This is a genomic window from Micromonospora sp. NPDC050200, assembly GCF_040656135.1.
GTDB lineage: Bacteria > Actinomycetota > Actinomycetes > Mycobacteriales > Micromonosporaceae > Micromonospora.
Window position 1 is genome coordinate 1 of the sequence record NZ_JBFALG010000053.1, and the last position, 41,424, is coordinate 41,424.

The 41,424-nt window shown below is 73.2% G+C and carries 36 protein-coding genes and 3 pseudogenes; 8 read left to right on the forward strand and 31 right to left on the reverse strand.

From position 1 onward, the window contains the following. The 4 genes and pseudogenes from AB0I41_RS27070 to AB0I41_RS27085 all read right to left on the reverse strand — a co-directional run. Positions 1-619: pseudogene (locus tag AB0I41_RS27070) on the reverse strand (hypothetical protein); the annotation flags it as partial. Next, the gene (locus tag AB0I41_RS27075) at positions 616-2,115 is read right to left on the reverse strand and encodes a replication-associated recombination protein A (protein ID WP_357113126.1); all 1,500 of its coding nucleotides are present in this window, start codon (positions 2,113-2,115) and stop codon (positions 616-618) included. The pseudogene AB0I41_RS27070 and the gene AB0I41_RS27075, both read right to left, overlap by 4 nt. A 75-nt stretch (positions 2,116-2,190) precedes the next feature. Further along, positions 2,191-2,391 carry a hypothetical protein gene (locus AB0I41_RS27080; protein ID WP_357113215.1) on the reverse strand — a complete coding sequence of 67 codons (201 nt, stop codon included), beginning with the start codon at positions 2,389-2,391 and terminating at the stop codon, positions 2,191-2,193. 195 nt (positions 2,392-2,586) lie between these two features. After that, positions 2,587-2,808: pseudogene (locus tag AB0I41_RS27085) on the reverse strand (GNAT family N-acetyltransferase); the annotation flags it as partial. Positions 2,809-2,834: 26 nt separating this feature from the next. Here AB0I41_RS27085 and AB0I41_RS27090 point away from each other — a divergent pair. Then, positions 2,835-3,575 carry a GNAT family N-acetyltransferase gene (locus AB0I41_RS27090; protein ID WP_357113128.1) on the forward strand — a complete coding sequence of 247 codons (741 nt, stop codon included), beginning with the start codon at positions 2,835-2,837 and terminating at the stop codon, positions 3,573-3,575. A gap of 17 nt (positions 3,576-3,592) precedes the next feature. On the opposite strand, the gene AB0I41_RS27095 is transcribed toward AB0I41_RS27090, so the two are convergent. From AB0I41_RS27095 to aspS, 4 genes are all read right to left on the reverse strand, one after another. Beyond that, entirely contained in the window at positions 3,593-4,984 is a 1,392-nt protein-coding gene (locus AB0I41_RS27095; protein ID WP_357113130.1) for an MFS transporter, read from the reverse strand. Further along, positions 4,981-5,580, reverse strand: coding sequence for a helix-turn-helix domain-containing protein (locus tag AB0I41_RS27100; RefSeq protein WP_357113133.1), 600 nt, complete (start codon positions 5,578-5,580; stop codon positions 4,981-4,983). Before AB0I41_RS27100 ends, AB0I41_RS27095 begins: the two co-directional genes overlap by 4 nt. An 86-nt stretch (positions 5,581-5,666) precedes the next feature. Next, positions 5,667-6,479 (reverse strand): sugar nucleotide-binding protein, encoded by an 813-nt coding sequence (locus AB0I41_RS27105; RefSeq protein WP_357113135.1) that lies wholly within the window; start codon positions 6,477-6,479, stop codon positions 5,667-5,669. 78 nt (positions 6,480-6,557) lie between these two features. Further along, complete coding sequence (gene aspS, locus AB0I41_RS27110) at positions 6,558-8,363, reverse strand: aspartate--tRNA ligase (protein WP_357113138.1); 1,806 nt, start codon at positions 8,361-8,363, stop codon at positions 6,558-6,560. Positions 8,364-8,501: 138 nt separating this feature from the next. On the opposite strand from aspS, the gene AB0I41_RS27115 reads away from it, so the two are divergent. Then, positions 8,502-9,128, forward strand: a complete 627-nt coding sequence (locus tag AB0I41_RS27115; RefSeq protein WP_357113141.1) for a DUF998 domain-containing protein — start codon at positions 8,502-8,504, stop codon at positions 9,126-9,128. Positions 9,129-9,169: 41 nt separating this feature from the next. Here the strand turns inward: AB0I41_RS27115 and AB0I41_RS27120 are convergent. Together AB0I41_RS27120 and AB0I41_RS27125 are read right to left on the reverse strand one after the other, a co-directional pair. Beyond that, a pseudogene (locus tag AB0I41_RS27120) lies at positions 9,170-9,421 on the reverse strand (MFS transporter); the annotation flags it as partial. A 113-nt stretch (positions 9,422-9,534) separates the two neighbouring features. Next, complete coding sequence (locus AB0I41_RS27125; RefSeq protein ID WP_357113144.1) at positions 9,535-10,590, reverse strand: S1 family peptidase; 1,056 nt, start codon at positions 10,588-10,590, stop codon at positions 9,535-9,537. Positions 10,591-10,837: 247 nt separating this feature from the next. On the opposite strand from AB0I41_RS27125, the gene AB0I41_RS27130 reads away from it, so the two are divergent. After that, positions 10,838-11,668 carry an SGNH/GDSL hydrolase family protein gene (locus AB0I41_RS27130; RefSeq protein ID WP_357113146.1) on the forward strand — a complete coding sequence of 277 codons (831 nt, stop codon included), beginning with the start codon at positions 10,838-10,840 and terminating at the stop codon, positions 11,666-11,668. 116 nt (positions 11,669-11,784) lie between these two features. Here the strand turns inward: AB0I41_RS27130 and AB0I41_RS27135 are convergent, their stop codons facing one another. From AB0I41_RS27135 to AB0I41_RS27145, 3 genes are all read right to left on the reverse strand, one after another. Further along, a complete protein-coding gene (locus tag AB0I41_RS27135; RefSeq protein ID WP_357113149.1) occupies positions 11,785-12,726 on the reverse strand; it encodes an acyl-ACP desaturase in 942 nt (313 codons plus the stop codon). 71 nt (positions 12,727-12,797) lie between these two features. Further along, a complete protein-coding gene (gene hisS, locus AB0I41_RS27140; protein ID WP_357113152.1) occupies positions 12,798-14,126 on the reverse strand; it encodes a histidine--tRNA ligase in 1,329 nt (442 codons plus the stop codon). 52 nt (positions 14,127-14,178) lie between these two features. Beyond that, on the reverse strand, positions 14,179-14,898 hold the full coding sequence (locus AB0I41_RS27145) for an MBL fold metallo-hydrolase (RefSeq protein WP_357113154.1): 720 nt from the start codon (positions 14,896-14,898) through the stop codon (positions 14,179-14,181). Between the two features lie 259 nt (positions 14,899-15,157). Between AB0I41_RS27145 and AB0I41_RS27150 the strand changes: the two genes are divergently transcribed. Next, positions 15,158-16,042, forward strand: a complete 885-nt coding sequence (locus tag AB0I41_RS27150) for a peptidylprolyl isomerase (RefSeq protein ID WP_357113156.1) — start codon at positions 15,158-15,160, stop codon at positions 16,040-16,042. Between the two features lie 56 nt (positions 16,043-16,098). Continuing rightward, on the forward strand, positions 16,099-16,941 hold the full coding sequence (locus AB0I41_RS27155; RefSeq protein ID WP_357113159.1) for a peptidylprolyl isomerase: 843 nt from the start codon (positions 16,099-16,101) through the stop codon (positions 16,939-16,941). 60 nt (positions 16,942-17,001) lie between these two features. Here AB0I41_RS27155 and AB0I41_RS27160 read toward each other — a convergent pair whose 3' ends face one another. From AB0I41_RS27160 to ruvC, 8 genes are all read right to left on the reverse strand, one after another. Continuing rightward, positions 17,002-19,458 (reverse strand): bifunctional (p)ppGpp synthetase/guanosine-3',5'-bis(diphosphate) 3'-pyrophosphohydrolase, encoded by a 2,457-nt coding sequence (locus tag AB0I41_RS27160; protein WP_357113217.1) that lies wholly within the window; start codon positions 19,456-19,458, stop codon positions 17,002-17,004. A 194-nt stretch (positions 19,459-19,652) separates the two neighbouring features. Next, positions 19,653-20,219 carry an adenine phosphoribosyltransferase gene (locus tag AB0I41_RS27165; protein ID WP_357113161.1) on the reverse strand — a complete coding sequence of 189 codons (567 nt, stop codon included), beginning with the start codon at positions 20,217-20,219 and terminating at the stop codon, positions 19,653-19,655. Between the two features lie 94 nt (positions 20,220-20,313). Next, positions 20,314-21,504, reverse strand: a complete 1,191-nt coding sequence (gene secF, locus AB0I41_RS27170) for a protein translocase subunit SecF (protein WP_357113164.1) — start codon at positions 21,502-21,504, stop codon at positions 20,314-20,316. Between the two features lies 1 nt (position 21,505). Next, the gene (gene secD / locus AB0I41_RS27175; protein ID WP_357113166.1) at positions 21,506-23,425 is read right to left on the reverse strand and encodes a protein translocase subunit SecD; all 1,920 of its coding nucleotides are present in this window, start codon (positions 23,423-23,425) and stop codon (positions 21,506-21,508) included. Positions 23,426-23,648: 223 nt separating this feature from the next. Beyond that, on the reverse strand, positions 23,649-23,999 hold the full coding sequence (gene yajC / locus AB0I41_RS27180) for a preprotein translocase subunit YajC (protein ID WP_357113170.1): 351 nt from the start codon (positions 23,997-23,999) through the stop codon (positions 23,649-23,651). Positions 24,000-24,138: 139 nt separating this feature from the next. Further along, positions 24,139-25,203: a Holliday junction branch migration DNA helicase RuvB gene (gene ruvB / locus AB0I41_RS27185; protein ID WP_357113172.1), complete on the reverse strand. Its 1,065-nt coding sequence runs from the start codon at positions 25,201-25,203 to the stop codon at positions 24,139-24,141. A gap of 55 nt (positions 25,204-25,258) precedes the next feature. Beyond that, positions 25,259-25,861, reverse strand: a complete 603-nt coding sequence (ruvA, locus tag AB0I41_RS27190; protein WP_357113175.1) for a Holliday junction branch migration protein RuvA — start codon at positions 25,859-25,861, stop codon at positions 25,259-25,261. Then, the gene (ruvC, locus tag AB0I41_RS27195; protein WP_357113178.1) at positions 25,861-26,385 is read right to left on the reverse strand and encodes a crossover junction endodeoxyribonuclease RuvC; all 525 of its coding nucleotides are present in this window, start codon (positions 26,383-26,385) and stop codon (positions 25,861-25,863) included. The genes ruvA and ruvC overlap by 1 nt, the downstream gene beginning before the upstream one ends. 313 nt (positions 26,386-26,698) lie before the next feature. On the opposite strand from ruvC, the gene AB0I41_RS27200 reads away from it, so the two are divergent. Together AB0I41_RS27200 and AB0I41_RS27205 are read left to right on the forward strand one after the other, a co-directional pair. Further along, a complete protein-coding gene (locus AB0I41_RS27200) occupies positions 26,699-27,481 on the forward strand; it encodes a 3-hydroxybutyrate dehydrogenase (RefSeq protein WP_357113181.1) in 783 nt (260 codons plus the stop codon). Positions 27,482-27,495: 14 nt separating this feature from the next. Continuing rightward, positions 27,496-29,415, forward strand: coding sequence for a helix-turn-helix domain-containing protein (locus AB0I41_RS27205; RefSeq protein ID WP_357113184.1), 1,920 nt, complete (start codon positions 27,496-27,498; stop codon positions 29,413-29,415). A gap of 30 nt (positions 29,416-29,445) precedes the next feature. Here AB0I41_RS27205 and AB0I41_RS27210 read toward each other — a convergent pair whose 3' ends face one another. The 10 genes from AB0I41_RS27210 to AB0I41_RS27255 all read right to left on the reverse strand — a co-directional run bounded on the left by AB0I41_RS27210 (position 29,446) and on the right by AB0I41_RS27255 (position 40,040). After that, positions 29,446-30,054, reverse strand: a complete 609-nt coding sequence (locus AB0I41_RS27210; protein WP_357113187.1) for a TetR/AcrR family transcriptional regulator — start codon at positions 30,052-30,054, stop codon at positions 29,446-29,448. An 11-nt stretch (positions 30,055-30,065) separates the two neighbouring features. Continuing rightward, positions 30,066-31,634 (reverse strand): MFS transporter, encoded by a 1,569-nt coding sequence (locus AB0I41_RS27215; protein ID WP_357113190.1) that lies wholly within the window; start codon positions 31,632-31,634, stop codon positions 30,066-30,068. 262 nt (positions 31,635-31,896) lie between these two features. Then, positions 31,897-32,913 carry a branched-chain amino acid ABC transporter permease gene (locus AB0I41_RS27220; RefSeq protein WP_357113193.1) on the reverse strand — a complete coding sequence of 339 codons (1,017 nt, stop codon included), beginning with the start codon at positions 32,911-32,913 and terminating at the stop codon, positions 31,897-31,899. Next, a complete protein-coding gene (locus AB0I41_RS27225) occupies positions 32,910-33,791 on the reverse strand; it encodes a branched-chain amino acid ABC transporter permease (RefSeq protein ID WP_357113196.1) in 882 nt (293 codons plus the stop codon). Before AB0I41_RS27225 ends, AB0I41_RS27220 begins: the two co-directional genes overlap by 4 nt. After that, positions 33,788-35,038 (reverse strand): ABC transporter substrate-binding protein, encoded by a 1,251-nt coding sequence (locus AB0I41_RS27230; protein WP_357113198.1) that lies wholly within the window; start codon positions 35,036-35,038, stop codon positions 33,788-33,790. The genes AB0I41_RS27225 and AB0I41_RS27230 overlap by 4 nt, the downstream gene beginning before the upstream one ends. A 50-nt stretch (positions 35,039-35,088) precedes the next feature. Beyond that, positions 35,089-35,781, reverse strand: a complete 693-nt coding sequence (locus tag AB0I41_RS27235; RefSeq protein ID WP_357113201.1) for an ABC transporter ATP-binding protein — start codon at positions 35,779-35,781, stop codon at positions 35,089-35,091. Continuing rightward, on the reverse strand, positions 35,768-36,529 hold the full coding sequence (locus tag AB0I41_RS27240) for an ABC transporter ATP-binding protein (RefSeq protein WP_357113204.1): 762 nt from the start codon (positions 36,527-36,529) through the stop codon (positions 35,768-35,770). The genes AB0I41_RS27235 and AB0I41_RS27240 overlap by 14 nt, the downstream gene beginning before the upstream one ends. A 295-nt stretch (positions 36,530-36,824) precedes the next feature. After that, entirely contained in the window at positions 36,825-37,901 is a 1,077-nt protein-coding gene (locus AB0I41_RS27245; protein ID WP_357113206.1) for a zinc-binding dehydrogenase, read from the reverse strand. Further along, complete coding sequence (locus AB0I41_RS27250; RefSeq protein ID WP_357113209.1) at positions 37,898-39,340, reverse strand: aldehyde dehydrogenase family protein; 1,443 nt, start codon at positions 39,338-39,340, stop codon at positions 37,898-37,900. Before AB0I41_RS27250 ends, AB0I41_RS27245 begins: the two co-directional genes overlap by 4 nt. Before the next feature lie 43 nt (positions 39,341-39,383). Next, a complete protein-coding gene (locus tag AB0I41_RS27255) occupies positions 39,384-40,040 on the reverse strand; it encodes a TetR/AcrR family transcriptional regulator C-terminal domain-containing protein (protein ID WP_357113211.1) in 657 nt (218 codons plus the stop codon). 86 nt (positions 40,041-40,126) lie between these two features. On the opposite strand from AB0I41_RS27255, the gene AB0I41_RS27260 reads away from it, so the two are divergent. After that, positions 40,127-41,299, forward strand: coding sequence for an acyl-CoA dehydrogenase family protein (locus tag AB0I41_RS27260; protein ID WP_357113213.1), 1,173 nt, complete (start codon positions 40,127-40,129; stop codon positions 41,297-41,299). Positions 41,300-41,424: the final 125 nt, after the last annotated feature.

Sequence of the window (41,424 nt, forward strand, 5' to 3'; positions counted from 1 at the left end):
GGGGGCCTGGGCCGGCCCGGCGGGCGGGGTGCGCCCGGGCCTGCCAGGCCCCCTCACCCGGGCGGGGGCGGTGTTCGGGGGCGGCGGGCCAGCCGCCGCGTACCGGTGGGGTGGCCTGCGGACCGCTGGGGCGTCCGGGCGGGGGTCCGTCCGCGCGGGCCGGGCGTGGGCCCTCCGGGCCCGGACCGACGACCGGACCGGGGCGCGACGGGCCGCCGTCCGGACGCGGCCCACCGGGGCCGGGGCGGGCACCGCCGGGTGCGGGGGGCACGTCGGCGCGCGGGCCGGCCCCACGGCCGGGTGGTGGCGCGTCGGCTCGCGGCCCGGCGGGCGGCGGGCCGTCCGGGCGGGGTGCGCCCGGCCCGGGACGGGGACCCGCGGGCGGCACGGCCGGACCACGGTCGCCGGGGGGCGTCGGGCTGGACGGCTCGCCGTCCGGGCCGAGCTCGGCCCGCTGCTGCTTGGCGGTACGCAGGTCGTCGATCCAGCCGAACTCCTCGCCGGCCGGCTCCGGCGGCGGCTCCTCGGCCCGCCCCCGGCCCCAGCGGCGTCCCTTGGCGCGGGAGTCGCGCCGCTCGTCGGGACCGTCCTGCGGTCGCTCCCCACCACGCGATGTCACTGCTGACCCTCCCCGACGGCCCCGCCGTCTTCATCCGCCCCACCGGCGTGCTCCGTACCCGACGGGTGGCGGCCGTTCACCGCCACCGGCGTCGGTTCGTCGGAGCGCGACGCCGGGGCGGACAACCCCCGGACGATCCGGCGCAGCAGTGGCAGCCGGGCGGCCACCGACCGCTCCGCGCCGTGCCCGCTGGGCCGGTAGTAGTCGGTCCCGACGAGATCGTCGGGGCCGTACTGCTGGGTGACCACCCCGCGCTGGTCGTCGTGCGGGTAGCGGTATCCCGTGCCGTGCCCGAGCCCGCGCGCGCCGGCGTAGTGGGCGTCGCGCAGCCCGCGCGGCACCGGGCCGCCCCGGCCGGCCCGCACGTCGGCGATCGCCGCCCCGATCGCGGTGGTGGCCGAGTTCGACTTCGGGGCCGTGGCCAGATGGATCACCGCCTGGGCCAGGTTGAGCTGGGCCTCGGGCAGGCCGACGTACTCGACGGCGTGGGCGGCGGCGGTGGCCACGCCCAGCGCGGTCGGGTCGGCCATCCCGACGTCCTCGCTGGCGAAGATCACCAACCGGCGGGCGATGAACCGGGCGTCCTCGCCGGCGACCAGCATCCGGGCCAGCCAGTGCAGCGCCGCGTCCACGTCCGAGCCGCGCATGCTCTTGATGAAGGCGCTGGTCACGTCGTAGTGCGCGTCACCGTCGCGGTCGTAGCGCACGGCCGCCACGTCGACCGCCTGCTCGGTGGTGACGAGGTCGATCCGGCCGGCGCCGGTGGCCATCGCCGAGGCGGCCGCGGCCTCCAGCGCGGTCAGCGCCTTGCGCACGTCGCCGCCGGCGAGGCGTACCAGGTGGTCCTCGGCCTCGGTGTCCAGGGTGAGCGCGCCACCCAGGCCGCGCTGGTCGGTGACCGCGCGGCGCAGCAGGCCGCGCACGGCCGCGTCGTCCAGCGGCTGGAGGGTGAGCAGCACGCAGCGCGACAGCAGCGGGGAGATGACCGAGAAGTACGGGTTCTCCGTGGTCGCCGCCAGCAGGGTGACCGTGCGGTCCTCCACCGCGGCGAGCAGCGAGTCCTGCTGGGTCTTGCTGAACCGGTGCACCTCGTCGATGAAGAGCACGGTCTGCGGACCGCCGGCGCGGCGCTGCCGGCGGGCGGTGTCGATGACCGCCCGGACGTCCTTGACCCCGGCGGAGAGCGCCGACATGGCGACGAACCGGCGGTCGGTGGCCCGGGCCACCAGGTGGGCGATGGTGGTCTTGCCGCTGCCCGGCGGCCCCCAGAGGATGACCGACATCGGGGCCCCGCCGCCGACCAGCTGACGCAGCGGCGCACCGGGCGCGAGCAGGTGGTCCTGCCCGACCAGCTCGTCGATGCTCGCGGGGCGCATCCGGACGGGCAGGGGTGAATCATCCCCGACCGCCGTGAAGCCGTCGACACCGCTCGGACCCGCGGGGGCGCTGGGCGCCGCGGCGGGTTCACCGAGGGAGAAGAGGGCGTCCGATTCCATCAGGAAGACAGTACCGGGCCCGGTCCGCGACGCCGGAATCGCGCCGTGGACCGGACCCGTCCTGATCGGTCGCGGTCAGCCGCGACCCGGCCGCCGACGCCGGTACCAGCGGCCGCCGCCACCGCTGCCGACCCCGGCGAGATGGAGCGAGAGCAGCAACAGGCCGATCAGCGCGAGGGTGTTCCAGTTGAACAGGTCGGGCGCGCCGAAGTTGGTGTTCAGCAGGTCGAGCAGCAGCGCGAAGCCGAACACGATCGCGGCGAGGATGGCGAGCATCTCGGTGTCCTCCGGTGGGGGTTCCCAGTAGGTCGACGCGGGATGTACCCAATCGGTCTGTTCGTCAATCCCAGAGTGGAGCGATCCGGGCCGGGCGGGCGGGTCGGTGGCCAGGATCGCGTACCGCACGGAGTCCCACCAGCGACCGCGGACCAGGAGGTGGTCGCGGCTGATCCCCTCCCGCCGCATCCCGACCTTCTCCAGCACCCGCCAGGAAGCGGGGTGGTCGGGCCGGGTCGTGGCCTCGACCCGGTGCAGCCCCACCCGCCCGAACCCGAGGCGCAGCAGCAGGCCGGCGACCTCGGTCCCGAGGCCCTGACCCCAGTGGTCGGGGTGGATCACGTAGCCGATCTCGCCCCGGCGGTGGACGGGGCTGTCCACGACCAGCGTGCCGAGCCCCACCAGCCGGTCGGCCACGGCCGTTCCTCTCGTAGGCTGGCGACATGATCATTGCCGACCAGGTCCTGGCGGGTCGGGACGCGCTGCTGGCCGCTGCCGGACACCACCCGTACGCCCGGCACGCGCTCTGGCGCGGCCACGAGCCGCGCGGCTGGCGGCGGGACGGGACCGTGGGCTGGCTGCTGCCCCCGGAGCAGGGGCCGGCCGGCGGCGCGCTCGGCCCGCCCGGACCGGCGGTGGACGTCTTCGCCGGCCTGGTGACGGCCGGGGAACTGCGCGCCGGCCAGTGGCTGCACCTGCCCCGGACGACGCGGGAGGAGCTGGCCGGGCGACTGACCGCGGCGCGGCTCGACGACTGGGACTTCCTGTGGACCACCGCGCCCCCACCCCCGCAGCCCGAGGAGGAGCGGGTGGTACGCCTCACCGAGGCCGACCACCCGGCGCTGGCGGAGCTGATCGACGAGTCCTTCCCGACCACCACCTCCCGCCCCGGCGACCCCCGGATCGTCGACTGGTACGGCATCCGCGACGGCGACCGCCTGGTGGCGTGCGGGGCGGACCGCACCCGGGGGGACGTCGGCTTCCTGGCCGGCCTCACGGTGGCGGCCGACCGGCGCGGGCGGGGGCTCGGGGCGGCGCTGACCGCCGGGATGACCCGCGCCCTGTCCGCCCGGTACGACCACGTCGCGCTCGGCGTCTACACCGACAACGTCGGGGCGCTCCGGTTGTACCGCCGGCTCGGCTACACCGGCAGCGCGGCCCGCAGCTCCGTCCACCTCGGCTGAGCCGCGCTCCGGGGCGGTCACCGCGTCCCGCTGACGGGCAGGTCGGCGTTCGGGCCGGTCGGCGGCGCGACCGGATCGGCGGTCGAGGTGGCTGGCGCGGCTACCGGCGCGGCCGGACCGATCGATGGGACGCGCTCGCCGGTCGCGGCCCCTCCCCCGGCCCCGGCCCCGGTCGCGGCTCGGCCGGCACGCCAGGCGGGCAGGTAGAGCGGGGCGGCCATGGCCAGCACCACCGCGCCGACCAGCATCGCGGTGCTGACGCCGGCCGCGCCGGCAACCGTTCCGAGCACCACCGCGCCGAGCGCCCCGGCGGGCTGGGCCATCATCGAGTTCAGCGAGATGACGCTGGTCCGGTACGGCCCGTCGACCTGCCGGTGCAGCAGGCCCATGTGCAGCGGGTTGGAGGCACCGTGCACGGTGTAGCACGCCAGGTAGGCGACGAGCACCCCGACCGGGCCGGCGAACACCCCCATCCCGACCACGGTGACGCCCTGGAGGATCCGCAGCAGCGCGGCGCTGGGCGCGGCCCCCAGCCACCGCAGCAGCAACGGGGTGGCCGCCGCGCCGGCCGCGTTCGCCAGCCAGGCCACCGAGCTGGCCGGGCCGAGCAGCGCGGCGGCCCGGTCGGCGTCTCCGACCACCTCGGCGAGGCGGACCGGCAGCAGCGACTCGAAGGTGAACATCCCGAAGCCCCAGAACAGCTCCACCGCGACCAGGGCGAGGAGCACCCGGGAGCGGCGCAGCAGCCCGATCGCCTGGCCGACCATCCGGGGCGCCTCGGCGACCGAGGTACGCAGCGCGCCGGCGCCCCGGGCCGGCCTGACCTCCGCCAGCAACGCCAGCAGGGCGGCCAGGGCGACCACCTGGAGGACGAGCGCGACCAGCACCGGCCCGGTGAGCGCGCTGACCGGGCCGACCGGTCCGAGCGCGATCAGGCCACCGCTGAGGAGCGCGCCGGCCGCGATGGCGACACCGATGACGGTGCCGGCGTACCCCAGGCCGCGCTCGTACTCGGCGGCGGGGTCGGCGGCCAGGGTGGCGTCGACGTACCAGGACTCCAACGGGCCGCTGTCCAGCGCCCGGTAGACCCCCTGCAACGCGCCGGCCAGGAAGAACAGGACGAACGAGTCGGCCACCGCGAAGAGGGCCAGCGAGCCGAGGTTGACCGTCCAGGCGACGGCGAGCATTGGCCGGCGGCCGAGCGCGTCGGCGAGCCCGCCGGTGGGCAGCTCCAGCACCAGCACGACCAGCCCCTGCGCGGTGGCTACCAGGCCGATCTGCGGCAGCGAAAGGCCGCGCTCCTGCATCAGCAGGATCATGACCGGGATCATCAGGCCGCTGGGCAGCCAGCGCAGGCCGTAGAGGGTGAGGTAGCGGAACCGGATTTGGCGTACGGTCAGCGCGCTCATCGGTACTCCTCCAGCAGGGGGTAGGCGGCGAGGAAGACCTGCACCTGCTCGGCGCCGGGCTCGGGCGGGTCCGACTCGGCGCGGTACCGCTCCAGGACCTGCCACACGTCCGCCTTGAGGGCCTCGAGCCGGGCCGACGGGATGCTCATGAAGACGTCGCCCATGCCGAGGGCGTCCCGCCAGGCCGGCGACCACTCGTGCTCCACGGCGAACCACCGCTCGGCATGCTCGACGAGCAGGCGCACCTGGTCGCCCTGGATCCACTGGATCGCCGCCCGGGCGTCGGGGTCGTCGTCGAAGTCGGTGGGTTCCCAGTTGGTGACGTCGTGCGCCGCCTGCCACCAGCGCTGCCGTCCGCTGCCCCGGTCCGGGTCCTCGACCACCAGCCCCACCTCGGCGAGCTGCCGCAGGTGGTAACTGGTGGCACCGGTGTTGGTGCCGAGCAGTTCGGCGAGGGCGGTGGCGGTGGCCGGGCCCCGCACGCGCAGCGCGCCGAGCAGGCGCATCCGCAGCGGGTGGGCGAGCACCCGGACCTGCCGGTGGTCGATCCGCACCGCGCGGGGCGCGGACCGGGCCTCGGTGTCGTCGGTCTCCATGCATGCACAATATCTCTGCACAACTTCTGTGCACAATAGTTGTGCATGAGAAGTACGCATCGGCGGGGAAGCCCGGTCGGGCCGGGTCAGGCGGCCAGGAGTTCGGTGACGCCGCGCAGCCGGGTACGGAGCAGCCCGGCGGCGCGGGCGGAGTCCAGCCGGACGTCGGTGGGGTGGACCAGCCCGGCCGCCGTACTCGTGGTGGTCTTCATGCCGGCCGGGTCCAGCCCGAACCGGCGGGCCACCAGCAGCCCGAGCCCGGCCCGGCTGACCGGGTCCGGGCCGGCCACGTTGAGCGGGCCGGCGTGATCGCCGTCGACCAGTTCGAGGACGGCGTCGGCCAGGTCGGTGACGTCGACCGGGCAGCGGAGCTCGTCGGTGAACAGGGTGGCCCGGCCGGCGAGCGCGTCCCGGCAGAGCTGGATCTGCTTGCTCCCCTCCCCCACGATCAGCGAGGTCCGCACCAGCACGGCGGCCGGGTCGATCGCCCGTACGGCGGTCTCGGCCGCCGCCTTCGCCGCGCCGTAGAAGTGGATCGGGGTGGGCAACTCGTCGTCGAGGTAGGGCGTCGCCCGCCCGGCGTGCAGCGCGTCGCTGGACACGTGCACCAGCCGCGCCCCCGCCTCGGCCGCCGCGTACGCGATGTTCGCCGCCCCGTCCGCGGTGACCGCCCAGTCGTCGTTGCGGTACGGGGTGCCGACCACCGCGTCGGGACGCACCACCGCGACCAACCGACGCACCCCCTCCCGGTCGGTCACGTCGAGCTGCCGCAGCGTGACACCGGGCAGGTCGACGGGGTTGGCGTGCCACGTCCCCACCACCGGCCGGCCCGCCGCGACCGCACGCCGGCAGATCTCCCCGCCCAGAAAGCCACCGGCCCCCACCACGAGCAGCGTCATCACGTCCCCCGTCTCTCCGAAAACGACCGAGAGGTCTGCGCCATGATGGCGCAGACCTCTCGGTGACGGGTGCCCGCCTCAGACGGGGTCGGCCACCGGAGCGGCCGGGCCGGCGGTACCGGCGTGCGCGCCTGTCGGGGCCTTGGGCTTGGCGTCGATGCCGGCCTCGGTGCGCTGCTGGGCGGTGATCGGCGTGGGCGCGCCGGTCAGCGGGTCGAAGCCGCCCCGGGTCTTCGGGAAGGCGATGACCTCCCGGATGGAGTCCGCGCCGGCGAGCAGCATGCAGACCCGGTCCCAGCCGAACGCGATGCCGCCGTGCGGCGGGGCGCCGTACTTGAACGCCTCCAGCAGGAAGCCGAACTTGTCCTGCGCCTCTTCGGGGGTGATGCCGAGCAGGTCGAAGACCCGCTTCTGCACGTCGCCCCGGTGGATACGGATCGAGCCGCCACCGATCTCGTTGCCGTTGCAGACGATGTCGTACGCGTACGCCAGCGCCCGGTCGGGGGCCTCCTCGAACTTGTCGACCCACTCGGCGTTCGGGGAGGTGAACGGGTGGTGCACGGCCGTCCAGCCGCCCTCGTCCGTCTTCTCGAACATCGGCGCGTCGACCACCCAGCAGAACGCCCAGGCGCTCTCGTCGACCAGCCCGGCCCGCTTGGCGATCTCGATCCGGGCCGCGCCGAGCAGTTCCTGCGCCTCGCGGGTGTCGGTGCTGGCGGCGAAGAAGACAGCGTCGCCGGGCTTGGCGCCGACCGCGTCGGCGAGCCCGCCCAGGTGCGCGGCGGAGAGGTTCTTCGCCACCGGGCCGCGCGCCTCGCCGGTCTCGGCGTCGAGCACCACGTACGCCAGGCCGCGCGCGCCGCGCGCCTTGGCCCAGTCCTGCCAGCCGTCCAGCTCCTTGCGGCTCTGCGCCGCACCGCCGGGCATGACCACCGCGCCGACGTACCCGCCGGCGTCGATCGCGCCGGCGAAGACCCGGAACTCGGTGCCGCGCAGGTAGTCGGTCAGCTCGGTCAGCTCGACGCCGTAGCGCAGGTCCGGCTTGTCGGAGCCGTACCGGGCCATCGCGTCGTGCCAGGTGATCCGCGGGATCGGCCGGGAGATCTCGTGCCCGGCGAGGTCCTTCCAGAGCGCCGAGACGATCGCCTCGCCGAGGTCGATCACGTCGTCCTCGGTGACGAAGGACATCTCGATGTCGAGCTGGGTGAACTCCGGCTGCCGGTCGGCGCGGAAGTCCTCGTCGCGGTAGCAGCGGGCGATCTGGTAGTACCGCTCCATGCCGCCGACCATGAGCAGCTGCTTGAACAGCTGCGGCGACTGCGGCAGGGCGTACCAGCTGCCGGGCTGGAGCCGGACCGGCACCAGGAAGTCGCGGGCACCCTCGGGGGTGGACCGGGTCAGCGTCGGGGTCTCGATCTCCAGGAAGTCCCGCTCGTGCAGCACGGCCCGGGCGAGCTGGTTGGCGCGCGAGCGCAGCCGCATCGCCTTCGCCGGGCCGCTGCGGCGCAGGTCCAGGTAGCGGTACCTGAGCCGGATGTCGTCGCCGGCCTCGACCTGGTCGTCCACGGGCAGCGGCAGCGGGGCCGCCTCGGAGAGCACCTCCAGCTCGGCGGCGGTCACCTCGATCTCGCCGGTGGGCAGCTCCGGGTTCTCGTTGCCCTCCGGGCGGCGGGTCACCTCACCGGTGACCCGGACGCAGAACTCGTTGCGCAGCGCGTGCGCGTCCTCCTCACGGAAGACCACCTGGACCACGCCGGAGCCGTCGCGCAGGTCGACGAAGATGACACCGCCGTGGTCGCGCCGGCGGGCCACCCACCCGGCGAGCGTCACCGTGGTGCCGGCGTCCGTCGCGCGCAGGCTGCCGGCGTCATGGGTACGGATCACGACTTGCGTCTCCTCATCTGCGGTACACCTCTGCCCTCCGCATTCTGTCAGGCGGCCCGGTCACCCGATGCCACCGGGCGCGGTTGCCACCACCGGCGGCACCGGCGGTCGCGGTCCGGCCCGCGTACGGTGTGGCGGGTGCGCGTCGTACCCGGCTGGGCCCTGCTCTCCTCGGCCGCCGCCCCGGTCTTCCTGGTCGGCGGCTGGACCCTCGCGGCGGCCCGCCAGCCGGGCGGCTTCGACCAGATCGGCGGCACGATCAGCGCACTCGCGGCGCGCGGCGCCGCGGACCGCGGGATCATGACCGTCGGCCTGCTCGGCCTGGGACTGTGCCACTGCCTGACCGCGGCCGGGCTGCGCCCGCTGCGGCCCGCCGGCCGGCTGCTGCTCGCCCTCGGCGGGATCGCCACCCTCGCCGTGGCGGCCTTTCCGCTGCCGGCGCAGCGGGGATCCTCCACCCCGCACGGCCTCAGCGCCGCGGTCGCGTTCGGTGCGCTGGCGCTCTGGCCGGCCCTCGCCGCGCACCGGCGCCGGGAGCCCGCCGGCGCCGCCGGCCTGTCGGCCCGCCGGGGTACGGCCGCCGCGGCGCTGCTGCTGGCCCTGGTCGGCTGGTTCGCGGTGGAGCTGACCACCGGCGGCGCCCGGATCGGTCTGGCCGAGCGGGTGGCCGCCGGCGCGGAGGCGCTCTGCCCGCTGCTGGTGGTGCTGGCCCTCAGGCGGGGTCGGCGGGCAGCAGGTGGTGCACCCGCACCGGCCCCTCGGTGAGCCCCCGGGCGCGCTCCTCCACCGCCTGGTCGGCGCCGTTCGAAGGTGTCGGCGAGCGCCCCGGCCGGCAGCGTGAGCAGCAGTACGAGCAGCATGCTCGCCGTCTGCACCAGCGCCACCAGGGTGGACGCGTTGGGGGCGTCGACCAGCAGCCACTGGGCGCCGACGGTCTGCATCCAGGTCCCGGCGTTGCTGGCCAGCACGCCCAGCCACAGACTGCGGAAGGCGGCGAGGCGCAGCGGCGCCCAGGCGGACGCGGGCGCCTCGGCGGCGGGTGTCGCGGGGGCGTTCACCGGGCGGTACGTACCCCGGTCGGGCCGCTCGGTCCGCCGATCGGCGGAGCCCGGCCGCCGGTACGCGCGGAGCGGGCCGCCGGTCGCCCGGCGGCCCGCTCACGAGGGGTCGATCAGTAGACGCTGACGCCGTAGACGCTCAGCGCCTCGGTGACCGGCTGGAAGTAGGTGGTGCCGCCGGAGGAGCAGTTGCCGCTGCCGCCGGAGGTGAGGCCCAGCGCGGTGCTGCCGGCGAAGAGGGAGCCACCGCTGTCGCCCGGCTCGGCGCAGACGGTGGTCTTGATCAGGCCGTAGACGCTGCCCTCGGCGTAGGTCACCGTGGCGTTGGTGGCCGTCACGTAACCGCCGCGGAGACCGGTGGTGCTGCCGCTGCGCTGCACGTACTGGTTGACGTACGCGTTGCCGGCGGTGGTGATGTCCTGGTAGCCGCCGTTGTAGAGGTACACGTTGCCCGGCTGGGCGGTCTGGCTGCTGTACTTCACGATGCCGTAGTCGTTGCCCGGGAAGCTGGTGCCGGCGCGGGCGCCGAGGTACGCGGTCTGCGCGGAGTTGCTGTACCAGCTCGACGAGATGTTGGTGCAGTGCCCGGCGGTCAGGAAGTAGTAGACGCCGGAGCTGCTGCGGACGTTGAAGCCGAGCGAGCAGCGACCGCCGCCACCGGCGTAGATCGCGTTACCGCCGGAGATCAGCTTGCCCAGCGTGCCGGCCTCGGAGATGAGGCGGACGGCGCCGTTCTGCCGCGCCACCGCAGCCTTCACCTGCGCCAGCTTGGCGCCGGTGACGGTGCTGTCCACGGACATGACGACCTCGTTGGTGGTCGGGTCGGTCCACCACGCGGTGCCCGGGATCCGGGCGGTCCGGTCCAGGTCGGCGATCGCCCGGTTGAGCTCGGCCTTGCCCCGCTTCACCAGCTTCGGCGTCGCGCCGGCGGCGCGGACCTCGGCGGCGGCGGCCTGGTCGGTGACGGTGACGATCATCTTGCCGCTGGCGTCGGCGTACACGCCCGCGGAGCGGTCGCCCAACCGGTCCGCCAGGGTGGCGGCGGCGTCGGGGGACGCGGGCGAGGCGGGGGCCGCCTGGGCGGGTGCGCCCAGCAGTGCGCTGGTGGCCAGGGTTCCGGCCATGGCGACAGCGGCGACACGGCGGAGCGAGGACCTCGTGGGTCGCATGTAACAACCTCCAAGGAGGGGGTGACGGGCGCCGTCATACGAACGCGCCCGAGGACAGCTCGGCCGACCTGGGGGAACCGGCCGAGTGACCAAAGTATTCACATATTTAAGATCCTGCGCAAGGCAGCGCTTTGCCCGAATTTACCCCGCCGGGAAAGTGATCAGTACGCAACATTGTGGACACAGACCGTCGCCTATACCATCTGGCCACCGCAGCACGCCGGCACCCCGTGGTCCGGAGGCCACCATGACCCTCGTCCGACGCGCGCTGGCCTCCCTCGCCAGCGCCACCGCCCTCGTCCTGCTCGCCGCCACCCCCGCCGTCGCCGCCGCCAGCCCGCCGCCGAACTCGATGGCCAGTCTGGGCGACTCGATCACCCGCGGCTTCAACGCCTGCGGCTGGTACGTCGACTGCACGTCGCGGTCGTTCAGCACCGGCGACCACGCCACCGTGAACAGTCACTACCTGCGGATCCGCGCGGTCAACCCGAACATCCAGGGCCGCAACCTCAACGACGCGAAGACCGGCGCCAGGTCCGCCGACATGTACGGCCAGGCGGGCACCGCGGTCGGCCAGGGCGTCGAGTACGTCACGATGCTCATCGGCGCCAACGACGCCTGCACCGGCTCGGAATCCACCATGACCTCGGTAACCACGTTCCGCGCCAACATCGACAGCGCGCTCAACCGGATCAAGGCCGGTCTGCCCGACGCCCGGGTCGCCGTGATCAGCATCCCGGACATCTACCGGCTCTGGTACGTGGGCAAGGACAGCGGCAGCGCCCGCTCCGCCTGGTCGCTGTTCGGCATCTGCCAGTCCATGCTGGCCAACCCGACCTCGACCAGCCAGACCGACGTGGACCGCCGGGCCCGCGTCCGGCAGCGCGTGATCGACTACAACACCCAGCTCGCCCAGGCCTGCACCGCGTACGGCGCGAACTGCGACTTCGACGACAACGTGGTGTTCAACTACCCGTTCGCGCTGAGCCAGGTCTCCACCTGGGACTACTTCCACCCCAACACCAGCGGCCAGGCGGTGCTGGCCAGCGTCTCGTACGCCAACGGCTTCGGCTGGTAGTCCCTCCCCCGCCCCGAGGAGCGCGCACTTTCAGAGAAAGTGTGGCCATTCGACCCGCCATAGCCACTCTCTCAGTGAAAGAGCGCGCATCCCGGGGTGGGGGTGGGGTGGGGGTGTCAGGGGCGGGCGGCGAGGCGGGCCTCGCGGGCGGCGCGCTTCTCCTCGAAGCGGGACGCCCCCCGCTCCAGGTCGTCGAGGTGGCCGGCGATCTGGTCGCGGGCGGCCTCGCCGTCGGCGTCCAGGCCGGTGACGTTGAAGACGTCCCACTGGCGCAGCACCGGCACCACCACCTCGTCGCGGTGCAGGCGCAGGTCGTAGATGCCGGCCAGGGCGATCGCCACCGACTTGCGGGCGAAGCCCTCGATGCCGACGCCGGGCATCTGGAAGTCGGCCACCACGTCGGCGACCGCCCGCATCGCCTGGCTGGGGGCCAGTTCGAAGGCCGCCCCGAGCAGGTTGCGGTAGAAGACCATGTGCAGGTTCTCGTCGGCGGCCACCCGGGCCAGCAGCGCCTCGCAGGCCGGGTCGCCGGTGACCCGGCCGGTGTTGCGGTGCGAGATCCGGGTGGCAAGCTCCTGGAACGACACGTACGCCAGCGAGTGCAGCACCTCGTCGCCGTGCACGTTCTCGTAGCCGGCCGACATGTGGGTCATCCGGGCCCGTTCCAGGGCCACCGGGTCCACCGCCCGGGTCACCGTCAGGTAGTCGCGGATGGCGGTGCCGTGCCGCCCCTCCTCGGCCGTCCACCGGTGCACCCAGGTGCCCCACGCCCCGTCCCGGCCGAAGAGCGTCGCGATCTCGTGGTGGTACGAGGGCAGGTTGTCCTCGGTCAGCAGGTTGACGATCAGCGCGGTACGGGCCACCTCGGGGATGGTCGAGTCCGACTCCGCCCAGGCCTCGCCGCCGAGCGGCCCGTCGAAGGTGCGCCCCTCGCCCCACGGGACGTACTCGTGCGGGAACCACTCCTTGGCGATCGACAGGTGCCGGTCGAGGTTCTTCTCCACCACGGCTTCGAGTTCGAGGAGCAGGGCGGTCTGGCTCAGCGGGGTGGTGGTCATGCGCGTCTCTCCCTACGGTGGCGTAACTTACGCTACCGTAGGGCCCCGCGGCCGTACGCGCCAGTAATGCGTCAGCTGACCAGCGGCTTCAGGTCCTCGCGGGGCGGGGTCCACTCCCCCGCCGCCGCGGCGACCTGCTCGCCGGAGCGGATGTCCTTCACCTCGTCGCCCGCGCCGTCGGCACCCGGGAACCAGACGTACGGGATGCCGCGCCGCTCGGCGTACCGGATCTGCTTGCCGAACTTGGCGGCGCTCGGCGACACCTCGGTCGGCACACCCCGGGAGCGCAACGCCTCGGCGACCCGGTTGCTCGCCGGGCGGACGTCCTCACTCGTGACCGCGACCAGCACGCAGGTCGGCACGGTACGGGAGACCGAGAGGGCGTCGGCGCCGAAAAGCAGCCCGAGCAGCCGGGTCACCCCGATCGAGATGCCCACCCCCGGGAAGCTGACGTTCCCCGAGCTGGCCAGGTTGTCGTAGCGGCCGCCGGAGCAGATCGAGCCGAACCGCTCGTAACCCAGCAGCTGCGTCTCGTACACGGTGCCGGTGTAGTAGTCCAGGCCGCGGGCGATGCGCAGGTCGGCCACGCAGAGCCCCGGCGAGTGCGCGGCGGCGGTCTCCACCACCGCGACCAACTCCTCGATCCCCTCGTCGAGCAGCGGGTCGGTCACCCCGAGGGCGCGCACCGCGTCGGCGAAGGAGGCGTCCGGCGCGGAGATCTCGGCCAGCGCCAGGCACGCCTTGGCCTGCGCCTCGCTCGCCCCGGCCGTCTCGGCCAGCAGCTCCGCGACCTTCGCCGGGCCGATCTTGTCGAGCTTGTCGACCGCGCGCAGCGCCGCCTCCGGGTCGGTCAGCCCGATCCCCCGGTAGAAGCCCTCGCAGATCTTGCGGTTGTTGACCTGGATACGCACCGGCGGGATCGGCAGCGAGCGCAGCGCGTCGCCGATCACCAGCGGCATCTCCGCCTCGTAGTGCGCGGGCAGGGTGTCCCGGTCGACGATGTCGATGTCGGCCTGGAGGAACTCGCGGTAGCGCCCCTCCTGCGGCCGCTCGCCCCGCCACACCTTCTGGATCTGGTAGCGGCGGAACGGGAACTGCAGCTTGCCGGCGTTCTCCAGCACGTACCGGGCGAACGGCACGGTCAGGTCGAAGTGCAGGCCGAGCGCGTCGTCGCCGGCCGGGCCGTCGGTGTCGGCCTGCAGCCGGCGCAGCACGTAGACCTCCTTTGCGGTTTCCCCCTTCCGCAGCAACTGATCCAGCGGCTCCACCGAGCGGGTCTCCAGCGGCGCGAAGCCGTACAGCTCGAAGGTGGCGCGGATCCGATCAAGCACAAACTGCTCGATCATCCGCTGCGCCGGGGTCCATTCGGGGAAGCCGGAGATCGGCGTGGGCTTGCTCATGGCGTGACTCCTTGGGCACCGCGCGGACCGCGCGGGGAGGTCGTGGATGCGGCTACAGGCCGCGGGTGGGCGCGGCCGGGCGCCCGGCGCCGTCCCCCGCCACCTCGGCGAGGTACGGGTTGGTCGCGCGCTCGCGGCCGATGGTGGTCGCGGGGCCGTGGCCGGGCAGGACGACCGTGTCGTCCGCCAGCGGAAGGACCTTCTCCCGCAGGCTGGTCAGCATCCGGGGCATGCTGCCGCCCGGCAGGTCGGTGCGGCCGATCGAGCCGGCGAAGAGCACGTCACCGGAGAGGCAGATCTGCTCGGCCTCCCAGGGCGAGCCGGCGCCGGGCATCCGGAACAGCACCGACCCGCCGGTATGGCCGGGGGCGTGGTCGACGGTTATCTCCAGCCCGGCCAGGGTCAGGATCGCCCCGTCGGTCAGCTCGGCCACGTCGTCCGGCTCGGCGTACGGCAGCCGGCCGCCGAAGAGCTGGGTGAGGTCCATCGAGAGCGCCTTGGACGGGTCGGCGAGCAACTCCCGGTCGTCCGGGTGGACGTACGCCGGGATGCCACGCGCGCCGCAGACCGGCGCCACCGAGAAGGTGTGGTCGAGGTGGCCGTGGGTGAGCAGCACGGCGGCCGGGTGCAGACGGTGTTCGGCGAGCACGGCGTCGAGCCGGTCGAGCACCCCGATGCCCGGATCGACCACCACGCACTGCTCCCCCGGCGCGGTCGCCACCACGTAGCAGTTGGTGCCGAAGGCGTCCGCGGGAAAGCCGGCAACGAGCACGTCCGCTCCCCTTCCGTCGGTTCGTCGTCCCCACCGCAGCCTAGCCGCAGCCGCGAGCCGATATCCGTGACCCACCCGTCCCGTCCACCCCGCCCGGCACAGTGACGCACTCCGATAAATCCAGCCCGGACCTCGTACACCACTTTCACAGCGGCTACCCGTACACTCTGGCGGGCGTGTGGCGTGGCGCACCTGCGAACGCGAGGACGCGAGCGGCCCGACCGCCGGTGACGACCAGGGCAAAGGAAGGGGAGCACGGGTGGCTTCCAGCAGGGACCGGCAGCGCAAGCTGGCACGGGAGAAGCTCGACCGGCAGTTGGCCCGGAGGGCCGCCGCCACCCGGCGGCGCCGGCAGATCCAGGCCGGGGTGGGCGCCGCCGTCGTGCTGGCGCTGATCGTGGTCGGATCGGCGTGGGCGCTGGGCGCGTTCGACCGCGACCCGGCGCAGAAGGACGCCCAGGACGTCTGCCTCTGGACGCCGCAGGACGCCAGCGCCAACACCAACCTCAAGGACGTCGGCACCCCGGCCACCACCGGCCTGCCCACCTCGGGCACCCGGCCGATGACGATCAACACCAACCAGGGCGGCCCGATCACGGCCGAGCTGGACCTGGCCGGCGCCCCGTGCGCCGCGGCGAGCATCGCCCACCTGGCGACCCGCTCGTTCTACGACAACACCACGTGCCACGAGATCACCGCCGAGGGGGCGCTGCGCTGCGGCGACCCCAGCGGCACCGGCCTGGGCGGCCCGACGTACTCCTTCTACGACGAGAACGTCCCCACCGCGCCCGAGGCGAGCCCCTCGGCCAGCCCGGCCCCGGGCGAGCCGCCGGCGTACCCGAAGGGCACGATCGCCATGATCGCGAACCCGCCGGGCGTCAACGGCAGCCAGTTCCTCGTCTTCTTCAAGGACTTCAACCCGGCCAAGCCGACGTACCCGGTCATCGGCCGGGTCACCGGCGGGCTCGACGTGGTCGAGAAGATCGGTGCCCTGCCGACCGTGGACAATGGGACCGGGGCCAAGGTCAAGCCGACGACCGACGTGGTGCTCCAGAAGCTCACCGTCGGCGAGCCGACCACGGCCGGCCCGGCGCCGACGAGCCCGGCTTCCGGCGCCCCGTCGGCCAGCCCCAACGCCGGCTGAGCCGGACAGACCCGTATGCGGCAGCGACCGCGCCAGACAGTCCAGGAGGAGTGACCGTGACGTCCACGAGAGAGCGGCAGCGCGCGGCGGCGCGGGCCCGACTCGAGCGGGAGATGGCCGAGCGCGGGGCCAAGGCCCGCAAGCGCCGGCAGACGCAGGCGATCGTCGGGGCCGGTGCGGTCCTGCTGCTCGTGGTCGCCGGCAGCGTCTGGCTGGCGACGACCCTCGGTGGCGACGACGACACCACGCAGAACACCGCGGCCGACAGCCCGGGCTACGTGCAGTGCGCGTACACCGAGGCGCCGAAGGAGGGCCGGACCCCGCAGATCAAGGATGTCGGGCTGCCCCCCGCCCAGCAGAAGAACACCGGCAGCCAGACGATGACGATCGACACCAACCTGGGCCCGATCACCGCCAAGATCGACCGCGCGGCGGTGCCCTGCACCGCGGGCAGCTTCACCCACCTGGCCAGCAAGGGCTTCTTCGACAACAGCAAGTGCCACCGCCTGGTCACCGAGGGCATCAAGGTGCTCCAGTGCGGCGACCCGAGCGCCACCGGCAAGGGCTGGCGGGAGACCGACGGCACCGGCGGCCCGGCCTACAACCTGGCCGAGGAGAACCTGCCGACCGACAAGCGCCCCGCCTACCCGGACGGCGTCATCGCGATGGCCAACTCCGGCCAGCCGGGCAGCACCGGCAGCCAGTTCTTCATCGTCTACGGCGACTCGCAGCTCGACCCGAACTACACCGTGCTGGGCACCATCACCGGCGGCATGGACCTGGTCAAGCAGGTCGCGGCGGCCGGCGACGACAAGGCCTTCGCCCAGCAGGCCGGGGGCGGCCACCCCAAGAAGGAGGTCGTCATCACCAAGCTGGCGATGAGCGACATCCAGGGCTGACCCCCACCCGTACGACGAAGCGCCCGCCGGCCGCAGCCGGCGGGCGCTTCCCGTTGTGTCTCAGGCCCCGGAGGTGACCCGGTACGCGTCGAAGACGCCGTCGACCTTGCGGACCGCGGCCAGCAGGTGGCCCAGGTGCTTCGGGTCGGCCATCTCGAAGCTGAACCGGCTCACCGCCACCCGGTCGCGGGTGGTGGTGACGGTGGCGGAGAGGATGTTGACCCGCTCGTCGGAGAGCACCCGGGTGACGTCGGCGAGCAGCTTGTGCCGGTCGAGCGCCTCGACCTGGATGGCGACCAGGAACGTCGAGGCGGAGGTGAGTTTCCAGCTGACCTCGACCACCCGCTCGGCCTGCGCCCGCAGGTCCTCGGCGTTGGCGCAGTCGTCACGGTGCACGCTGACCCCGCCGGAGCGGGTGACGAAGCCGAAGACCGCGTCCGGCGGCACCGGGGTGCAGCAGCGGGCCAGCTTGATCCAGACGTCGCTGACGCCCCGGACCACGACGCCCGGGTCGCTGCTGCTCTGCCGGCTGCGCGGCGGCCGGGTGGCGACGGCGGTCTCGGCGATGTCCTCCGCCGCGCCCTCCTCGCCGCCGTAGGTGGCCATCAGCTTCTGCACCACCGACTGGGCGGAGACCTGGCTGTCGCCGACCGCCGCGTAGAGCGAGGCGACGTCGGCCAGGTGCAGGTCCCGGGCGATCGCCATCAGGTTGTCGGAGGTGAGCATCCGCTGCAGCGGCATGCCCTGCTTGCGCATCGCCTTGACGATGGCGTCCTTGCCGGCCTCGATCGCCTCCTCGCGCCGCTCCTTGTTGAAGTACTGGCGGATCTTCGTGCGGGCGCGCGGGCTCTTGACGAAGCCCAGCCAGTCCTGGGTGGGGCCGGCCGTGTCGGACTTCGAGGTGAAGATCTCGATCACGTCGCCGTTGGACAGCGTCGACTCCAGCGGCACCAGCTTGCCGTTGACCCGCGCCCCGATGCACTTGTGCCCGACCTCCGTGTGCACCGCGTACGCGAAGTCCACCGGCGTCGAGCCGGTCGGCAGCGGGATGACGTCACCCTTGGGGGTGAAGACGTACACCTCCTGGCTGGACAGGTCGAAGCGCAGCGCGTCGAGGAACTCGCTCGGGTCGGCCGCCTCCCGCTGCCAGTCCAGCAGCTGGCGCAGCCAGGTCATCTCGTCGATGTGCGCCGGCGGACCCACGATCTGGGTGCCCTTGTGCTCCTTGTATTTCCAGTGCGCGGCGATGCCGAACTCGGCCGTGCGGTGCATCGCGTAGGTGCGGATCTGCATCTCCACCGGCTTGCCGGTGGGCCCGATGACCGTCGTGTGCAACGACTGGTACATGTTGAACTTGGGCATGGCGATGTAGTCCTTGAACCGGCCCGGCACCGGCTGCCAGTTGGCGTGGATGACCCCCAGCGCCGCGTAGCAGTCCCGCACCGTGTCGACCAGGATCCGCACCCCCACCAGGTCGTAGATGTCGTTGAAGTCGCGACCCCGCACGATCATCTTCTGGTAGATCGAGTAGAGGTGCTTCGGCCGGCCGGTGGTCGCCGCCTTGATCTTGGCGGCCTTGAGGTCGGTCGAGACCTTCCGGGTCACCTGGCGCAGCAGCGCCTCGCGCTGCGGCTGGTGCTCCCCGATCAGCCGGTTGATCTCCTCGTACCGCTTCGGGAACAGCGTGCCGAAGGCGAGGTCCTCCAGCTCCCACTTGATGGTGTTCATACCGAGGCGGTGGGCCAGCGGGGCCAGGATCTCCAGCGTCTCCTTGGCCTTCTGCTCCTGCTTGGGGCGGGGCAGGAAGGTCAGGGTGCGCATGTTGTGCAGCCGGTCGGCCAGCTTGATCACCAGGACCCGCGGGTCCTTGGCCATCGCCACGACCATCTTGCGGATGGTCTCCGCCTTGGCCGCGTCGCCGAGCTTGACCTTGTCGAGCTTGGTCACCCCGTCGACCAGGAGGGTGACCTCCGGGCCGAAGTCCGCGCGCATCTGGTCGAGGGTGTACTCCGTGTCCTCGATCGTGTCGTGCAGCAGCGCCGCGACCAGGGTGGTGGTGTCCATGCCCAGGTTGGCCAGGATGGTGGCCACGGCCAGCGGGTGGGTGATGTACGGGTCGCCGGACTTGCGGTACTGACCCGAGTGCCAGCGGGCGGCGGTGTCGAACGCACGCTGGAGCAGCCGCGCGTCGGCCTTGGGGTGGTTCTCCCGGTGGGTGGCGATCAGCGGTTCCAGAACCTCGCTGACCTGCGAGCTCTGCCAGGGCGCGTTGAACCGGGCCAGCCGGGCCCGCACCCGGCGGCCGGTCGGCGCGTTGGAGAGGGCGAAACCCCCGCTCGGCGAGGGATCGCCGTCGGTCGGCAGCGGCGCCACGGTCGCGCCGGCGTCGACGGCCTCGGACAGGGCGGCCTCGGACAGGGCACCGTCGACGGCGCCCGCCACCCGGGTCGGCGGGTTACTCTTCCGGTCGGTCACCGAGCCGTCAGCGTCGCCTGTCGGGTGCACCGTGCCCTCCACCGGAGGGACGACATCGTGGGACACCGGCCTCCTCACCGCTCGCCGGAAAATACCGACCGTGCGCCGGCCGGTCTGGTCCTTCGCCGACGGACGGGGGACCCGCCCGGTCAGCAAAGGGCAATGCTACCCGCACGGTGGGTGCGGTGCCGCTCCGCCGGACGGTCCGCACCGGGTCCGTCCGACGGCGTCGGGGGTCAAACGGTCAGCAGGGCATGGACCGGGCGGCCGGAGAGCTTCTTGCGGCCCCCCAGGAAGCCCAACTCCAGCAGGACGGTGAAACCGGCCACCGTGCCGCCGGCCCGCTCGACCAGATCGAGGGTGGCCTCGGCGGTGCCGCCGGTGGCCAGCACGTCGTCGACCACCAGCACCCGGTGGCCGGCGGTGAAGGCGTCCTGGTGCACCTCCAGCGTCGCCTCGCCGTACTCCAGGGCGTAGGAGGCCGAGTACGCGGCGCGGGGCAGCTTGCCGGCCTTGCGCACCGGCACCACGCCGATCCCCGTGGCGTACGCGATGGCGGCGGCGATCACGAAGCCGCGGGCCTCGATGCCGACCACGATGTCGAACGAGTCACGCCCGTGGTACTCGACGATCCCGTCGATCACCTCGCGGAACACGTCACCGTCGGCGAAGAGCGGCATCAGGTCCTTGAACATGACGCCGGGCTTGGGGAAGTCCGGCACGTCCAGCACCCGGCTGGCCACCAGCCGGGCGACCTCCGGGCCGCTGTCCCCCCGTACCCCGATGCTGTGGGTCTCCGTCACGGTGCTCCCTCCAACGACGACGGCGTCCTCCATGCCGCTCGCACAGCATGAAGGACGCCGTCGGGATGATTCCTACCGGGTGTCCCCGGATCGGTCAGCGCCGCTTGGCGCCACCGGGCCGGTTGCCTCCGCCACCGCTGGGGCGGCCGCCCCGGGCGCCGGTCGCGCGCTTGCCGGCGGGGCGGGCCCCCACCTTCGGCGCCGCGCCCGCCAGGGCCGCCGCCTCGGGGTCGATCGGCTCGTCGTCGCCGTCGGCCGCGCGGGGCGCGCCCTTCGGGGCGAGTTCGCCGCGAGCGAGCGCACCCCGCCGGGCCAGCACCCGCTTGGTGTGCGCCTGGATCCGCGGGTCGTAGTTCTTCAGCAGCACCAGCAGCGGGGTGGCCAGCAGGATCGAGGTCAGGAACGCCATCGCCATACCGACGAAGAGCACCAGGCCGAGGTCCTTCAGGGTGCCCGCGCCGAGCAGGCCGGCACCGATGAAGAGCAGGCCGCCGACCGGGAGCAGGGCGACCACCGAGGTGTTCAGCGACCGCATCAGGCTCTGGTTGAGCGCCAGGTTGGCCGCCTCGCCGTACGTCTGGTTGCTGTTCGCGGTGATCCCGCGGGTGTTCTCCTGCACCTTGTCGAAGACCACCACCACGTCGTAGAGCGCGAAGCCCAAGATCGTGAGGAAGCCGATGATGGTCGACGGGGTGACCTCGAAGCCGACCATCGAGTAGATGCCGGCGGTGAGGATCAGGTTCATGAACAGCGAGCTGATCGCCGCGGCGGCCATCCGCCACTCGAAGCGCAGGATCAGGTAGATCGCCACCACCGCGACGAAGATGATCAGGCCGAGCAGCGCCCGGGAGGTCACCTGGCTGCCCCACGCCTCGCTGACCTGGCTGCCGCTGATCTGGTCGACGTTGATGCCGAACCCGCGCGCCATCTCGGTCTTCACCGCGGTGACCTGCTCGACGCTGAGCTGCGACGTCCGCATCTCGTAGTACTCGCCGCCGGGGCCACCGACCTTCTGCGCGGTCACCACCTGGGCGCCGCCGCCCTCGGCGGCCAGCGCCGCGTTGACCTGCTCCTCGGCCCGGTCCAGCGTGCCGACGCTGGCCGGGACCTGGAACGAGTTGCCACCGGCGAACTCGATGCCGAGGCTGAAGCCGCGCACCGCGAAGCTGAGCACCGCGATCAGCACCAGCGCGCCGGCCACGCCGAACCACAGCTTGCGCCGGCCGACGATGTCGAGCCCGGCCTCACCGCGGTAGAGCCGGCTCGCGAGACCACTCTTAGCCATCTCAGGCCTCCTTGACGCGCGGGGTGCGGGGCGTGTCCTGCTCGGCCGACCGGGCCGGCAGGGCCCGGCCGAGACCGCTGACCCGCGGGGACAGGAACGCCCGGGTGCGGGCGAACATCGTCATGATCGGGTGCCGGAAGAGGAAGACCACGATCAGGTCGAGCACGGTCGCCAGGCCGAGGGCGAAGGCGAAGCCCTTCACCGTGCCGACCGAGACGACGTAGAGCACCACGGCGGACATCAGCGTGATCGCGTTCGCCGAGATGATCGTCCGGCGGGCCCGGATCCAGGCGCGCGGCACCGCGCTGCGCGGGCTGCGCCCCTCCCGGATCTCGTCCTTGAGCCGCTCGAAGTAGATGACGAAGGAGTCCGCCGCCACACCGAGCGAGACGATCATGCCGGCGATGCCGGCGAGGGTGAGGGTGAAGCCGATCGACCGGCCGAGCACCACCAGCGCACCGAAGACCAGCAGCGCCGACAGCACCAGGCTCAGGAAGATCACCGAGCCGAGCAGGCGGTAGTAGAAGAACGAGTAGACGATGACCAGCAGCAGGCCGATGCCGGCGGCGAGCAGGCCGGCCCGCAGGTGGCTGTCGCCCAGGGTGGCGGTGACGTTCTGCTGCTCCTGCGGCACGAAGGTCACCGGCAGCGCGCCGTAGCGCAGCTGACCGGCCAGCGCGTTCGCGTCCGTGCTGTTGAAGTTGCCGGTGATCTGGGAGTCGCCGGTGAGCACGCCCTGGATCTCCGGGGAGGAGACGATCTTGTTGTCGAGCACGACCGCCACCCGGCACTTGCCGTCCTGGCCGAGCGCGGTCTGGTCGCAGGCGCCGCCCTCGTTGGTGAACGCCTCGCGGGTCAGGTTCGTCCACCTCTCCTGGCCCTTGCTGGTGAAGTTCAGGCTGACCACCCACGCGCTGGTCTGGTCGAGCACGGCGTTGGCGTCGTCGACGTCGGTGCCGACCACCTTCGCCACGTCGAGCAGGTACTTGGCGGCGCCGTCCTCACAGGCGACCGCCTGCTGCTTCTCGTCCTTGATCGACGCGGCCGGACGCTTGTCCAGCTGGGCGCAGGTGATGGTCGGGACGTTGAACTGCATCTGCGGCGTGAGCACCGCGATCTCCTGCGGGGAGAGCGCGCCGAACGACTTGAGCTTCTCCGCCAGGGCGGGGTCGGCGGTGAGGTCGGCCGGGGCCTGCAGGCCGCTCGCGGCGGCCCAGGCGTCCGGTCCCACCTTCTTCTCGATGGCCGTGCGCTGCTCCTGGATGCTCTGCGGCACCGGGGCGGCGCTGGCGCTCGGCGAGGCGGCCGGGGCGCTCGGCGAGGCGGCCGGGGCGGAGGGAGTGGCGCTGGCGCTCGGCGCGGCGGCGCCGCCGCCCTGACCGCCGGCGCTCGGCGAGGAGGTCGCCTTGGGGGCGGCGCTGCCCGACGGCTTCGGCGACGCGCTGCCCGACGGCGCCGGCGCGGCGCTGCCGGAGGGAGCGGGGGTCGGGGTGGCCGCCGGGGCGGTGACCGCGCCGCTGCCGTCCGCGCCCTTGAGCACCTTGCGGAAGCGCAGCTCGGCGGCGCTGCCGACGTCCTTCAGGTCGCGGTTCTCACCGGGCAGGGAGATGACGATGTTCCGGTTGCCCTCGGTGACCACCTCGGCCTCCGCCACGCCGTAGGCGTTGACCCGGCTCTCGATGATCTGGCGCGCCTCTTCCAGGTTCTGCGAGGTCGGGGGCTTGCCGTCGAGGCTGTTGGTGGCCTCCAGCGTCAGCCGGGTGCCGCCGATCAGATCCAGGCCGAGCCGGGGCTCCAACCGGTCCTTCCAGCCGCCGCTGGCACCGCCCGAGAAGAACACCAAAAGATAGAGGACGACGAAGATGAGCCCGAGTACGGCGAGCTGCCGCCCGGGGCGCATCTGTCCCTGAGGTGGTGCCACGGCTGTCCTGTCTCCCTGTAACGGTCGCGCCGCCGACGCGGCGGCGGCGAATGTCGGGCCGGGGTCCGGGCCGACATGCTCTCCGGGACCGGCACCCACCGGTCGGCACGGCGTACCGCCGCCACTCGGGCGTCGGTCGGGGCGCGTGCCGGCGTCGGATGTCGGCCCACCTGTTCAGTTGTCGCGTTCCGCCCGCCGCCCCGACAGGAGGGCGGGCGGGGGTTCACTCCTTGACGGCGTCCGCCACTTCCTCGGTGACCGGCTCGGTGGACTCGGCGCGCTCGGCCTGGTTGACCACCCGGGCGATGGCCGGCCGGGCGTAGCGGGTCTGGACGCCGGGGGCGACCTCCAGCAGCACGGTGTCGTCGTCCACACCGGTGACGGTGCCGTAGAGCCCGCCGATGGTGACGACCTCGTCACCCGGGGCCAGCGCGGACTGCATGAACTCGGCCTCGCGCCGCCGCTTCTGCTGGGGGCGGATCATCATGAAGTACATGACGCCGAAGAGCAGGGCGATCATGAGGATCGGCGTGAGACCGCCGACTCCCCCGCCGCCCGCTGCTGCGTAAACCACGGTGTGTGACCTTCCCATTGGCCTCCGACTCGGCACGAGGGGCGCCGGAGTGGAGGCGGATTCTCACGTCCTGTACAGACCGCGGCGAGTCTAGTCCCTACACCTGGGAACGCCGAATGCGGTACAGATCACGTTCACATCACGGCTGATCCGGGGCAGCGGAGAACAGATCGGGCACGGAAGAGGTGTCGGCACCAAATGTACCATTTGGCGGTGTACGGCCCAGATGGCGCCAGGCGGCCTCGGTGGCCACCCGCCCCCGGGGCGTACGGGCGAGCAGACCGGCCCGGACCAGGAACGGCTCGCAGACCTCCTCGACGGTGTCGGGCTGCTCCCCCACCGCCACCGCGAGGGTGGAGAGCCCGACCGGGCCACCCCGGAACGAGTCCACCAGCGCGGTCAGCACCGCCCGGTCCAGCCGGTCCAGGCCGAGCGCGTCCACGTCATACACGGTCAGGGCGGCCCGGGCGGTCTCCAGGGTGACCACGCCGTCGGCCCGGACCTCGGCGAAGTCCCGGACCCGGCGCAGCAGCCGGTTGGCGATCCGGGGAGTCCCCCGGGAGCGACCGGCGATCTCGATGGCCCCGTCGTCGGTGATCGGCACGCCGAGGATCCGCGCCGACCGGTGCAGCAGCGCCTCCAGGTCGGCCGGGGCGTAGAAGTCCAGGTGCGCGACGAAGCCGAACCGGTCCCGCATCGGCCCGGTCAGCAGACCGGACCGGGTAGTCGCGCCGACCAGGGTGAACGGCTCGACGTCCAGCGGGATCGCGGTGGCGCCCGGCCCCTTGCCGACCACCACGTCGACCCGGAAGTCCTCCATCGCGCTGTAGAGCAGTTCCTCGGCCGGCTTGGCGATCCGATGGATCTCGTCGATGAAGAGCACGTCGCCCTCGGCGAGGCTGGTCAGGATGGCCGCCAGGTCGCCGGAGCGCTCGATCACCGGTCCGCTGGTCACCCGGATGCCGGCGCCCAGCTCGGCCGCCACGATATTGGCGAGCGTCGTTTTACCGAGGCCAGGCGGCCCGGACAGGAGGATGTGGTCCGGCGGGGAGCCGCGCCGCATCGCGCCCTGCAGCAGCAGGTCGAGCTGATCGCGGACCCGGTGCTGGGCGATGAACTCCGCGAGCCGCTTCGGCCGGACACTGGCCTCCGCGTCCAGCTCGGCGTCGTTGACGTACGCCGAGACCAGTCCGTCGCCGGTCACCGCGCCGCCTCCGTCCGGGACCCAGGGGCCGGCCGGAACGACCCGCTCCGCGCGCTCACCGGGTCCGGCCCAGCAGTCGGATCGCCTGCTTCAGCAGCACCGGCACGGGCGGCGTCTCGCCGTCGACGGTCTCCGCGACCGCGGCCACCGCCTGGTCGGCCTGGCCGGCCGTCCAGCCCAGCCCGACCAGCGCCTGGCGGACCTGCTCGGGCCAGGCCCCGCCGGTGACCCCGGCCGCGCCGTCGGCGCCGACCGGTACCGGGCCGATCCGGTCGCGCAGCTCCAGGACCAGGCGTTCCGCGCCCTTCTTGCCGATGCCCGGCACCCGGGTCAGTGCGGCGGTGTCGGCGTTGGCGATGGCCTTGCGGACCGCGTCCGGGGTGTGCACGGCGAGCACCGCCTGGGCCAGCCGGGGGCCCACCCCACTGGCCGTCTGGAGCAGCTCGAACAGCTGCTTGGCGTCGTCGTCGGCGAAGCCGTAGAGGGTGAGCGAGTCCTCCCGGACGACCAGGCTGGTGGCGAGCCGGGCCGGCTGGCCGACCCGCAGGTCGGCGAGCGTGGCCGGGGCGCACTGCACCGCCAGGCCGACACCGCCCACCTCCACCACGGCATGGTCCGGACCCGTCGCGGTCACCGTGCCGCGCACGCTGGCGATCATCAGGCTCCTCCTCGTCGTGCCCGGTCGGCGGCGGCGGCCAGCTTCGACCGGGTGCCGCCGCGCCACACGTGGCAGATGGCCAGGGCCAGGGCGTCAGCGGCGTCGGCCGGCTTCGGCGGCTCGGGCAGCCGCAGCAGCCGGGTCACCATCGTCGTCATCTGCCGCTTGTCGGCCTGACCGGAACCGGTCACGGCCGCCTTCACCTCGCTCGGCGTGTACGTCTGCACCGGCAGCCCGGCGCGTGCCCCGGCGAGCACGGCGATCCCGCTGGCCTGGGCGGTGCCCATCACGGTGCGGACGTTGTGCTGGCTGAACACCCGCTCGACGGCGACGGTGTCCGGCCGGTGCTCGGCGACCAGGTCGGTGAGCGACCGGTCCAGGTGCAGCAGGCGCAGCGGCAGGTCGTCGGCCGGGTCGGTGTAGACGACGTAGTAGGCGACCAGGGTGCAGGGCCGCCCCGGCACGCCCTCGACCACGCCGACTCCGCACCGGGTCAGCCCCGGGTCGACGCCGAGCACGCGCACGCCGCCTCCTCCCCAGCCGCCAGCAGTACGTGTGTTCGACACCCTACTGGTCGGCCCGGCACGGCACCCGGGGGGACACGCCGGCCGTACCGGCGCGGCAGGGTGTCCCCGGCCACGCCGCCACCTCCGCGCGGCGTCGACCTCGACGGCGACGGCGAAGACGGCTGGCCCCTCACCGCCGACATTTCCGCCCCGGGATCCGGCCGGTCCGCCCGGGCCCGGACCGCTCGCGGAACTCCCACACAGACCGGCCGTGGAGTATGTGTCGCCGCCCCATGTGCCGACGGGCACACAGCTCGTAACTTCTTGCGCCATGACGGCAGAACCCGTGGCGGTCCCCCACGTCGTACACGTCGACCTCTCCGGTCGTAGCGCCCTGGTGACCGGTGGTGGCAGTGGCATCGGCCGGGCCTGTGCCCTGCGCCTGGCGGCGGCCGGCGCGGCGGTGCTGGTGGTGGACCGCAACGTCGAGGCGGCCAAGGCGGTGGCCGCCGAGGCCGGCGCCCGCGCCGAGGGGGTCGACCTGTCGGACCTGGCGGCGGTGGACCGGCTCGACGCCGACGTCGACATCGTGGTCAACAACGCCGGGCTCCAGCACGTCGCGCCGGTGCAGGACTTCCCCCCCGAGCGCTTCTCCCACCTGCACCGGGTGATGGTGGAGGCGCCCTTCCAGATCATCCGGCGCGCGCTGCCGCACATGTACGCCCGGGGCTGGGGCCGGATCGTCAACATCTCCTCGGTGCACGGGCTGCGCGCGTCGCCGTACAAGGCGGCGTACGTGTCGGCCAAGCACGCCCTGGAGGGGCTGTCCAAGGTGGTCGCGCTGGAGGGCGCCACGCACGGGGTCACCGCCAACTGCATCAACCCGGCGTACGTCCGCACCCCGCTGGTGGAGAGCCAGATCGCCGACCAGGCGGCCAGCCACGGCATCGGCGAGGACGAGGTGATCGAGAAGATCATGCTGGCCCGGGCCGCGATCAAGCGGCTGATCGAGCCGGAGGAGGTGGCCGAACTGCTGGCGTACCTGTGCTCGCCGCCGGCGGCCTTCATCACCGGCGCCTCGATCGCCCTCGACGGGGGCTGGACGGCGAACTAGTGGCACCCCGCACAATGAGCGTCATGTCGTCGCCGGTCGAGTTCCTGGAACTGCTCGCTCGGGAGGCGGCGGCCGTCGAGTTCGAGGGCCCCCTGGTCGCCGCCCGGGCCGCCGGGCTGCCCGCTGACCGGCTGGCCGAGCTGGAACACGCCAAGGTGCTCGCGCTGCGGGTGCGCGGCCTGCTGGAGCGGCGCCGCCGCCGGGAGACCGAGCTCTCCGGCCTCTACGACACGGCCAGCGACCTGGCCGGGCTGCGTGACCTGGACGACGTGCTGCGGGCCATCGTGCACCGGGCCCGGCACCTGCTCGGCGCCGACGTCGCGTACATGACCCTCAACGACGACGAGCGCGGCGACACCTACATGCGGGTCACCGACGGCTCGATCTCGGCGAGGTTCCAGCGGCTGCGGCTGGAGATGGGCGACGGGCTGGGCGGGCTGGTGGCCCAGTCCGGCACCCCGTACGTGACCGCGAACTACCCGGAGGACGAGCGCTTCCACCACACGGGCGAGATCGACGCCGGGGTCGGCGAGGAGGGGCTGGTGGCCATCCTCGGCGTACCGCTGCGGCTCGGGTCGAGCGTGATCGGCGTGCTCTACGCGGCGAACCGGTCGGCCCGGCCGTTCGCCCGTGAGGAGGTGTCGCTGCTGGTGTCGCTCGCGGCGCACGCCGCGGTGGCGATCGACACCGCCCGGCTGCTCGCCGAGACCCGGGCCGCGCTGGCCGAGCTCTCCGCGGCGAACACCACCATCCGGGCGCACAGCAGCTCGGTGGAGCGGGCCGCGGCGGCGCACGACCGGATGACCGCGCTGGTGCTGCGCGGCGGCGGCATGGAGGACGTCGCCGCGGCGGTCACCGAGGTGCTCGGCGGGGCGCTGCTGGCGCTGGACTCGGAGGGCCGGCTGCTGGCCCGGGTCGGCGAGATCGAGGAGCCGGACCGGGCGGACCTGGTGGAGGCGGTGGCGGCGTCGCGGACCGAGGGGCGCAGCGTGCGCCGGGGCCCGCTCTGGTACGCCGCGGTGGTCGCCGGCGCGGAGAACCTGGGCGCGCTGGTGCTGCGCCCGGACGACGAACTGGTCGACGCCGACCAGCGCATCCTGGAGCGGGCGGCGCTGGTGACGGCGCTGCTGCTGCTGTTCCGGCGTACCGTCGCCGAGGCCGAGGGGCGGGTGCGGGGCGAGCTGCTCGACGACCTGATCGCCCGGCCGCTGCGGGACACCGACGCGCTGGGCAGCCGGGCCCGCCGGCTCGGGGTCGACCTCGACGCGCCGCACGTGCTGGTGGCGGTGGGTGACGACGCGATCGCCGCGACCGGGTCCGCCCGGCTGCGGGTGCTCTCCTGGGCCACCACGTACGCCTCGACCCGGGGTGGCCTGGCCGCGGCCCGCGACGGGCGGGTGGTGCTGATGCTGCCCGGCCGGGACGCCGGCGGCAGCGCCCGCGCGGTGGCCCGGGACCTGTCCCGGGTGACCGGCCGCCCGGTGACCGCCGGGGCGAGCGGCCCGGCGTCCGGGCCGGCGGCGCTGGCCGCCACGTTCACCGAGGCGGACCGCTGCCTCACCGCGCTCGGCGCGCTGGGTCGCGCCGGCGAGGGGGCGAGCACCGCCGAGCTGGGCTTCGTCGGGCTGCTCCTCGGCACGGTGGGCGACCAGGGCGAGCGGGACGTGGCCCGGTTCCTGACCGCCACGGTCGGTCCGGTGCTGGACTACGACGCACGGCGCGGCACCGCGCTGGTGCGGACGCTGGAGGCGTACTTCGGGGTGGGCGGCAGCCTGGCCCGGGCCGCCGAGCAGCTGCACGTGCACGTCAACACGGTGACCCAGCGGTTGGAGCGGGTCGGGCAACTGCTGGGCGCGGACTGGCAGAAGCCGGAGCGGGCGCTGGAGGTGCAGTTGGCGCTGCGGCTGCACCGGCTGCGCGCGCCCGCGAGCTGAGCCGGGCGGGCCCCGGCCTGACCCGCCCGGTCAGCGGGCCCGGATGCCGTCCAGCACCCCGTCGACGACCTTCTCGGGGAGGATCCCGTCGTCCAGCTCCGGGTGCCAGCGCAGTATCCGCTGCATCAGTATCGGCCCGGTGAGCAGCGCCATCGTCACCTCGACGTCGAGGTCGGCGCGGAGCTCGCCGGTGCGGATCCCGCGCCGCAGCACCTCGCGCATCAGCTGCCGGCGCGGTTCGATGATGTTCTGGTAGAGCTGGAAATGGTCCGGGCGGCGGTTCACCTCGGGCACCAGGCAGGGCATGATCTTCGCCGCGCGGGGGTCGATGTGCTGCCCGACCGCGCCGACCAGCAGCACCAGGTCGTCGCGGACGGAGTGACCGGCCGGCTGCGGCAGGATCCCCTTGAGCCGGCGTAGCGCGTCGAGCAGCAGCGCGTCCTTGCCCGGCCAGCGCCGGTAGATGGTGGCCTTGCCGACCCCGGCGCGGGTGGCGATCGCCTCGATCGACAGCGCCTCGACGGTGCTGCCCTCGGCGAGCAGGTCGAGGGTGGCCTCGATGATGGCCTCGTCCGCGCGGATGCTCCGCGGTCGCCCGGGCGACCGCGGAGCATCTGCGGTGGAAGTCATGTCAGACATTGTCGCCCGACCTATGCGGTTCCGGCCAGCTCCCGTTCGTCGACCAGCGGCGCGGCGACGGGCGTGTCCGCGGCGCGGCCCGGCATCCAGCGCAGCACGATGAGGATGCCGAGGGCGGCCACCACCGCGGAGAGCGCCGCCGCCCAGTGCATGGCCGAGACGAACGAGTCGTTGGCCGCCGCGATCAGTCTCGGCGCCGCCGGCCCGAGCTGTGCGGCCGCCGCGTACGCGCCGGAGATGGACTCGTTGGCCGCGTCGCGGGCCGGGGCGGGGAGGCCGTCGACCGCCGAGGCGATGTCCTCGCGGTAGACCGCGGAGAGCACCGAGCCGAGCACGGCCACGCCCAGTGCGCCGGCGATCTGCCGCACGGTGTTGCTGACCGCGGAGCCGACGCCCGCCTTCTCCCGGGGCAGCGCCGACATGATCGACTCGGTGGCCGGCGGCATGATGTTGGCCATCCCGGCGCCCTGGAGGAAGAAGAAGACCAGGACCACCCAGATCGGCGTGCTCGCGTCGACGAAGGCGAACGCGCCGAGCGCCACCACGGTCAGCGTCAGCCCGACCGCCGCGACCGCCTTGCCGCCGTACCGGCGCACCATGGCGGCGCTGCGCGGGGCGAAGATCAGCTGGGCGCCGGCGAAGGGCAGGAAGAGCAGACCGGTCTCCAGCGGGCTGTAGCCGCGGACCAACTGGAGGTAGAACGAGCTGAAGAACATGACGCCCATCGCGGCGAAGAAGATCAGACCGACGATGGCCACCGGCGCGGCGAAGCGCGGCACCCGGAACAGCCGGACGTCCAGCGACGGGTGGTCGCTGCGCCGCTCGTGGGCGACGAACCAGGCCAGCACCGCCAGGCCACCGACGAGGGACACCCAGACCACCGGCCGGTCGAAGCCGTGCTCGCCGCCGTCGATGATGCCGTAGGTCAGTGCGACCAGACCCACCACGGAGAGCAGCACGCCGAGCAGGTCCACCCGGCCCGGCTCGGGGTCGCGGGACTCCGGCACCAGCAGCGCCACCAGGACCACGCCGGCCGCCACCACCGGCACGTTGATCAGGAAGACCGAGCCCCACCAGTAGTGCTCCAGCAGCGCGCCGCCCAGGATCGGGCCGATCGCCACGGCGAGGCCGACCGCGCCGGCCCAGATGCCGATCGCGCGGCCCCGCTCCCGGGGGTCGAAGATGTTGGAGATGATCGACAGCGTCACCGGCATGATCGCCGCGCCGCCGACGCCCATCAGGGCGCGAGCCGCGATCAGCTGGCCGGGATCCTGCGCGTACGCCGACACCAGCGACGCCAGGCCGAACAGCGCCAGGCCGATCAGCAGGAAGCGGCGGCGACCGAAGCGGTCACCGAGCACGCCGAAGGTGAACAGCAGCCCGGCGAAGACCAGCGTGTAGGAGTTGATCGACCACTCCAGCTCGCCCTGGCTGGCGCCGAGCCCGTGCACCGGGTCGGCGAGGGTACGCAGCGCGACGTTGAGGATGGTGTTGTCGAGGACGACCACGAGCAGGCTGATCACCAGCACCCCGAGGATCGCCCACCGCCTCGGATGTCCCGTGTTCTCGTGCGGTTCCATTGTGTCCGGTTCTCCCCCCGGGGCCCCCGTGCCGCATTACGATACGGGTCTGACTCGTAACGGGCCTGAGCGTACGGGGCAGAGTTTCGATACGGAACCGGATCGTATCGTATGTGTCGGGCGTCACGCCTCGCTCTCCTGCTCCGTCGCTCCAGCTCGCGGTCGCACCGCGGTGAGCGATGCCGGGCCGGGCAGGTGTCGCCGTCCGGCCCGGCTCGGCGAGGCGGGCGGGCCCGCCGGTTCGGATGCGCCGCCGCGGGACCTATCTGCGGCGGGCGGCCATCCAGCGCAGCGCCAGGGCGGCGACGGTGCCCCACACCCCGCGGCGGAACAGCAGCACGACGAGGACGAAGATGCTGCCGGTCACCAGGCCGATCGCCTCGAATCCGGAGAATGACAGCCAGTCCTCCAGCCGGACCACGACGGCCGCGCCGAGCACCCCGCCCCACAGCGTGCCGATGCCGCCGAGCACGACGACGATGACCGCCTTGCCGGAGGTGGTCCAGTGCAGCACGTCGAGGGAGACGAAGCGGTGACCGACGGCGAAGAGCCCGCCGCCGAGCCCGGCGATGAAGCCGGAGAGCACGAACGCGGTCAGCTTGTAGCGGTGCACCGGGTAGCCGAGCGCCCGCGCACGGGCCGGGTTGTCGCGGATGCCGACCAGCACCCGGCCGAACGGCGAATGCGTGATCCGCCAGGCGGCGGCCAGGCCGAGCAGCACGATCGGCAGAATCGTGTAGTAGAAGTAGTAGTCGTCGGTCAGGTCGAGGCCGAACAGCGACCGGGGCACGCCCTGCAGGCCGTTCTCGCCCCGGGTGACCGAACGCCACTCGTTGGCCACGTAGTAGACCATCTGGGCGAAGGCCAGCGTGACCATGGCGAAGTAGATGCCGGTCCGCTTCACCGCGAGGTAGCCGATGGGCAGCGCGAGCGCCGCCGCGCCGAGCGCCCCGGCCAGCACGGCGACCGGGAACGGCAGGCCGGCGTGGATGGCGACCAGCCCGGTGAGGTACGCCGAGGTGCCCCAGAACGCGGCGTGCCCGAAGGACATCAGCCCGGTGAAGCCGAGCAGCAGGTCCACCGACACCGCGAAGAGCGCCCAGCAGAGGATGTCCACGGCCACCGCCGGGTAGAGCCCGTTGGGCAGCCAGAGCGCGGCGGCCAGGCCGGCGGCGAGCAGCGCGTACCGGACCCAGCCGGGCGCGCGGGCGACGGCGAGGAGCCCGGACGTCGGCGCCGGACGGTTCGCGTCGGCCGGGGTGTCGACGGTGCTGGTCATGCCGGTGCCTCCTCACGGCCGAACAGCCCGGCCGGCCGCCAGAGCAGCACGGCGGCCATCACGACGAAGACGATCGTCTGGGACACGATGGGGAACTCGGACAGGTACGCCTCGCCCCATGCCTGCACCAGACCGATGCCGAACCCGGCGGCGACCGAGCCGAAGATCGAGCCGAGGCCGCCGATCACCACCACCGCGAAGACCACGATGATCAGGTCGGCGCCCATCAGCGGGTTCACCGCCCGCATCGGCGCGGCGAGCACCCCGGCGAGCCCGGCCAGGCCGATGCCGAAGCCGAAGACCGGGGTCACCCACCGCCCGACGTCGATGCCGAAGGCCCGGGTCAGCTCCGGCCGCTCGGTGGCCGCCCGGACCACCATGCCGATCCGGGTACGGGTGAGCACCCACCACACCGCGACGCAGAGCAGCACCGCGAAGCCGAGGATGAACACCCGGTACGTCGGGAAGTCGAAGAGCCCGAAGTCGACCGAGCCGCTGAGCTCGGCAGGGGTGGCGTACGGGCTGGACTGCACGCCGTAGCGGGTCTTGACCAGGTCCTGGAGGATCAGCGTCAGGCCGAAGGTGAGCAGGAAGTTGTAGAGCGGGTCGAGCCGGGTGAGCCGGTGGATGACGGCCCGTTCCAGGATCATGCCGACCACCGCGAGCGCGACCGGCATGATCACCAGGGCCGCCCAGAACGGCACGCCCGCCTCGGCCAGCAGCACGTACGCGCCGAAGGCGCCGAGCATGTAGAACGCGCCGTGGGCGAAGTTCACCACCCGCAGCATGCCGAAGATGACCGCGAGCCCGAGGGCGAGCAGGGCGTAGAACGCCCCGCTCACCAACCCGTTGAACGTGTTCTGGAGAAAACCGGTCACAGCTTGCAGTCCGGGGACGGGGCGCGGAACGCCTCGGCGGCGGGGATGGTCTTGAGCACCTTCACGTAGTCCCACGGCTCGGCGACCTCGGCCTGCGGCTTCACCTGGGCGAGGTACGCGTCGTGGACGACCCGGTGGTCCTCGGCGCGGATCTTGCCGTTGCGCAGGAAGACGTCGTTGACCTCCTTGCCCTCCAGGCCCTTCACGACGGCGTCCGCGTCGTCGGTGCCGGCGGCCTGCGCCGCCTCCAGGTACTGCATCGCGGCCGAGTAGTTGGCCGCGTGGGCGAAGGACGGCCGGGTGCCCGTCTCCTTCTGGAACCGGTCGGCGAACTCCCGGTTCTGCTGGTCGAAGTTCCAGTACCAGGCGTCGGTGTAGGTGGTGCCCGCGAGGGCGGCGGGGGTGAGCGAGTGGATGTCGGAGATGAACATCAGGCCCACGGCGAGCCCGATGCCCTTCTCCCGGAGCTTGAACTCGTTGTACTGCTTGACCACGTTGACCAGTTCCGCGCCGGCCTGCATGGTGCCGAGCACCTGCGGCTTCGGGTTCATCGTCGAAGCCTTCAGCAGGAACGACGAGTAGTCACCGCTGGTGTTCGGGAACGGCGCGCCGTCCTTGCCGACGACCGTCCCGCCGGCGGCGGTGATGGCGGCGGAGAAGCTCTTCTCCATGTCCTGCCCGAAGGCGTAGTTCGGGTAGAGGATGTACCAGTTCTTCCCGACCTGCTCGGTGGTGGTCCTGCCGGTGCCGTTGGCCAGCATGTAGGTGTCGTACGCGTAGTGGAACGTGTACTTGTTGCAGCTCTTGCCGGTCAGGTCGGTGGTCGCCGCGCCGATGTTGAAGTAGAGCTTCTTCTTCTCCTTCGCCACGTCGGCGACCTTCAACGCGGCCGAGGAGGTCGGCACGTCGAGGATCAGGTCGACGCCCTTGCGGTCGTACATCTCCTGGGCCTTGGCGTTGGCGACGTCCGGCTTGTTCTGGTGGTCGGCGGTCTCGACGGTGATGTCCTTGGTGATCGCCTGGTCGCCGTGCTTGGCCTTGAAGTCGGCGATGGCCATCTCCACCGCCTTGACCGAGTTCTTCCCGGACAGCTCCGAGTAGGCCCCGGACTGGTCGTTGAGGACCCCCAGCACGATCTTGTCGCCGGTCAGCTTCTGGTCGCCGCCGGACTGGGGCCCACCGCCGCCGCACCCCGCGGCCAGCAGCACCGCCGCCGACGCCGCGGCCACACCCACGCTCCTACGCATGTCATCCCTTTCGTACCGCGCGGGCACCGCGCGGGTCAGCCGTCGAAAATTCAGATCCCGAGGTACGCCAGCAGCTCGCGCTCCCGCGAGCGCACCTCGGAGTTGGCCATCGCCTCCACGACACGTCCCTCGGCCAGCAGGTAGTGCCGGTCGGCGACGCCGGTGGCGAAGTGCAGGTTCTGCTCGACCAGCAGCACGGTCACCCCGTGCCGCTTTGCCTCCCGCAGCAGGTCGCCGACCTGCTGCACGAGCAGCGGCGACAGCCCCTCCGTGGGCTCGTCGCAGAGCAGCAGCCGGGCGCCCATCCGCAGCACCCGGGCCAGGGCGAGCATCTGCTGCTCGCCGCCGGAGAGCATGGTCGCCGCCGAGTCGCGGCGGGCGTACAGGGCGGGGAACGCCTCGTACACCCGCTCCAGCGGCCACGGGTCGGGGCCGACCCGGGGCGGCAGGGTCAGGTTCTCGGTGACGCTGAGGGTGGCGTACGCGCCCCGGTCGTCGGGGACCCAGCCGAGCCCGAGCCGCGCCCGCTTGTACGCCGGCAGCCGGCTGACGTCCCGCCCGTCCAGCTCGACGGTGCCGCGCTGGCCGGGGTGCAGCCCCATCACGCAGCGCAGCAGGGTGGACTTGCCGGCGCCGTTGCGCCCGACCAGGGTGACCACCTCGCCGGCGGCGACGTCCAGGCTCACCTCCCGCAGCACCTGCGCCTCGCCGTAACAGGCGGAGAGGGTGTCAATGCGCAGCATCAGCGGCTCCCAGGTAGGCGGTGATGACCCGGTCGTCGGCGCGGACCTGCTCGTACGGGCCCTCGACCAGCACCGTGCCGGCCTGCAGGACGGTGACGGTGTCGGCGAGCCGGCCGACGACGCTCATGTTGTGCTCGACCATCACCACGGTCCGGCCGGCCCGGACCCGGGCGATCAGCTCCACGGTGCGGTCGACGTCCTCCAGCCCCATCCCGGCGGTCGGCTCGTCGAGCAGCAGCACCTTCGGGTCGAGGGCGAGAGCGATGGCCAGTTCCAGGGCGCGCTTGCGCCCGTAGGCGAGGGCCTCGGCCGGGGCCTCGGCCAGCGCGCCGAGCCCGACCATGTCCAGCAGCTCGTCGGCCCGCTCGCGGTAGCGGCCCATCAGGTTGGCCGACCGCCAGAACCGCCAGCCGAGCCCGCTCGGGCTCTGCAACGCCAGCTCCACGTGCTCGCGGGCGGACAGCTGCGGAAAGAGGCTGGTGATCTGGAACGAGCGGGCCACCCCGAGCCGGGCCACCCGCTCCGGGGGCAGGCCGGTGACGTCCCGGCCGTCGAGCTCGATCCGGCCGTCGGTGGGCGGCAGGAAGCCGGTGAGCAGGTTGAACAGCGTGGTCTTGCCGGCGCCGTTGGGGCCGACGAGCGCGTGCACGCTCTCCGGGGCGATGTCGAGGTCGACGTGGTCGACCGCACGGAAGCCCCGGAAGTCACGGGTCAGCCCGCGCGCCGACAGGAGCGCTTGCCCGGCCATCGCCTCATCCTCCGCAGGTCACTGGCGACGGCCGGGTCGGTGACCGAGGTCACAGGGCCGTCGCGTGCAGGAAACCTACGGTGCACGGCCGGAGTCGAGCCATGTCGATCCACCACACTTTCGGCCCGTCCGGCGCGGGGGTGGCCGACATGACCGCTTCCCGGGGAGCACTCGAACGGCATCGACGCCGGTGAGCGGATGACCCGCGTGACCGCTCCCATGTGGGCCGGCCACCTGACCCGGGTGGGCGCGGATGCCGGCGCCCGGGATGGCGCCGTGGGCGCGGGCGGGCGCGTCAGTCGGGGAAGGTGACCACCCAGCGGGCGCCCTCGCCGCGGGCGAGCCGGTCGAACGCGGCCGGCGCCTCGTCGAGACTGACCAGTCCGCTGATCAGCGGGCCGAGGTCGAGCCTGCCGTCGCCGACCTCGCGGGCCAGGCCGGGCACCTGCCGGTCGGGGTCCGACGAGCCGTACACGGAGGAACGCAGCGTCCGGGCGGAGTGGAAGATGTCCAGCGCGGAGAGGCTGACCAGGTCGTCCCTGCCGCCCATGCCGACCACGGTGACCGCTCCCCCGCGCCGGGTGAGCCGCCAGGCCGTCCGGATGGTGGCCGCCCGCCCCACGCACTCGAAGGCGTGGTCGACGCCGCGCCCCTCGGTGAGCGCCCGGATCTCCTTCGGCAGCCGGTCGTCCGGGAGCAGGAAGTGCGTGGCCCCGGCGGCGAGGGCCAGCCCCCGTTTCGCCTCGGCCACGTCGACCGCGACGATCGGGGCGGCGCCGGCGGCCCGGGCGGCGGTGAGCACCGACAGGCCGACCCCGCCGAGGCCGATCACCGCGACCGAGTCGCCGGCCGCGACCCGGGCGGTGTTGCGGACCGCGCCGGTGCCGGTGAGCACGGCGCAGCCGAGCAGGGCGGCCCGCTCCGGCGGCAGGTCGCCGGGGACCGCGACGACGGCCGCCTCGGGCACCACCACCTCCTCTGCGAACGCGCCGAGCCCGAGCGTGACGTGCAGGGGGGCGCCGTCGGCGGTCTCGCCGCGCGGCACAGCCGGGGCGGTGTTGGCGGCGCAGAGCCAGGGCTCGTCGTGCCGGCAGTGCCAGCACCGCCGGCAGGCCGGCGCCCAGTTGAGCACGACCTGCGTGCCGACCGGCACCCCGGCGCCGGGGCCGGCCTCGACGACCACGCCGGCCGCCTCGTGTCCGAGCACCAGCGGGTACGCGGGCGCCAGCGTGCCGTTGACCATGGACAGGTCGGAGTGGCAGACGCCGGCGGCGCGGACGCGGACCCGCAGCTCGCCGGGGCCGGGCGCGGGCAGGCGTACCTCCTCGACGCGCAGCGGCGCGCCGGGCGCGCGGACGACCAGCGCCCTCACCGCTGGATCGCCTTGATCTCGCGGAACTCGTCGATGCCGTACGGGCCCAGCTCCCGGCCAAGGCCGGACTGCTGGTAGCCGCCGAACGGGGCGAGCGGGTTGAACGCCCCGCCGTTGACGTCCACCTGCCCGGTACGCAGCCGCCGCGCCACGGCCAGCGCCCGGTCGCCGTCGGCGGACCAGACCGCGCCGGCCAGGCCGTAGCGGGAGTTGTTGGCGATGGCCACGGCCTCGTCGTCGTCGCCGAACGGGAGGACGGCGAGCACCGGGCCGAAGACCTCCTCCTGGGCGAGCGCGCTGTCGGGGTGCACGTCGGCCAGGACGGTCGGGGCGACGAAGTGCCCCCGGGGCGGCAGCGGGGCGTCGGGGCCACCGGCGACGAGTCGCGCCCCGTCGGCGAGGGCCCGGTCGACGTGACCGCGGACCCGCTCGGCCTGGGCGGCGGAGACCAGCGGGCCGAGCCGGGTGGCCGGGTCGAACGGGTCTCCCGGCCGGTACGCCGCGACGGCCCGGGCCACCAGGTCGAGTGCCTCGTCGTACCGGTCGCGGTGGACCAGCATCCGGGTCCAGGCGATGCAGGTCTGCCCGGAGTTGAGCAGCGCGTTGCCCACCCCGACCTTGACGGCGGTGGGCAGGTCGGCGTCGGCGAGGATCAGGTTGGCCGACTTGCCGCCGAGTTCCAGGGCGACCCGGGCGATCCGGTCGGCGGCCAGGTGGGCGATCCGCCGGCCGGTGGCGGTGGACCCGGTGAACGAGACCATGTCGACGTCGGGGTGGGCGGCCAGGGCCTCGCCGGCCACCGGCCCGGTGCCGGGGACCAGGTTGACCACCCCGGCGGGCAGCCCGGCCTCGGTGACCGCGTCGAAGAGCAGGTACGCCGTCAGCGGGGTCAGCTCGCTGGGCTTGAGCACCACGGTGCAGCCGGCGGCCAGGGCGGGGGCCAGCTTGGCGACGACCTGGTGCAGCGGGTAGTTCCACGGGGTGATCGCGCCGACCACGCCGACCGGTTCGCGGACGACGAGTGAGTTGCCGATCGTCTCCTCGGTCGGCGGTCGGGCGGCCAGCTCGACACAGTCGCGCAGCACGGCCAGCGGCAGGCCGGTCTGCACCCGGGCGGCCAGCTTGAGCGGGGTGCCGAGTTCGAGCGCGACGGTCCGGGCGATGTCGTCGGCACGGGCGGTCAGCGCCGCGTGCAGCCGGTCGAGGTGCGCGGCGCGCTCCGCCGGCGCGGTCGCCGCCCAGCCGGGAAAGGCGGCCCGGGCGGCGGCGACGGCCCGGTCGACGTCGGCCGGGGTGCCGGCCGGCACCTGCCCGACGATCTCCCCGGTGGCCGGGTTCTCCACGGCGATCGGCGCGCCGTCGGACGGGTCGACCCAAGCGCCGCCGAGGTGCAGGTGACGGCGGACCAGGAGCGCGGTGGGCGCGGCGGCGAGATCCATGTCGTCCTTCCCGGTGAGGAAACTAGCGCTGGGAGTTTTGACGCTACCGGTTCGGCGCGGGCGGTTCCACCGCGGCGACGACGCGCCGGTGCTCGGCGGCCAGGCCGTGCAGCAGCGCGTCCAGGCCGAGGGCGAAGGCGCCCTCGTCCACGCTGAGCTGGTGCTCGGCGAGCCGGTGCGCCTGGCCCAGGTGCGGGTAGTGGGCGGCGTACAGCTCGGGGTCCTCGACGAAGCCGCGGGCGAACGAGCCGAGCGCCGACCCGGCCACGAAGTACCGCATCGCCGCGCCGACGTGGGTGGCCCGGGCCGGTGGCCAGCCGGCCTTGACCAGCGCGCCGTAGACCGCGTCGGCCATGGCCAGCGCGGCCGGCCGGCGCCCGGGGCCCTGGGCCAGGTACGGCACGACGTTCGGGTGCGCGGTGAGCGCCGCCCGGTACGACCAGGCCCAGCGACGCAGCGCCTCGCGCCAGTCGTGGTGGGCGAAGGAGCCGATGTCGACGGTGGCGGTGACGCTGTCGGCGACGGCGTCCAGGATGGCCTCGCGGTTGGCGAAGTGGTTGTAGAGCGAGGGCCCGCGCACGCCGAGCGCGGCGGCGAGCCGCCGGGTGGAGAAGGCGGCCAGCCCGTCGACGTCGATCAGGGCCAGGGCCGCGGCGACGATCCGTTCCCGGGTGAGCACGGGCTGCCGGGGTCGGGGCACGTGGCCTCCTCGGGGGTCTGGACGGCAGAAAACTTACACCGCTAGTTTAAGCGGGACGGCCAGCCCCGACGGCGGAAGGGACCAGCATGGACTTCTCACTCACCGACGAGGAGCGGGCGGTCCGGGACACCGTCCGGTCGTTCATCACCCGCGAGGTGCTGCCGCTGGAGCAGGAGCTGCTGCGCCGCGAGCGCGCGCACCAGCCCGGCCTGACCCGCGACGAGCTGCGTGAACTCCAGCAGAAGGCGCGCAAGTTCGGCTTCTGGGGGCTGGCCACCCCAGAGGAGTACGGCGGGATGGACCTGCCCGCCGTCCTGCAGTCGCTGATCTGGACGGAGCTGGGCCGCAGCTTCGTGCCGTTCCGCTTCGGCGGCGAGGCCGACAACATCCTCTTCCACGCCACCGAGGAGCAGAAGCGCGAGTTCCTGCTGCCCACCATCGAGGGGGAGCGGATCTCCTGCTTCGCCATCACCGAGCCCGGCGCCGGTTCGGACGCGGCGAACATCCGGCTGTCGGCCCGCCGGGACGGCGACGACTGGATCCTGGACGGCGAGAAGACCTTCATCACCGGAGGCAACGACGCGGACTTCGCCATCGTGGTCGCGGTGACCGACCGGGAGAAGGGCGCCCGCAACGGTGGGGCGACCGCGTTCCTGGTGGACCGGGCGATGGGCTGGCGCTCGGAGTTCATCCAGACCATGGGCGAGGGCGGGCCGGCGTCGCTGATCTTCGACGGCGTACGGGTGCCGCACCGCAACATCCTCGGCGAGGTGGGTCAGGGCTTCGCGCTGGGCATGGAGTGGATCGGCAAGGGCCGCTACACCATCCCCTCGCACGCCATCGGCATCGCCGAGCGGGCGTTGCAGATGGCCATCGACCACGCCAACACCCGGGAGACCTTCGGCGCGAAGATCGGCACCAACCAGGCCATCCAGTGGATGATCGCCGACTCGGAGACGGAGCTGGAGGCGGCCCGCTGGCTGGTGCTGCGCTCGGCCTGGACGGTCGACCAGGGCATGGACCCCCGGCACGCCTCCTCGATGGGCAAGCTCTACGGGGCCGGCATGGTCAACCGGGTGGTGGACCGGGTGCTCCAGATCCACGGCGGCATGGGCTACACCCGGGAACTGCCGATCGAGCGCTGGTACCGGCAGGTGCGGCTCTACCGGATCTTCGAGGGGACCGACGAGATGCAGCGGCTGATCATCTCGCGGGACCTGCTGCGCGGGTACACCAAGGTCGGCGGCCACCTGGCCTGAGCCGCGTCGCCGCGACCCCGGTCGGCTCCCGGCCGGGGTGGTCAGGAGTTCAAGACCAGCCTGGCCAACATGGTGAAACCCTGTCTCTACTAAAAATACAAAAATTAGCTGGGTGTGGTGGCACA

Bases quoted from the DNA above. Each gene is read 5' to 3' on its own strand.
- AB0I41_RS27075 (WP_357113126.1), bottom strand. From the start codon at position 2,115: ATGGAATCGGACGCCCTCTTCTCCCTCGGTGAACCCGCCGCGGCGCCC.
- AB0I41_RS27080 (WP_357113215.1), bottom strand. From the start codon at position 2,391: ATGCTCGCCATCCTCGCCGCGATCGTGTTCGGCTTCGCGCTGCTGCTC.
- AB0I41_RS27090 (WP_357113128.1), top strand. From the start codon at position 2,835: ATGATCATTGCCGACCAGGTCCTGGCGGGTCGGGACGCGCTGCTGGCC.
- AB0I41_RS27095 (WP_357113130.1), bottom strand. From the start codon at position 4,984: ATGAGCGCGCTGACCGTACGCCAAATCCGGTTCCGCTACCTCACCCTC.
- AB0I41_RS27100 (WP_357113133.1), bottom strand. From the start codon at position 5,580: ATGGAGACCGACGACACCGAGGCCCGGTCCGCGCCCCGCGCGGTGCGG.
- AB0I41_RS27105 (WP_357113135.1), bottom strand. From the start codon at position 6,479: ATGACGCTGCTCGTGGTGGGGGCCGGTGGCTTTCTGGGCGGGGAGATC.
- AB0I41_RS27125 (WP_357113144.1), bottom strand. From the start codon at position 10,590: ATGCGACCCACGAGGTCCTCGCTCCGCCGTGTCGCCGCTGTCGCCATG.
- AB0I41_RS27130 (WP_357113146.1), top strand. From the start codon at position 10,838: ATGACCCTCGTCCGACGCGCGCTGGCCTCCCTCGCCAGCGCCACCGCC.
- AB0I41_RS27135 (WP_357113149.1), bottom strand. From the start codon at position 12,726: ATGACCACCACCCCGCTGAGCCAGACCGCCCTGCTCCTCGAACTCGAA.
- hisS (WP_357113152.1), bottom strand. From the start codon at position 14,126: ATGAGCAAGCCCACGCCGATCTCCGGCTTCCCCGAATGGACCCCGGCG.
- secF (WP_357113164.1), bottom strand. From the start codon at position 21,504: ATGGCTAAGAGTGGTCTCGCGAGCCGGCTCTACCGCGGTGAGGCCGGG.
- ruvA (WP_357113175.1), bottom strand. From the start codon at position 25,861: ATGATCGCCAGCGTGCGCGGCACGGTGACCGCGACGGGTCCGGACCAT.
- AB0I41_RS27200 (WP_357113181.1), top strand. From the start codon at position 26,699: ATGACGGCAGAACCCGTGGCGGTCCCCCACGTCGTACACGTCGACCTC.
- AB0I41_RS27205 (WP_357113184.1), top strand. From the start codon at position 27,496: ATGAGCGTCATGTCGTCGCCGGTCGAGTTCCTGGAACTGCTCGCTCGG.
- AB0I41_RS27210 (WP_357113187.1), bottom strand. From the start codon at position 30,054: ATGTCTGACATGACTTCCACCGCAGATGCTCCGCGGTCGCCCGGGCGA.
- AB0I41_RS27215 (WP_357113190.1), bottom strand. From the start codon at position 31,634: ATGGAACCGCACGAGAACACGGGACATCCGAGGCGGTGGGCGATCCTC.
- AB0I41_RS27220 (WP_357113193.1), bottom strand. From the start codon at position 32,913: ATGACCAGCACCGTCGACACCCCGGCCGACGCGAACCGTCCGGCGCCG.
- AB0I41_RS27230 (WP_357113198.1), bottom strand. From the start codon at position 35,038: ATGCGTAGGAGCGTGGGTGTGGCCGCGGCGTCGGCGGCGGTGCTGCTG.
- AB0I41_RS27235 (WP_357113201.1), bottom strand. From the start codon at position 35,781: ATGCTGCGCATTGACACCCTCTCCGCCTGTTACGGCGAGGCGCAGGTG.
- AB0I41_RS27240 (WP_357113204.1), bottom strand. From the start codon at position 36,529: ATGGCCGGGCAAGCGCTCCTGTCGGCGCGCGGGCTGACCCGTGACTTC.
- AB0I41_RS27250 (WP_357113209.1), bottom strand. From the start codon at position 39,340: ATGGATCTCGCCGCCGCGCCCACCGCGCTCCTGGTCCGCCGTCACCTG.
- AB0I41_RS27260 (WP_357113213.1), top strand. From the start codon at position 40,127: ATGGACTTCTCACTCACCGACGAGGAGCGGGCGGTCCGGGACACCGTC.